The 55,435-nt window shown below is 53.4% G+C and carries 63 protein-coding genes and 1 pseudogene (2 of these 64 running past the window's edge); 44 read left to right on the plus strand and 20 right to left on the minus strand.

Annotated features, from left to right (window positions below):
• Both AC6I8X_RS26495 and AC6I8X_RS26500 read right to left on the minus strand, forming a co-directional pair.
• Positions 1-184, minus strand: the 5' portion of a protein-coding gene (locus tag AC6I8X_RS26495; RefSeq protein ID WP_497841741.1) for a helix-turn-helix domain-containing protein. The gene continues 152 nt to the left of window position 1, outside the view; only the first 184 of its 336 coding nucleotides appear in the window; it begins with the start codon at positions 182-184; its stop codon lies beyond the left edge, outside the window.
• On the minus strand, positions 181-531 hold the full coding sequence (locus AC6I8X_RS26500; RefSeq protein WP_497841742.1) for a type II toxin-antitoxin system RelE/ParE family toxin: 351 nt from the start codon (positions 529-531) through the stop codon (positions 181-183). Before AC6I8X_RS26500 ends, AC6I8X_RS26495 begins: the two co-directional genes overlap by 4 nt.
• A gap of 165 nt (positions 532-696) precedes the next feature.
• On the opposite strand from AC6I8X_RS26500, the gene AC6I8X_RS26505 reads away from it, so the two are divergent.
• A complete protein-coding gene (locus AC6I8X_RS26505) occupies positions 697-912 on the plus strand; it encodes a hypothetical protein (RefSeq protein ID WP_497841743.1) in 216 nt (71 codons plus the stop codon).
• 27 nt (positions 913-939) lie between these two features.
• On the opposite strand, the gene nifJ is transcribed toward AC6I8X_RS26505, so the two are convergent.
• Positions 940-4,458 (minus strand): pyruvate:ferredoxin (flavodoxin) oxidoreductase, encoded by a 3,519-nt coding sequence (gene nifJ / locus AC6I8X_RS26510; protein WP_497841744.1) that lies wholly within the window; start codon positions 4,456-4,458, stop codon positions 940-942.
• A 354-nt stretch (positions 4,459-4,812) separates the two neighbouring features.
• On the opposite strand from nifJ, the gene nifH reads away from it, so the two are divergent.
• The 14 genes from nifH (at position 4,813) to nifM (ending at position 18,000) form a co-directional block, all read left to right on the plus strand.
• On the plus strand, positions 4,813-5,694 hold the full coding sequence (gene nifH, locus AC6I8X_RS26515) for a nitrogenase iron protein (RefSeq protein ID WP_313686481.1): 882 nt from the start codon (positions 4,813-4,815) through the stop codon (positions 5,692-5,694).
• A gap of 26 nt (positions 5,695-5,720) precedes the next feature.
• Positions 5,721-7,169, plus strand: a complete 1,449-nt coding sequence (gene nifD / locus AC6I8X_RS26520; RefSeq protein ID WP_497841745.1) for a nitrogenase molybdenum-iron protein alpha chain — start codon at positions 5,721-5,723, stop codon at positions 7,167-7,169.
• A 55-nt stretch (positions 7,170-7,224) separates the two neighbouring features.
• Entirely contained in the window at positions 7,225-8,787 is a 1,563-nt protein-coding gene (gene nifK / locus AC6I8X_RS26525) for a nitrogenase molybdenum-iron protein subunit beta (RefSeq protein WP_497841746.1), read from the plus strand.
• 42 nt (positions 8,788-8,829) lie between these two features.
• Positions 8,830-9,048 carry a putative nitrogen fixation protein NifT gene (nifT, locus tag AC6I8X_RS26530; RefSeq protein WP_313686487.1) on the plus strand — a complete coding sequence of 73 codons (219 nt, stop codon included), beginning with the start codon at positions 8,830-8,832 and terminating at the stop codon, positions 9,046-9,048.
• Between the two features lie 11 nt (positions 9,049-9,059).
• A complete protein-coding gene (locus AC6I8X_RS26535; protein WP_497841747.1) occupies positions 9,060-9,722 on the plus strand; it encodes a NifB/NifX family molybdenum-iron cluster-binding protein in 663 nt (220 codons plus the stop codon).
• A 162-nt stretch (positions 9,723-9,884) separates the two neighbouring features.
• On the plus strand, positions 9,885-11,258 hold the full coding sequence (gene nifE / locus AC6I8X_RS26540; RefSeq protein ID WP_497841748.1) for a nitrogenase iron-molybdenum cofactor biosynthesis protein NifE: 1,374 nt from the start codon (positions 9,885-9,887) through the stop codon (positions 11,256-11,258).
• Between the two features lie 15 nt (positions 11,259-11,273).
• Positions 11,274-12,647, plus strand: coding sequence for a nitrogenase iron-molybdenum cofactor biosynthesis protein NifN (gene nifN, locus AC6I8X_RS26545; protein ID WP_313686493.1), 1,374 nt, complete (start codon positions 11,274-11,276; stop codon positions 12,645-12,647).
• A complete protein-coding gene (locus AC6I8X_RS26550; RefSeq protein WP_313686494.1) occupies positions 12,634-13,098 on the plus strand; it encodes a NifB/NifX family molybdenum-iron cluster-binding protein in 465 nt (154 codons plus the stop codon). Before nifN ends, AC6I8X_RS26550 begins: the two co-directional genes overlap by 14 nt.
• Positions 13,099-13,302: 204 nt before the next feature.
• Positions 13,303-14,127 (plus strand): Fe-S cluster assembly protein NifU, encoded by an 825-nt coding sequence (nifU, locus tag AC6I8X_RS26555; protein ID WP_299452012.1) that lies wholly within the window; start codon positions 13,303-13,305, stop codon positions 14,125-14,127.
• A 30-nt stretch (positions 14,128-14,157) separates the two neighbouring features.
• The gene (gene nifS / locus AC6I8X_RS26560; RefSeq protein WP_313689545.1) at positions 14,158-15,360 is read left to right on the plus strand and encodes a cysteine desulfurase NifS; all 1,203 of its coding nucleotides are present in this window, start codon (positions 14,158-14,160) and stop codon (positions 15,358-15,360) included.
• A 13-nt stretch (positions 15,361-15,373) separates the two neighbouring features.
• Positions 15,374-16,516, plus strand: coding sequence for a homocitrate synthase (nifV, locus tag AC6I8X_RS26565; protein ID WP_497841961.1), 1,143 nt, complete (start codon positions 15,374-15,376; stop codon positions 16,514-16,516).
• Position 16,517: 1 nt separating this feature from the next.
• Positions 16,518-16,775: a nitrogenase-stabilizing/protective protein NifW gene (locus AC6I8X_RS26570; protein ID WP_497841749.1), complete on the plus strand. Its 258-nt coding sequence runs from the start codon at positions 16,518-16,520 to the stop codon at positions 16,773-16,775.
• Positions 16,772-17,209, plus strand: coding sequence for a nitrogen fixation protein NifZ (locus tag AC6I8X_RS26575; protein WP_497841750.1), 438 nt, complete (start codon positions 16,772-16,774; stop codon positions 17,207-17,209). Before AC6I8X_RS26570 ends, AC6I8X_RS26575 begins: the two co-directional genes overlap by 4 nt.
• Before the next feature lie 5 nt (positions 17,210-17,214).
• On the plus strand, positions 17,215-18,000 hold the full coding sequence (gene nifM / locus AC6I8X_RS26580) for a nitrogen fixation protein NifM (protein ID WP_497841751.1): 786 nt from the start codon (positions 17,215-17,217) through the stop codon (positions 17,998-18,000).
• A 93-nt stretch (positions 18,001-18,093) separates the two neighbouring features.
• On the opposite strand, the gene AC6I8X_RS26585 is transcribed toward nifM, so the two are convergent.
• The 4 genes from AC6I8X_RS26585 to AC6I8X_RS26600 form a co-directional block, all read right to left on the minus strand.
• Positions 18,094-18,309, minus strand: a complete 216-nt coding sequence (locus AC6I8X_RS26585) for a YdgH/BhsA/McbA-like domain containing protein (RefSeq protein ID WP_084878987.1) — start codon at positions 18,307-18,309, stop codon at positions 18,094-18,096.
• A gap of 138 nt (positions 18,310-18,447) precedes the next feature.
• A complete protein-coding gene (locus tag AC6I8X_RS26590; RefSeq protein WP_013508023.1) occupies positions 18,448-18,657 on the minus strand; it encodes a YdgH/BhsA/McbA-like domain containing protein in 210 nt (69 codons plus the stop codon).
• 109 nt (positions 18,658-18,766) lie between these two features.
• Positions 18,767-19,081, minus strand: a complete 315-nt coding sequence (locus tag AC6I8X_RS26595; protein WP_497841752.1) for a hypothetical protein — start codon at positions 19,079-19,081, stop codon at positions 18,767-18,769.
• Between the two features lie 21 nt (positions 19,082-19,102).
• Positions 19,103-19,984 (minus strand): LysR family transcriptional regulator, encoded by an 882-nt coding sequence (locus AC6I8X_RS26600; RefSeq protein WP_497841753.1) that lies wholly within the window; start codon positions 19,982-19,984, stop codon positions 19,103-19,105.
• Between the two features lie 106 nt (positions 19,985-20,090).
• On the opposite strand from AC6I8X_RS26600, the gene AC6I8X_RS26605 reads away from it, so the two are divergent.
• From AC6I8X_RS26605 to AC6I8X_RS26625, 5 genes are read left to right on the plus strand one after another with little or no spacing between them, the layout of a single operon-like run.
• Complete coding sequence (locus tag AC6I8X_RS26605; protein ID WP_313689362.1) at positions 20,091-21,056, plus strand: agmatinase; 966 nt, start codon at positions 20,091-20,093, stop codon at positions 21,054-21,056.
• Between the two features lie 15 nt (positions 21,057-21,071).
• The gene (locus AC6I8X_RS26610) at positions 21,072-21,800 is read left to right on the plus strand and encodes a transporter substrate-binding domain-containing protein (RefSeq protein WP_084879046.1); all 729 of its coding nucleotides are present in this window, start codon (positions 21,072-21,074) and stop codon (positions 21,798-21,800) included.
• 12 nt (positions 21,801-21,812) lie between these two features.
• Positions 21,813-22,484 carry an amino acid ABC transporter permease gene (locus AC6I8X_RS26615; RefSeq protein WP_299451999.1) on the plus strand — a complete coding sequence of 224 codons (672 nt, stop codon included), beginning with the start codon at positions 21,813-21,815 and terminating at the stop codon, positions 22,482-22,484.
• Positions 22,481-23,239, plus strand: a complete 759-nt coding sequence (locus tag AC6I8X_RS26620) for an amino acid ABC transporter ATP-binding protein (RefSeq protein WP_313689358.1) — start codon at positions 22,481-22,483, stop codon at positions 23,237-23,239. Before AC6I8X_RS26615 ends, AC6I8X_RS26620 begins: the two co-directional genes overlap by 4 nt.
• Positions 23,236-24,189: an agmatinase gene (locus AC6I8X_RS26625; protein WP_313689356.1), complete on the plus strand. Its 954-nt coding sequence runs from the start codon at positions 23,236-23,238 to the stop codon at positions 24,187-24,189. The genes AC6I8X_RS26620 and AC6I8X_RS26625 overlap by 4 nt, the downstream gene beginning before the upstream one ends.
• Positions 24,190-24,228: 39 nt before the next feature.
• Here the strand turns inward: AC6I8X_RS26625 and AC6I8X_RS26630 are convergent, their stop codons facing one another.
• Both AC6I8X_RS26630 and AC6I8X_RS26635 read right to left on the minus strand, forming a co-directional pair.
• On the minus strand, positions 24,229-24,438 hold the full coding sequence (locus AC6I8X_RS26630; protein WP_013508023.1) for a YdgH/BhsA/McbA-like domain containing protein: 210 nt from the start codon (positions 24,436-24,438) through the stop codon (positions 24,229-24,231).
• Positions 24,439-24,625: 187 nt separating this feature from the next.
• A complete protein-coding gene (locus AC6I8X_RS26635; protein WP_497841962.1) occupies positions 24,626-25,156 on the minus strand; it encodes a flavodoxin in 531 nt (176 codons plus the stop codon).
• Positions 25,157-25,502: 346 nt separating this feature from the next.
• On the opposite strand from AC6I8X_RS26635, the gene nifL reads away from it, so the two are divergent.
• The 11 genes from nifL to AC6I8X_RS26690 all read left to right on the plus strand — a co-directional run bounded on the left by nifL (position 25,503) and on the right by AC6I8X_RS26690 (position 37,249).
• Positions 25,503-26,990: a nitrogen fixation negative regulator NifL gene (gene nifL / locus AC6I8X_RS26640; RefSeq protein ID WP_497841754.1), complete on the plus strand. Its 1,488-nt coding sequence runs from the start codon at positions 25,503-25,505 to the stop codon at positions 26,988-26,990.
• Positions 26,987-28,558, plus strand: coding sequence for a nif-specific transcriptional activator NifA (gene nifA / locus AC6I8X_RS26645; RefSeq protein WP_313690060.1), 1,572 nt, complete (start codon positions 26,987-26,989; stop codon positions 28,556-28,558). Before nifL ends, nifA begins: the two co-directional genes overlap by 4 nt.
• 146 nt (positions 28,559-28,704) lie before the next feature.
• The gene (gene nifB, locus AC6I8X_RS26650) at positions 28,705-30,108 is read left to right on the plus strand and encodes a nitrogenase cofactor biosynthesis protein NifB (protein ID WP_497841755.1); all 1,404 of its coding nucleotides are present in this window, start codon (positions 28,705-28,707) and stop codon (positions 30,106-30,108) included.
• A complete protein-coding gene (locus AC6I8X_RS26655; protein ID WP_313689186.1) occupies positions 30,105-30,617 on the plus strand; it encodes a nitrogen fixation protein NifQ in 513 nt (170 codons plus the stop codon). Before nifB ends, AC6I8X_RS26655 begins: the two co-directional genes overlap by 4 nt.
• A 291-nt stretch (positions 30,618-30,908) precedes the next feature.
• Positions 30,909-31,676 (plus strand): DeoR/GlpR family DNA-binding transcription regulator, encoded by a 768-nt coding sequence (locus AC6I8X_RS26660; protein ID WP_497841756.1) that lies wholly within the window; start codon positions 30,909-30,911, stop codon positions 31,674-31,676.
• A gap of 91 nt (positions 31,677-31,767) precedes the next feature.
• Positions 31,768-33,099 (plus strand): MFS transporter, encoded by a 1,332-nt coding sequence (locus tag AC6I8X_RS26665; protein WP_409521784.1) that lies wholly within the window; start codon positions 31,768-31,770, stop codon positions 33,097-33,099.
• A 17-nt stretch (positions 33,100-33,116) separates the two neighbouring features.
• Positions 33,117-33,755 carry a 3-oxo-tetronate 4-phosphate decarboxylase gene (gene otnC / locus AC6I8X_RS26670; protein WP_497841757.1) on the plus strand — a complete coding sequence of 213 codons (639 nt, stop codon included), beginning with the start codon at positions 33,117-33,119 and terminating at the stop codon, positions 33,753-33,755.
• 37 nt (positions 33,756-33,792) lie between these two features.
• Entirely contained in the window at positions 33,793-34,485 is a 693-nt protein-coding gene (locus AC6I8X_RS26675; RefSeq protein ID WP_497841758.1) for a molybdate ABC transporter substrate-binding protein, read from the plus strand.
• A gap of 38 nt (positions 34,486-34,523) precedes the next feature.
• Entirely contained in the window at positions 34,524-35,189 is a 666-nt protein-coding gene (locus AC6I8X_RS26680) for an aspartate/glutamate racemase family protein (RefSeq protein ID WP_497841759.1), read from the plus strand.
• Complete coding sequence (gene otnK, locus AC6I8X_RS26685; RefSeq protein WP_497841760.1) at positions 35,183-36,454, plus strand: 3-oxo-tetronate kinase; 1,272 nt, start codon at positions 35,183-35,185, stop codon at positions 36,452-36,454. The genes AC6I8X_RS26680 and otnK overlap by 7 nt, the downstream gene beginning before the upstream one ends.
• A gap of 9 nt (positions 36,455-36,463) precedes the next feature.
• Positions 36,464-37,249 carry a hydroxypyruvate isomerase family protein gene (locus AC6I8X_RS26690; protein ID WP_497841761.1) on the plus strand — a complete coding sequence of 262 codons (786 nt, stop codon included), beginning with the start codon at positions 36,464-36,466 and terminating at the stop codon, positions 37,247-37,249.
• 90 nt (positions 37,250-37,339) lie between these two features.
• Here the strand turns inward: AC6I8X_RS26690 and AC6I8X_RS26695 are convergent, their stop codons facing one another.
• Entirely contained in the window at positions 37,340-38,269 is a 930-nt protein-coding gene (locus AC6I8X_RS26695; RefSeq protein WP_497841762.1) for a VOC family protein, read from the minus strand.
• A gap of 141 nt (positions 38,270-38,410) precedes the next feature.
• Here AC6I8X_RS26695 and AC6I8X_RS26700 point away from each other — a divergent pair, with 141 nt between their 5' ends.
• The 4 genes from AC6I8X_RS26700 to AC6I8X_RS26715 all read left to right on the plus strand — a co-directional run bounded on the left by AC6I8X_RS26700 (position 38,411) and on the right by AC6I8X_RS26715 (position 41,086).
• A complete protein-coding gene (locus AC6I8X_RS26700) occupies positions 38,411-39,328 on the plus strand; it encodes a LysR family transcriptional regulator (RefSeq protein WP_084879027.1) in 918 nt (305 codons plus the stop codon).
• Between the two features lie 135 nt (positions 39,329-39,463).
• A complete protein-coding gene (locus tag AC6I8X_RS26705) occupies positions 39,464-39,865 on the plus strand; it encodes a nuclear transport factor 2 family protein (RefSeq protein ID WP_084879026.1) in 402 nt (133 codons plus the stop codon).
• Between the two features lie 29 nt (positions 39,866-39,894).
• Positions 39,895-40,287: a putative quinol monooxygenase gene (locus AC6I8X_RS26710; protein WP_497841763.1), complete on the plus strand. Its 393-nt coding sequence runs from the start codon at positions 39,895-39,897 to the stop codon at positions 40,285-40,287.
• Positions 40,288-40,405: 118 nt separating this feature from the next.
• Positions 40,406-41,086 (plus strand): helix-turn-helix domain-containing protein, encoded by a 681-nt coding sequence (locus AC6I8X_RS26715; RefSeq protein WP_313688725.1) that lies wholly within the window; start codon positions 40,406-40,408, stop codon positions 41,084-41,086.
• 6 nt (positions 41,087-41,092) lie between these two features.
• On the opposite strand, the gene AC6I8X_RS26720 is transcribed toward AC6I8X_RS26715, so the two are convergent.
• Positions 41,093-41,788: an RES family NAD+ phosphorylase gene (locus tag AC6I8X_RS26720; RefSeq protein ID WP_497841764.1), complete on the minus strand. Its 696-nt coding sequence runs from the start codon at positions 41,786-41,788 to the stop codon at positions 41,093-41,095.
• Between the two features lie 416 nt (positions 41,789-42,204).
• Here AC6I8X_RS26720 and mntP point away from each other — a divergent pair, with 416 nt between their 5' ends.
• Entirely contained in the window at positions 42,205-42,777 is a 573-nt protein-coding gene (mntP, locus tag AC6I8X_RS26725) for a manganese efflux pump MntP (protein ID WP_497841765.1), read from the plus strand.
• Between the two features lie 129 nt (positions 42,778-42,906).
• Positions 42,907-43,593 (plus strand): ZIP family metal transporter, encoded by a 687-nt coding sequence (locus tag AC6I8X_RS26730; protein ID WP_313688731.1) that lies wholly within the window; start codon positions 42,907-42,909, stop codon positions 43,591-43,593.
• 175 nt (positions 43,594-43,768) lie between these two features.
• Here AC6I8X_RS26730 and AC6I8X_RS26735 read toward each other — a convergent pair whose 3' ends face one another.
• The gene (locus AC6I8X_RS26735; RefSeq protein WP_497841766.1) at positions 43,769-44,347 is read right to left on the minus strand and encodes a hypothetical protein; all 579 of its coding nucleotides are present in this window, start codon (positions 44,345-44,347) and stop codon (positions 43,769-43,771) included.
• A 244-nt stretch (positions 44,348-44,591) separates the two neighbouring features.
• The gene (gene gcvA / locus AC6I8X_RS26740) at positions 44,592-45,491 is read right to left on the minus strand and encodes a transcriptional regulator GcvA (protein ID WP_497841963.1); all 900 of its coding nucleotides are present in this window, start codon (positions 45,489-45,491) and stop codon (positions 44,592-44,594) included.
• Positions 45,492-45,610: 119 nt separating this feature from the next.
• On the opposite strand from gcvA, the gene AC6I8X_RS26745 reads away from it, so the two are divergent.
• Entirely contained in the window at positions 45,611-45,937 is a 327-nt protein-coding gene (locus tag AC6I8X_RS26745) for a gamma-glutamylcyclotransferase family protein (RefSeq protein WP_497841964.1), read from the plus strand.
• 363 nt (positions 45,938-46,300) lie between these two features.
• On the opposite strand, the gene AC6I8X_RS26750 is transcribed toward AC6I8X_RS26745, so the two are convergent.
• A complete protein-coding gene (locus tag AC6I8X_RS26750; RefSeq protein WP_299451947.1) occupies positions 46,301-47,203 on the minus strand; it encodes a pyridoxal-phosphate dependent enzyme in 903 nt (300 codons plus the stop codon).
• A 315-nt stretch (positions 47,204-47,518) separates the two neighbouring features.
• Between AC6I8X_RS26750 and AC6I8X_RS26755 the strand changes: the two genes are divergently transcribed.
• Both AC6I8X_RS26755 and AC6I8X_RS26760 read left to right on the plus strand, forming a co-directional pair.
• Entirely contained in the window at positions 47,519-47,956 is a 438-nt protein-coding gene (locus AC6I8X_RS26755) for a GNAT family N-acetyltransferase (RefSeq protein WP_299451945.1), read from the plus strand.
• A gap of 221 nt (positions 47,957-48,177) precedes the next feature.
• Positions 48,178-48,669, plus strand: coding sequence for a GNAT family N-acetyltransferase (locus AC6I8X_RS26760; protein ID WP_497841767.1), 492 nt, complete (start codon positions 48,178-48,180; stop codon positions 48,667-48,669).
• Positions 48,670-49,118: 449 nt separating this feature from the next.
• Here the strand turns inward: AC6I8X_RS26760 and AC6I8X_RS26765 are convergent, their stop codons facing one another.
• The 3 genes from AC6I8X_RS26765 to AC6I8X_RS26775 form a co-directional block, all read right to left on the minus strand.
• Positions 49,119-49,784: a hypothetical protein gene (locus AC6I8X_RS26765; protein ID WP_497841768.1), complete on the minus strand. Its 666-nt coding sequence runs from the start codon at positions 49,782-49,784 to the stop codon at positions 49,119-49,121.
• Between the two features lie 177 nt (positions 49,785-49,961).
• On the minus strand, positions 49,962-50,210 hold the full coding sequence (locus AC6I8X_RS26770) for a hypothetical protein (RefSeq protein ID WP_497841769.1): 249 nt from the start codon (positions 50,208-50,210) through the stop codon (positions 49,962-49,964).
• Between the two features lie 179 nt (positions 50,211-50,389).
• Positions 50,390-51,058 (minus strand): class I SAM-dependent methyltransferase, encoded by a 669-nt coding sequence (locus tag AC6I8X_RS26775; protein ID WP_497841770.1) that lies wholly within the window; start codon positions 51,056-51,058, stop codon positions 50,390-50,392.
• A gap of 331 nt (positions 51,059-51,389) precedes the next feature.
• Between AC6I8X_RS26775 and alaE the strand changes: the two genes are divergently transcribed.
• The 4 genes from alaE to AC6I8X_RS26795 all read left to right on the plus strand — a co-directional run bounded on the left by alaE (position 51,390) and on the right by AC6I8X_RS26795 (position 53,393).
• Positions 51,390-51,827, plus strand: coding sequence for an L-alanine exporter AlaE (gene alaE, locus AC6I8X_RS26780; RefSeq protein WP_497841771.1), 438 nt, complete (start codon positions 51,390-51,392; stop codon positions 51,825-51,827).
• Positions 51,828-52,036: 209 nt separating this feature from the next.
• Entirely contained in the window at positions 52,037-52,408 is a 372-nt protein-coding gene (locus AC6I8X_RS26785) for a VOC family protein (RefSeq protein ID WP_497841772.1), read from the plus strand.
• Between the two features lie 177 nt (positions 52,409-52,585).
• Entirely contained in the window at positions 52,586-52,900 is a 315-nt protein-coding gene (locus AC6I8X_RS26790) for a DUF6678 family protein (protein ID WP_497841773.1), read from the plus strand.
• A 220-nt stretch (positions 52,901-53,120) separates the two neighbouring features.
• Complete coding sequence (locus AC6I8X_RS26795) at positions 53,121-53,393, plus strand: YrhB domain-containing protein (protein WP_497841774.1); 273 nt, start codon at positions 53,121-53,123, stop codon at positions 53,391-53,393.
• Positions 53,394-53,445: 52 nt separating this feature from the next.
• On the opposite strand, the gene AC6I8X_RS26800 is transcribed toward AC6I8X_RS26795, so the two are convergent.
• The 3 genes and pseudogenes from AC6I8X_RS26800 to AC6I8X_RS26810 all read right to left on the minus strand — a co-directional run.
• Positions 53,446-53,676 (minus strand): hypothetical protein, encoded by a 231-nt coding sequence (locus AC6I8X_RS26800; protein WP_497841775.1) that lies wholly within the window; start codon positions 53,674-53,676, stop codon positions 53,446-53,448.
• Positions 53,677-54,082: 406 nt separating this feature from the next.
• Positions 54,083-54,223: pseudogene (locus AC6I8X_RS26805) on the minus strand (arsenical resistance protein ArsH); the annotation flags it as partial.
• An 84-nt stretch (positions 54,224-54,307) separates the two neighbouring features.
• A protein-coding gene (locus AC6I8X_RS26810) for an ISL3 family transposase (RefSeq protein WP_497841776.1) crosses the window boundary here: on the minus strand, positions 54,308-55,435 show its 3' portion. The gene runs 483 nt beyond the window's last position; the window shows 1,128 of its 1,611 coding nt (coding positions 484-1,611); its start codon lies beyond the right edge, outside the window — the gene reads right to left on this strand; its stop codon occupies positions 54,308-54,310.

Below are 55,435 nucleotides of genomic sequence, written 5' to 3' on the forward strand. Positions count from 1 at the left end.
CGCTGACTTTCATCCAGTTTTTGATTGCTGCCATGAGCTGTTTTTTTAATTCAATTGACTGGGCAATCTCGCGATCTGTTTCCGCAAGCAGTGCAGCAGCTGCATCCGGCTCAAATCCCAGATCTGCAAAGATGTTGTCTTCCGGATAAGTAATATGTGTAGTGATTTTATCTTTATCTTTCATGGTTTTTTACTCCGTTCATCAACTAACGCCTTATAGCGGTCTTTAATGAGGTTCACATCCTTTTGTGCAGTTTTTTGGGACTTTTTCTGGAAGCTATGAAGGACATAAATGGCCTCCTCAAAGCAGGCAACATACACAACGCGGAAAGCCCCATCCTCCGTTTTGATACGTATTTCAGCTACACCTGCCCCCCAATCAGTGATGGGTTTCCAGTCTGACGGTTCTTCATTAAACTGAATTTTGCGTAAAGCTTTGCCAGCCTCCTTCTTCGCATCCTCAGGAAAATCAATCAAGTCATCACGAGAACGGCCCCGCCATTCAATTTTTTTTGCCTGCCTGGTATCCATACCCTCTCCAGTTATTATCTGTATAAAATTTTATACATTCCCGATGGGGAAATCAACGCTTACACAACACAGAATGCGCCGTCGGTATAAAAATCCGTACTCATTTCACCCTCAACCTCACCCCACGCGTGCCGATATCTCTGAAAACCCCAACCGGAGATGTTGATGGACCTGCCACCGATAACAAAAGGCAAGCGCATCTATGACCTGCTCAAAGAGGCAGGTATGCAGCTGCATGACTGGCCTCATGCGAATGACCCGAGCCGCAATCAGCGCTGGGCGTGGCTGGAAGGTGATATCGCCGTGGTGAATGTGTGGGTGCACAAACTTGTCGCTCCTGCCTTGCCGGGAGATCCTATTCGCCGTCACTCGCCCCCCTGACCCACAGGGGGACGATATCGTCAGCGCTTAAATATCCATCTCACCCGCCATGCGCCGATATTGTTCAAACCGCTGCTTCGCATCCAGTTCCGTCTGCTGAAGTAACTGATCCGCGGTTTCCGGGGCAGTACGGACTAACGAGGCATACCGCACCTCGCCCATCAGAAAATCACGGAAACTTTCTTCGGGTTCTTCTGAGTCGAGGATAAACGGATTTTTGCCACGCTGGACCAGCTGGGGGTTGTAGCGCCACAGGTGCCAGTAACCCGCCTCGACCGCGCGTTTCGCCTCGCGTTGGCTGCATCCCATCCCTGCTTTTAACCCGTGATTGATGCAGGCTGCGTAAGCAATCACCAGCGACGGACCCGGCCAGGCCTCCGCTTCAGCAATGGCACGCAATGTCTGCGCTTTATCCGCGCCCATGGCAATCTGGGCGACATAAACATTGCCGTAGCTGACCGCCATCATGCCGAGATCTTTTTTACGGGTGCGTTTCCCTTCTGCGGCAAATTTTGCAATCGCAGCGGCAGGGGTGGATTTCGAAGACTGCCCGCCGGTATTGGAATACACCTCGGTATCGTAGACCAGCACATTAACGTCCTCGCCTGATGCCAACACATGATCCAGGCCGCCAAAGCCAATATCGTAAGCCCAGCCATCGCCGCCAAAAATCCACTGGGAACGTTTGGCGAAATAATCCTGATTTTGGTAGAGACGGTTCAGCAGTGCATCATCACCCTTTTCCGCTGCCAGCAGCGCGCTGAGTTTTTCTGCCCGTTCGCGTGTGCCCTCGCCCCGGTCTTTCAGTTCCAGCCACTGATGCAGAGCCTGGTGCAATTCGCCACTCAGAGGCAGATGCAGCGCCTCGCTGGCACAGTGGGCCAGTTGTTCGCGGATCGCCCGTCCTCCCAGCATCATACCCAGACCAAATTCGGCGTTATCCTCAAACAGTGAATTAGCCCAGGCCGGTCCCTGCCCTTTATGGTTGGTGGTCCAGGGGATAGAGGGGGCGCTGGCTCCCCAGATGGAGGAACAACCGGTCGCATTGGCGATCATCATCCGGTCGCCAAACAGCTGCGTTACCAGCCGGGCATAAGGCGTTTCGCCGCAGCCCGCACAGGCACCGGAGAACTCCAGCAGCGGGGTTTCAAACTGGCTGCCTTTTACCGAGGTTTTGCCGAAGGGATTGGTTTTTGGCGACAGCCCCATCGCATAATCCCAGACCGTGCTCATATGACGCTGCGTTTCCAGCGGCTGCATACTGAGTGCCTTGCCTTTAGCCGGACAGATATCAACACAGTTACCACAACCGGAACAATCCAGCGGGGAGATCGCCAGGTGATACTCATAATCCGTCGCCCCCTGGGCTGGCTTGCTTAACAGCTCCGGCACCGCAAAATAACGTTCTTCGCTGGTCAGCAGCGCCGGACGAACGGCGGCATGAGGGCAGATAAACGCACATTGATTACATTGGGTGCAGCCGTCAGGATTCCATACCGGTACCTCCAGCGCGATCCCGCGTTTTTCCCACGCCGATGTGCCGGTGGGAAACGTACCGTCCTCCATCCCGGCGAAGGCACTTACCGGCAGTTTATCGCCACACTGGCGATTCATCGGAGCGAGGATGTCATTGATAAAATCAGGCACCATCAGCGCGGCAGCGGGCGTATCCGCCTGCCCGGCCCAGCGCTCCGGCACCAGCACCTCCTGAATCGCCTCCATCCCCAAATCAATGGCGGCATTATTCATATCGATAACATTTTGCCCTTTGCTGCCATAGGATTTTTCCACCGCCTGCTTTAAATAAGCCGCAGCAGTTGCAGGTTCAATGATGCCGGTGAGCTTAAAAAAGGCCGCCTGCATCAGCATATTAAAACGTCCGCCCAGCCCCAGCCGACGCGCAATCTCCACCGCATTCAGAGTGTAAAAACGAATGCTATTACGGGCGATGTAACGTTTGATATTCGCGGGCAACTTCTCCTCCAGCTCCTCACCAAACCAGGTGCAGTTGAGCAGAAAAGTTCCGCCCGGGTTTAACCCCTCCAGCAAGTCGTATTTATCGACATAGGATTGCTGCGAGCAGGAAATAAAATCAGCCCGGTGGATCAGATACGGGGCATTGATGGGACGCTGACCAAAACGCAGGTGGGAAACGGTAATCCCGCCGGATTTTTTCGAGTCATAGGCGAAATAGGCCTGGGCATACATCGGGGTTTTATCACCGATGATTTTGATCGCACTTTTGTTGGCACCCACCGTGCCATCCGAACCCAATCCCCAGAATTTACAGGCGGTGATCCCCTCGGTGGAAACCTGCACCTCGTTGACCGGCACCGGCAACGAAGTATGGGTGACGTCATCAAAAATCCCCACGGTAAAACCATCCTGCGGCGTCGGTTTTTTCAGGTTCTCAAATACGGAAAGGATATGGTCCGGCAGCACGTCCTTGCCGCCGAGGGCATAGCGTCCGCCCACAATTAATGGCGCATGCTCACGCTGATAAAATGCGTTTTTCACATCCAGGCACAGCGGTTCGGCCTGCGCGCCGGGTTCTTTGGTGCGATCCAGTACGGCGATGCGTTTTACACTGGCGGGGATGCGGGCAAAAAAGTGCGTTAAAGAAAAGGGCCGGAACAGATGGACCATCAGCACCCCCACCTTTTCGCCACTGTCGAGCAGCGCATCGACCACATCCTGGATGGTGTCGCATACCGACCCCATGGCGATAATGATGTGTTCGGCATCATCGGCACCATAATAATCAAACAGATGGTATTCACGTCCGGTGATGGCGCCGATCTCCGCCATGTAATTTTCCACGATGTCCGGCAGCGCCGCATAGAAACCGTTGGCGGCTTCGCGTTCCTGAAAATAAATATCCGGGTTCTGCGCCGTGCCACGAATCACCGGATGGTCCGGGTTGAGCGCATTGCGCCGGAAGCGGTCCAGCGCCTCACGATCCAGCAGCGGAGCCAGTTCTTCGTAATCCAGCACCTCGATTTTCTGGATTTCATGTGAGGTACGAAAACCGTCAAAGAAGTTGATAAACGGCACTCGTCCCTTAATGGCGGCCAGATGCGCCACCGCCGATAAATCCATCACCTGCTGCACGTTGCTTTCGGCCAGCATCGCACAGCCAGTCTGGCGTACTGCCATCACATCCTGATGATCGCCAAAGATATTCAGCGAATTGGTCGCCAGCGCCCTGGCGCTGACATGAAATACCCCAGGCAACAGCTCCCCGGCGATTTTGTAGAGATTCGGGATCATCAGCAGCAGGCCCTGCGATGCGGTGTAGGTGGTGGTTAATGCCCCCGCCTGGAGTGCACCGTGTACCGCTCCCGCGGCACCCGCTTCCGATTGCATCTCCATCACCCGCACCGGTTGACCAAACAGGTTCTTCTTCCCGGCGGCAGCCCACTCATCAACATTTTCCGCCATGGGCGTGGAGGGGGTGATGGGGTAAATCGCCGCCACATCGGTAAAGGCATAGGAGATCCAGGCCGCCGCCGCGTTGCCATCCATCGTTCTCATTGTTCCGGACATGTCTGTTTCCTCAAAAACCGTCGTGACCTTGCCCGAAGCACAGCCTGTGCCAGTTTGTCTGTTCTGAATAAAAACAATGAGATGGAAGAACTCCCTGCCGTATGGCGCAGGATGCATTGCGCGGAACAGCACAGCCAACCCGACAACCTGTTGAACAGCCGACAAAGTCACCGGCACGGCGGAATTGTCCTGTTTGCAACAATTGGTCTGGCGATTGTTTCCTGTTTGTTTTGCTGTTCAGCTGACGTGAAATAACAATGGCATTTATATCAACACCTTACCCAGGCTGGCATGGCTGGTATGTTCCCTGCACTGTTCCCTGAGCAAACACACCAAACCAACAGGAGACATACGATGACCATGCGTCAATGTGCCATCTACGGCAAAGGTGGTATCGGCAAATCCACCACGACACAAAACCTGGTCGCCGCACTGGCGGAGATGGGTAAGAAAGTCATGATAGTGGGCTGTGACCCGAAGGCGGACTCCACCCGTTTGATTCTGCATGCCAAAGCGCAGAACACCATTATGGAGATGGCGGCGGAAGTGGGTTCCGTGGAAGACCTCGAGCTGGAAGATGTGCTGCAAATCGGTTATGGCGACGTGCGCTGCGCCGAATCTGGCGGTCCGGAACCCGGCGTTGGCTGTGCTGGACGCGGCGTCATTACCGCCATCAACTTCCTCGAAGAAGAAGGAGCCTACGTACCCGATCTCGATTTTGTTTTCTATGACGTACTGGGTGACGTGGTGTGCGGTGGCTTTGCCATGCCCATCCGTGAAAACAAAGCTCAGGAGATCTACATCGTCTGTTCCGGGGAAATGATGGCGATGTACGCCGCCAACAACATCTCCAAAGGGATCGTGAAATATGCCAAATCCGGCAAAGTGCGTCTCGGCGGATTGATTTGTAACTCACGCCAGACCGACCGGGAAGATGAACTGATCATCGCGCTGGCGGAAAAGCTGGGTACCCAGATGATCCACTTTGTTCCGCGCGACAATATCGTCCAGCGTGCCGAAATCCGCCGCATGACGGTGATCGAGTACGACCCCACCTGCAAGCAGGCCAATGAATACCGCACCCTGGCAAGCAAAATCGTTAACAACACCATGATGGTGGTGCCGACGCCCTGCACCATGGATGAGCTGGAAGAACTGCTGATGGAGTTCGGCATTATGGATGCGGAAGACACCAGCATCATTGGTAAAACCGCCGCAGAAGAAAACGCGAGCTGATGCCCCAGGCCTAACAGGAGTCCTCCATGAGTAACGAAACAGCGGAGCGTAATCTGGCGATCATCCAGGAAGTGCTGGAGATCTACCCGGAGAAGACGCGCAAAGAACGCCGCAAACACATGATGGTGACCGACCCGGAAATGGAGAGCGTCGGTAAATGCATCATCTCCAACCGCAAATCGCAGCCAGGTGTGATGACGGTGCGCGGTTGCGCCTATGCAGGATCGAAGGGAGTGGTATTTGGTCCGATCAAAGATATGGCCCACATCTCGCACGGGCCGGTCGGTTGCGGCCAGTATTCACGCGCGGGCCGTCGTAACTACTTCACCGGGGTTAGCGGTGTCGATAGCTTTGTCACCCTCAACTTCACCTCGGATTTTCAGGAGCGCGACATCGTGTTTGGTGGTGACAAAAAGCTCACCAAACTGATTGAAGAGATGGAACAACTGTTCCCGCTCACCAAAGGGATCAGCATTCAGTCGGAATGTCCGGTCGGGTTGATTGGCGACGATATCTCTGCCGTCGCCAAAGCCAGCGAAAAGGCGATTAACAAGCCGGTGGTCCCGGTGCGCTGCGAGGGTTTTCGCGGCGTATCGCAATCCCTCGGTCATCATATCGCCAACGACGTGATCCGCGACTGGATCCTTGATAACCGCGAAGGCCAACCCTTTGCCACCACGCCTTACGATGTGGCCATTATCGGTGACTACAATATCGGTGGTGATGCCTGGGCTTCACGCATTCTGCTGGAAGAGATGGGGCTGCGGGTGGTGGCGCAATGGTCAGGTGATGGCACCTTGGTTGAAATGGAAAACACCCCGTTCGTAAAACTCAACCTGGTGCATTGCTATCGTTCGATGAACTACATCTCGCGCCATATGGAAGAGAAGCACGGTATCCCGTGGATGGAATACAACTTCTTCGGGCCGACCAAAGTGGCTGAGTCGCTGCGCAAAATTGCCGACCAGTTTGACGACACCATTCGGGCCAAGGCCGAAGCGGTCATCGCCCGATATCAGGCGCAGAACGACGCCATCATCGCGAAGTATCGTCCACGCCTGGAGGGCCGCAAGGTGCTGTTGTACATGGGCGGGCTGCGGCCACGCCATCTGATCGGGGCCTATGAAGATCTCGGTATGGAGATTATCGCCGCCGGTTACGAGTTCGGTCATAACGATGATTACGATCGTACCCTGCCGGATCTGAAGGAAGGCACCCTTCTGTTCGATGATGCCAGCAGTTATGAGCTGGAAGCCTTTGTGAAAGCGCTGAAACCGGACCTGATCGGCTCTGGCATTAAAGAAAAGTACATATTCCAGAAGATGGGCGTCCCGTTCCGCCAGATGCACTCCTGGGACTACTCCGGGCCCTATCACGGCTATGACGGCTTCGCCATCTTCGCCCGGGATATGGATATGACCCTGAACAATCCCGCCTGGGGCCAGTTAACCGCGCCCTGGCTGAAGTCCGCCTGACATCTCTTTTGCAATCCCGTCAGTTCACCGATTTGTGGCGCGGGAGGAGAACACCATGAGCCAGACTGTTGATAAGATTCATAATTGTCATCCCTTGTTTGAACAGGATGAGTATCAAACGCTGTTCAGTGGCAAACGATCGCAGGAAGAAGCCTGGGACCCGGCGCGCGTGCAGGAAGTCTTCCAGTGGACTACCACTGCCGAATATGAAGCGCTGAATTTTAAACGCGAAGCGCTGACGATTGACCCGGCCAAAGCCTGCCAGCCGCTGGGAGCGGTGCTCTGCTCGCTGGGATTTGCCAACACCCTGCCCTATGTCCACGGTTCGCAGGGATGCGTAGCGTATTTCCGCACCTACTTTAACCGTCATTTCAAAGAACCGGTGGCCTGCGTCTCTGACTCGATGACCGAGGACGCGGCGGTATTTGGCGGCAACAACAATATGAATACCGGGCTGCAAAATGCCAGCACCCTGTACCAACCGGAAATCATCGCAGTTTCCACCACCTGCATGGCTGAAGTCATCGGCGATGATTTACAGGCGTTTATCGCCAACGCCAAAAAAGACGGTTTTGTCGATGCCAGCCTGCCGGTGCCTTTTGCCCACACGCCCAGTTTTATCGGCAGCCATGTCACCGGCTGGGACAATATGTTTGAAGGTTTTGCCAAAACCTTCACCGCGGACCACGTAGCCCAGCCGGGCAAACTCCCACGCCTGAATCTGGTGACCGGATTTGAAACCTATCTGGGGAATTTCCGCGTACTGAAACGCATGCTGGCACAAATGGAGGTGCCCGCCAGCCTGCTTTCCGACCCTTCGGACGTGCTGGATACCCCGGCTGACGGCCATTACCACATGTACGCTGGCGGCACGACGCAGCAGGAAATGCGCGATGCCCCTGATGCCATCGACACCCTGCTGCTTCAGCCGTGGCAGCTGGTGAAAAGCAAAAAAGTGGTACAGGAGATGTGGAACCAGCCTGCCACTGAGGTGCAGATCCCGCTAGGACTGGCAGGCACGGACGAGTTACTGATGACCATCAGCCAGCTGACCGGCAAAGCCATCCCCGATGTGCTGGCGCTGGAACGTGGCCGTCTGGTGGATATGATGCTGGATTCCCACTCCTGGCTGCATGGGAAGAAATTCGGCCTGTATGGCGACCCGGATTTTGTCACGGGACTGACGCGCTTCCTGCTGGAGCTGGGTTGCGAACCTACGGTGATCCTGAGTCATAACGGCAACAAACGCTGGCAGAAGGCCATGAAGAAAATGCTGGAGGCGTCACCTTATGGGAAGGAGAGTGAGGTCTTTATCAACTGTGATTTATGGCATTTCCGATCCCTGATGTTCACCCGCCAGCCGGACTTTATGATCGGTAACTCCTACGCCAAATTCATCCAGCGCGACACCCTGGCAAAAGGCGAGCAGTTTGAAGTGCCGTTGATTCGCCTCGGCTTCCCGCTGTTTGATCGCCATCACCTGCATCGCCAGACCACCTGGGGTTACGAAGGGGCGATGAGCATTCTGACCACGCTGGTGAATGCGGTGCTGGAGAAAGTGGACAGAGACACCATCAAACTCGGCAAAACCGATTACGGCTTTGACCTTATCCGTTAACCAACACCTGCCCCGCAAGACGCGGGGCTACAGGGGGACAGTATGCCGATGGTTATCTTTCGACAACGTGGGGCGGATTTGTATTGTTATATCGCCAAACAGGATCTGGAGGCCAAAGTGATCCAGGTCGAGCACGATACTGCGGAGCGCTGGGGCGGTGCCGTGTCACTGGAGGGGGGACGCTGTTACTACGTCAGCGAACAACCGGGTCGCCCGGATTTTCCCGTCAGTCTGCGCGCCAGTCGCGATGCACAGAATTAAGGGGGAGTGAGATGTCTGACCACGATATTCTTTTCTGGCGCATGCTGGCGCTGTTTCAGAGCCTGCCGGAACTCCAGCCCGCGCAAATCATGGCCTGGCTCACCCGTGATCAGGATGAAACCCTGACCCCGGCCCGCCTGGCGGCCTATACGCAAAGCCAGCTGGAAGCTTTCTTTCCTGTCGATGAGGTGCTGATGTCGCCGGGCCGCTGGTCACGGGTAAAAGCCTGCCTGCGCGGTGAGTTACCACCTCATCTTCGGGTGCAGACCTTTCCCCAGCGCCCGCCGCAGTTGCTGGTGGCTTTTGCCTCACAGGATGGGTTGATGATCAATGGTCATTTTGGGCAGGGACGGTTGTTCTTTGTCTACGCCTTTGATGATGACGGTTACTGGCTGCACAGCCTGCGCCGCTATCCCTCTGCACCTCAACAGGATGAAGCGAACGAAGTCCGCGCGCAATTGCTGGCTGACTGCCAGCTGTTATTTTGCGAAGCGATTGGTGGCCCTGCCGCCGCGCGGCTGATCCGCCACAATATCCATCCCATCAAGGTACCCGCAGGGCTGACCCTCACCTCCCAGTGTGACAACATCAAAAAGCTGTTTGCCGGGCAATTGCCACCGTGGCTGGCAAAACGCCTCGACCGCGCCAATCCACTGGAAACACGCGTTTTCTGATCTGCTCCGGCCCCGCCAGGCAAGCCTTGCCTTGTGGGGTCCCTTCCTGCGTTGTCTGTTTTGTCGCAAAGCTGACAACATTTTCTCCATAAAAATCAATGGATATCTTCTGGTCCGGGATTTGCAACGGGTCAGCTAACCCAATCAGTCAATGAGGTAATTATGAAGGGGAATGAAATCCTGGCCCTGCTGGATGAGCCTGCCTGTGAGCATAATCATAAACAAAAATCCGGCTGTAGCGCGCCAAAGCCTGGGGCCACGGCCGGTGGCTGCGCTTTCGATGGCGCGCAAATCACTCTGCTGCCGATCGCTGATGTGGCGCATCTGGTACACGGCCCGATCGGTTGCACTGGCAGCTCCTGGGATAACCGGGGCAGCTTCAGCTCGGGGGCGGTGATTAACCGGCTCGGGTTCACCACCGATTTAAATGAACAGGACGTGATCATGGGCAACGGCGAGCGCCGTCTGTTTCACGCGGTTCGCCATATCGTCAATCGTTACCATCCCGCCGCCGTGTTCATCTACAACACCTGTGTTCCGGCCATGGAGGGCGACGATATTGAAGCGGTGTGCCGCGCCGCAGCCACCGCCACGGGCGTACCGGTCATCGCGATCGATGTCGCCGGATTCTATGGCAGCAAGAACCTTGGCAACCGTCTGGCGGGAGAAATGATGGTGAAACAGGTGATAGGCGGGCGTGAGCCTGCTCCCTGGCCGATGGATACCCCTTTCCCGCCTGAACACCGCCACGATATCGGCCTGATTGGTGAATACAATATCGCCGGGGAATTCTGGCATATCCAGCCCCTGCTGGACGAGCTGGGCATTCGCGTGCTGGGCACCCTGTCCGGGGACGGGCGGTTTGCTGAGATCCAGACGCTGCACCGTGCTCAGGTCAATATGCTGGTGTGCTCCCGCGCGCTGATCAACGTGGCGCGCGCCCTCGAACAACGTTACGGCACACCGTGGTTTGAAGGCAGTTTTTATGGCGTGCGTGCCACCTCAGAGTCGCTGCGCCAGCTCGCCGCGCTCACCGGCGATACCGACCTGATACAGCGCACCGAAGCCCTGATTGCGCGCGAAGAACGGGTGGCTGACCAGGCGCTGGCTCCGTACCGTGTCCGGCTGCGCGGACGCAAGGCCCTGCTGTATACCGGCGGGGTAAAATCCTGGTCGGTGGTGTCGGCCTTGCAGGATCTCGGCATGACGGTGGTCGCCACCGGCACGCGCAAATCCACTGAGGAAGACAAGCAACGCATCCGGGAACTGATGGGCGAGGATGCCCTGATGCTGGATGAAGGCAACGCCCGCACCCTGCTTGATGTGGTCTATCGCTATCAGGCCGACATGATGATCGCCGGTGGACGCAATATGTATACCGCTTATAAAGCCCGGCTACCGTTTCTCGATATCAATCAGGAGCGTGAGCATGCTTACGCGGGTTACCACGGGATCGTCACGCTGGCACAGCAGTTATGTCAGACGCTGGAAAGCCCGATATGGTCACAAACGCACGCCCGTGCACCCTGGCACTAAAGGAAGGAGCAGGTTATGGCTGAAATCATTCGTTCTAAAAAACCGCTGGCCGTCAGCCCGGTGAAAAGCGGACAACCGCTGGGGGCCATCCTTGCCAGCATGGGTTTTGAGCACTGCATCCCGCTGGTTCATGGCGCGCAGGGCTGTAGCGCCTTCGCCAAGGTATTTTTTATCCAGCATTTTCATGATCCCATTCCCCTGCAATCCACCGCAATGGACCCGATGTCCACCATCATGGGGTCCGACGACAATATCATTACCGCGCTCAATACCCTGTGTCAGCGCAATAACCCGAAAGCCATTGTGCTGCTGAGTACCGGGTTGTCTGAGGCGCAGGGCAGCGATATCACGCGCGTGGTGCGTCAGTTTCGCGAGGCGTCACCACGTTATAAACATGTGGCGTTGTTAACCGTTAACACGCCTGACTTTTATGGCTCGCTGGAGAATGGCTTCAGCGCGGTGCTGGAAAGCATGATCGAGCAATGGATACCGGAGAAACCGCTGCCATCCGGGCGTAACCGCCGCGTCAATCTGTTGCTCAGCCATCTGCTCACCCCAGGTGATGTGGAGTTGCTGCGCAGCTATGTGGAAGCCTTCGGCTTACAACCGGTGGTGGTGCCAGACCTGTCGTTATCCCTTGATGGGCATCTGGCGAGCGGTGATTTCTCGCCGGTCACCCAGGGCGGCACAACCCTGGCCCAGATCGAGCAGATGGGCCAGAGTTTATGCACTCTGGCTATCGGGGTGTCGCTGGGACATGCCGCCACCCTGCTGGCCCAGCGCAGCCGTGGTGAGGTGATCGCCTTGCCGCACCTGATGACGCTGGAAACGTGCGATCAGTTTATCAACCAGCTGAAAGTCATTTCCGGTCGCAACGTGCCTGACTGGATTGAACGCCAGCGTGGGCAGCTACAGGATGCGATGATCGATTGTCATATGTGGTTGCAGGGGGTGCCGGTGGCAATGGCGGCGGAAGGGGATTTGCTGGCGGCCTGGTGTGATTTTGCCTGTAGCCAGGGCATGGTGCCTGGCCCGCTGATTGCCCCGGTGAGCCAGCGGGGACTCAGCCGCTTGCCGGTCGGAAAAGTGGTGATCGGCGATCTGGAAGATATGCAGGACCTGCTGCACGACAACCCGGCGGCGCTGATGGTGGCCAATTCTCACGCGGCGAATCTGGCGCAGCAGATGGACATCCCCCTGATTCGCGCCGGTTTCCCGATCTATGACCGGCTGGGAGAATTTCGCCGCGTGCGTCAGGGCTATATGGGCATACGCGATACCCTGTTTGAGCTGGCGAATGTGATGAGTCAGCACCATCACACCCTCCCGGCATGGCACTCTCCGTTGCGTCAGCAATTCAGCCGGGGAGATCAGCATGCAGCATGTTAACCGGCAGTTCAGCACCATCTGCGCGGAGGAATGGCCAATGAAAGTGGCTTTTGCCAGTTCGGATTGCCGCCACGTCGATCAGCACTTTGGTGCCACTCCGCGGCTGGTGGTATACGGGGTGAAACAGGATGACGCCATGCTGCTGCGGGTGGCCGACTTTTCCGTATTCAATGGGCATCAGGAGGAGAAAATAAGTTACCGCATCAACGCGCTGGAGGACTGCGTCACCCTGTATTGCGTGGCGATTGGTGAGAAGGTGTTCAGCCAGTTATTAAAGACTGGCGTACGTGCGGTGCGGGTACCGGCCAATACGCCAGTCAGCGCGCTGTTGCAGGAGATCCAACATTACTGGTACGACAAAGAACAACGCAAGCAGCAGCGTCAGCGCAATCCGGATCGCTTCGCTCAGCTACTGCAAGAACACGAATGGCAGGATAAAGACGATCGCTAGTCGTTTCTCTGACACAACTGTGACAAAACTCACACATAACCGCGACACAGGGCGCGGTTTTTTATTACCACAACCCCCTATCCACCTGAATATTAACACTTTCTATTTCTGGTACTGCTTTTGCTTGGTTCTGTTATCCCGCTGTTGATTGCTGCGGGGAGATGCGCCAAGGCGCTTTCCGTCTGAGTACTGGGAGCTGAGAGCATGTGGAATTATTCCGAGAAGGTGAAAGACCATTTTTTTAATCCCCGCAATGCCCGTGTGGTTGATGACGCTAACGCGGTGGGTGACGTGGGATCGCTGAGCTGCGGCGACGCCCTGCGGCTGATGCTGCGGGTTGATCCGGAAAATGAAACCATCCTTGAAGCCGGATTTCAGACCTTCGGCTGTGGCAGCGCCATCGCCTCGTCCTCCGCCCTGACCGAGCTGATTATCGGACGCACCCTGTCCGAAGCAGAACAGGTCACCAATCAGCAAATCGCTGACTATCTCGACGGCCTGCCGCCGCAGAAGATGCATTGTTCGGTGATGGGCCAGGAAGCACTGCATGCGGCCATCGCTAACTATCGCGGCCTGAGTCTCGACGATGACCATGAGGAAGGTGCGCTGATCTGTAAATGTTTCGGCGTCGATGAGGGGCACATCCGCCGTGCGGTACTCACCAACGGCCTGACCACGCTGGAAGAGGTGATCAACTACACCAAAGCGGGCGGTGGCTGTACCTCATGCCATGAAAAGATTGAGCTGGCCCTGGCCAACATTCTGGCTAACGCCCCGCAGGTTGCCGCCCCGGCAAGCAGTGCAAAAGATCCCCACTGGCAGGAGGTGATGGAGACTATCACCGAATTGCGTCCCTACATTCAGGCCGACGGTGGCGATATGTCGCTGGTCGATGTCGCCAATCACACTGTTACCGTCAGCCTGGCGGGCAGTTGCAGCGGCTGCATGATGACCGATATGACGCTGGCCTGGTTACAGCAAAAACTGATGGAACGTACCGGTTGTTATATGGAAGTGGTGGCGGCTTAGGCCGTCGTGACTCACTGGAGAAACATGCCAATGAAACAGGTTTATCTGGATAACAACGCCACCACCCGTATTGACCCGATGGTGCTTGAGGCGATGATGCCTTTCCTCACCGAGTATTACGGTAATCCATCCTCGATCCACGATTTTGGCACGCCGTCGCGCGCCGCGCTAGAACGCGCACATCAGCAGGTAGCGGCGCTGCTTGGCGCAGAACATGGCAGTGAAATTATCTTCACCTCCTGCGCCACCGAAGCCACCTCCACTGCGCTGCATAGCGCTATCGAAGCACAGCCGGACAGACGGGAAATTATCACCACTGCCGTTGAACACCCCGCCACCCTTGAGGTGTGCGAGCATCTGGAACGTCAGGGATACGTTATTCATCGGCTGGCGGTGGACAGTAATGGTGCGCTGGATATGGCGCAGTATCGCCAGGTACTGAGTGATCGGGTGGCGCTGGTGAGTGTGATGTGGGCCAACAATGAAACCGGCGTGATGTTTCCGGTGGAGGAAATGGCCGGGCTGGCTCATGAATGCGGCGCGTTATTTCACTGCGATGCGGTTCAGGTCACCGGAAAAATTCCGTTGTCCGTCGGGCAGAGCAGTATCGATATGCTTTCCTGTTCCGCCCATAAGCTGCACGGCCCGAAAGGTGTGGGTTGCCTTTATCTGCGGCGCGGTACCCGCTTTCGCCCGTTGTTGCGCGGCGGGCATCAGGAACGCGGTCGGCGCGCGGGCACGGAAAATATCGCCGGTATCGTCGGGATGGGGATGGCCTGCGAACTGGCGCAGGTGCACCTGCCCGGTATGAGCAGCATTGCCCAGCTGCGCGACACATTGCAGGAAGGCGTACTGGCACAGATTCCCTCGGTAAAAGTGATGGGTGGCAATCAGCCACGCGTTCCCGGCACCGTCAATATCGCGTTTGAGTTTATCGAAGGGGAAGCCATTTTGTTGCTGCTGAATCAGGCCGGGATTGCCGCCTCCAGCGGCAGCGCCTGCACATCGGGATCGCTGGAACCCTCCCATGTGATGCGGGCGATGGACATTCCCTATACGGCGGCGCACGGCAGCATTCGTTTCTCCCTGTCGCGTTATACGCGGGAAAAAGAGATCGAGTATGTCATCCAGACGCTGCCGTCGATTATTGCCCGTCTGCGCCTGCTGTCACCTTACTGGCAGGATGGTAAGCCGGTTCAGCAACAGGCTTCATTTATGCCGACCTACGGCTAAGAAGGAAACGATGATGTCCAGGGTGTTGATTAACGATACTACGTTGCGGGACGGGGAGCAGAGCCCGGGCGTCGCGTTTCGTGCCAGTGAAAAAATCGCTATTGCTCAGGCGTTGTTTGACGCGGGTGTCACGGCGCTGGAGGTCGGCACGCCTGCCATGGGTGAGGAGGAACGCACCCGTATTCAGCTGGTGCGCCGCCATCTGCCCGAGGCGACGTTAATGACCTGGTGCCGGATGAACCGCGAGGAAATCCGCCAGAGTGCCGAACTCGGGATGAACTGGGTGGATATCTCCCTGCCAACGTCAGCGAAGCTTCGCCAGTACAAATTGCGTGAACCTCTGTCGGTGCTGCTGCCGAGGCTGGCTGAATTGATTCGCTTTGCCCGCTCACTCGGTATGCAGGTATGTGTCGGTTGTGAAGATGCCTCACGATCCAGCGATGAGGATCTGCGGCTGGTGGCGCAAGCCGCGCAGGCAGCCGGTGCGCAGCGGTTACGCTTTGCCGACACGCTCGGCATACTCGATCCCTTCACCACCGCCGCGCGTATCACCACCTTACGCAGCTTCTGGCCCGGTGAGATCGAGATGCATGCCCATGACGATCTGGGGCTGGCAACCGCCAATACGCTGGCGGCCGTGCAGGCTGGAGCCACCAGCGTTAATACCACGGTGCTGGGACTGGGCGAACGCGCGGGCAATGCTGCCCTTGAGACAGTGGCGCTCGGCCTCAGTCGCTGCCTGGACAGGGATTGTGGTGTCAATTTTCGCCTGCTCCCGGCGCTGTGTCAGTCGGTGGCGGTTGCCGCGCAACGCATCATTGATGTCCAGCACCCGCTGGTGGGCGACCAGGTTTTTACCCATGAGTCCGGTGTCCATGTCGCCGCACTGCTGCACGATCGCGAGAGTTATCAGGCCATCGATCCCGAACTGGTGGGACGCGAATATCGGCTGGTGTTGGGTAAGCATTCCGGGCGTCAGGCCGTGGACGGGGTATTCAGCAAAATGGGCTACCGCCTCGACACCTTGCAGATTGACCTGATCCTGCCCGCCATCCGCCGCTTCGCCGAAAGCTGGAAACGCATCCCGCAGGATTACGAACTGATCGCCATTTATGACCAGCTTTGTGGAGAAACCGCCCAAACGCTAAGGGGTTAATATGCAATGGTTTTATCAAATCCCAGGGGTTGAGGCACTCGATACGGCGGAATCCTTTTTCACGTTCTTTGCCGTTGATTACGATGCCGCACGACTGAAAACCTGTTGCCTGCGGGTGTTACGCGATTTTCACCAGCGACTGCGCGACAACGTGCCTCTGCAAAACCATCTGGAAGCGGAACCACGTGGCCCCTGGCTGCTGGCGCGACGCCTGCTGACGGAGAGCTATCAGCTTCACACGCACGGGAGCCAGACATGAGGGCAAAATTTGCGTTAGGTGACGAAGTCAGGGTAATCCGCGCGATTCGTAATGACGGCACCATGTATGGCTACGCCACCGGCGAGCTACTGGTGCGGCGCGGCAGTACCGGCTTCGTACGCGGATGTGGCACCTTCCTGATGGACCAGATTATTTATCAGGTCCATTTCCTCGCTACGGACATGATTGTCGGTTGCCGGGAGCCGGAAATTATCAGCGCAGCGGCGTCCTGGCACGCGGGCCATTTTCAGTTTGGGGACAGCGTCACCTCACGCCATATCCTCACCTCTGACGGCAAGGTGGTGGTCCGGGCAGGTGAACGCGGGCGCATTGAGCGCACCGACCAGGGAGAAAATGGCGAAATTTATACGGTGATGTTTGGTGAGCGCTGGTTTCAGGTGCCCGCCAGCGCCATCAGGTTGCTGGAGGAATAACCATCGTGGCTGAACTTTGGGAACGCTTTTCCCGGCAGCAGCTGAGTCAGTCGCGCTGGCAATGCCAGCCGGAGTCCGTCCCCGCCAGTCAACTGGCAGAGTTTGACCAGCTGTGGCAGCGCCAGCGCCAGCTGGAATACGCGGTGGTCAGGGAAACGGGTGATGAGATAATCCCTGAAACGGTCATTGCCAGCGTGACAACGTCACTTAATACTCCCCTGTCACAGCAGCTTTTTAGCGAAAATGAGCGGGCCTCGATCATCCGCCATCACGCCCGCATGGAAATGCAGCTGATGCGTGTGGCCGCACAGGCACCCGCGCCGGATGATTTACAGGTACTGGCATGGTACCAGCGTCATCAGGATAAATTTATGCGCCCGGAACAACGCCTGAGCTGGCACCTGTTACTGACCACGGAGAATGATGGTGCGGCGATACAGCGCCAGATCCAGCAATTCCACCAGCAGATAAGCGTATCGCGCCAGGCCTTCAGCACCCTCGCGCAACGCTATTCCCATTGCCCGAGTGCGCTGGAAGGAGGACGAATGGGCTGGATCAGCCGGGGCTTACTCTTCCCCGAGCTGGACAGCGTGCTGTTTTTGATGAAGCCCAACGCCGTGAGTCAGCCAATTGAAACCGCACTGGGCTGGCATTTGCTGTGGTGTGAACTGATCCGCCCTCCCGCGCCAATGGAACGGGAAGCGGCCTTGGCCCAGGTACGCACCCTGCTGCACCAGCAGAATCAGCAACGCTGGCAGCGACAATGGCTGCAACAGGTTATGAGCAAATAAGCCAAAGACGTGCTGATTTGTCGCGCAAACTCCAGATACGAAAAAGGCCGCCTTGCGGCGACCTTTTCCGGCACTTCCCTGTACGACCATCCGTTATTTATACAGTTCTGCGGTCATGTGAACACGGTTATTGGTGTTCGCTTCGGTAATTTTGTACTGCGCGCCCTGCTGTGCTGCCTGAGCAGCGATTTTTGCTTCCGCCCCGTCCAGAGTTGAGGAGGTTACGGAGATGCTCTGAGCAAAGCTGCCAAATGACATCAGTGAAAGAGCAGCAACAGCGGCGATGGACATGGCTTTGATAGTTTTCATGGTCTTAATCCTTAATTTGTCTGTTCAGAAGGCTGTGCGCCTTCGATGGAAGTAATAATAACTATAGTTATTGTTTCTAGATTGATAATTAGTGCGATCATTGTGATCTGGCTAATCATTACTTCCCGCGTTAACCGTTTATTTAGTCAGTTCAGCTGACAGGTAAGCACCGTTATCCACACGTGCACCGGTGATTTTGTAAGAGGCACCGGCCTGTTTAGCCTGAGCGGCGATTTTGGCTTCTGCGCCATCCAGGGTTGAAGCGGAAGCGGTGATGCTCTGCGCGAAGCTGCCGAAAGAAACCAGTGACAGGGCCGCAACTGCAACGAAAGTTTTGATAGATTTCATGGTCAATTCCTCAGAGATAACTTTTAGTGGGTGGGGCGTTGTGCCCCGATGTGAGAGAGAATAGACCTGTAACCCGGCGAGTAAAAGCTGAGGGATTTGCTGAAACAATTCAAAAAAATTGAATGATAAATGCGCAGAAAATTGCGCCGCAACAACGGTGGGCAAAAACTGTCGCGGCGCGAGTGCCCAATACCCGCACCGGGTAGGAAAGAAAGGTCTCCAGCGAGATACGATTGATATTGACGGGTGCATCCGCCACCTCCCCCAGTTTCCTGTGGCGTAAAAGTATCCGTCCCTTTGTGTTCGCACCCTGCTGCACCAGCAGAATCAGCAACGCTGGCAGCGGCAATGGCTGCAACAGATGCTGATATGAATTTATGATGAAACAATCGCAGGAGGCCGCATCAGCCATAATAAAAGCCACTGACAGCCCCCGTCCGGGCGTTTACAGAATATGCTGTGCCCGACGCAGTTCAGCTATCATTTGTTCCGCTGCCGGTGATTGCGGATAGGCGGCGTGAGTGACCGCATAGTGGGTCACAGTCCATGTCGGTGAATCCGGCACCTTCACCAGAGGGATACACACCTGCATCAGTTGCGCATAATGATGCGGTAAAATCCCCACCACATCTCCGGCGGCAATCAACATCGCCACCGCTTCGATACCGACCGCTTCGGGGCCCCGGCTCAGGTGCAGCCGGGCCAGCGCGTCTTCGACAAAGGGTTGCTGCGCCCGGTACACCAGCGGCAGCTGTCGGGCACGCAGTTCGTGACCCGCCAGAGTGTACAGACCATGCGACTCGGCAAATAACTCGGCGTAATGCAGCGAAGGTGTTTTCTGATAGTCCATCACCCCTTTGATGGCAATATCCAGCCTTCTGTCGAGCAGGGCCTGAATCAGTTGCGAGGCCGTCATGACGCTAAGTGACAGCTGCACCTGTGGTGCCCGCTGACGCAGGGCGCGCAAGGCCTGTTGCAGATGTGAAGCACTGTGGCTGATCACATTATCGGTAATCCCCATCACCAGCGGCCCTGAAATCACGCCCCGGCTGGCATCCATCGCCGGGAAGATGCGATCCAGTGCACCGAGCGCTTCACGCGCATAAAGCAATGCCGACTCACCCGCCGCCGTCAGCTCAAAGCCTTTTGGTCCGCGGGTACAGAGCGCGGTGCCGAGCGTTTCTTCAATCGATTTAATCTGACGACTGATGGTCGCCTTGGTCATGTTGAGAGATTTTTCAGCAGCAGAAAATCCGCCAGATTGCGCCACAACGCAGAATATCCTCAGGGCGCGTAAATCTTTTTCGTTCAGTGTCCGGGGTTTCATGGTTGCTGTTTCCGTAACCGTGATTGCAAATAAGATCAGTTTTCCTGGTGAAGACGCCTCCCTACACTCGCCTCAGTTCGTATTTCGCCAATACCAGGAAATCATTATGTCTTTACCGTTAACAGTGCCACCGCAAACTAATCATAAATCACTGCTGTTTTCCGAATTAGCCCTCGATCTCGATAATTTGCAAGCACATTTTGCCGTACTGGGCATGCCTTATGGCGCTGCCTACACCCCGCAGGACTACAACAACGACCAGGTACGTGCACCCACCGCCATTCGTCAGGCGTCTGACCGGGTGATCCGAGGTCCTGAGCGCTATGATTTTGATATTGATGGCCCGCTGTTACAGGGACGGGATGATGTCCGCTTTGTCGATTGTGGTGACGTACCTGCCGACCTGAACGATCCGCGTGGTCATTTCGTCCGGGCAGAACAAGCGGTACGCAAAATTCTCGCGGCAGGTGCCATCCCCATCGTTTTAGGTGGTGACCACGGCATTACCAACCCGATTCTGCGTGCCTTTGACGACCAGGGGCCAATCACCATCGTCCATCTTGATGCACATCTCGACTGGCGTGATGAGGTCAATGGCGTGCGTGATGGTTTATCCAGCCCGATGCGTCGTGCGTCTGAGCTGCCGTTTGTAAAAGACATCATTCAGATTGGCATGCGTGCCTCAGGCAGCGCGCGTCAGGAAGAAGCCGATTACGCCCGTGAATGGGGGGCCAAAATCATTACCGCGTATGAGTTGCACGATCGCGGTATGGACGCGGTGCTGGAGCAAATCCCGGAGGGTGGCCGTTATTACCTGACCATCGACGCGGACGGTTTTGATCCTGCGGTGATGCCCGCGGTGGCAGGGCCGGCACCGGGCGGCGTCACCTTTGTTCAGGCGCGTAAACTGATCCACGGATTAGTGAAAAAAGGACGTGTGGTAGGTATGGACATTGTGGAAATTCAACCCGCAAAAGACGTGCACCAGCTCTCCTGCATGACCGCAGGCCGTCTGGTGCTCAATTTAATTGGCGCGGCGATTCGCGCCGGATACTGCGACAGCAACGTTTAATCTTTTGGAGGACGTATGACTCTTCGTTCACTTCTGCTCAGTGCGCTCCTGTTTTCCTCGTTATCTCAGGCTGCCGAACCCATCCGCGTGGCGATTGACCCGACCTTCCCGCCGATGGAGTTTATCCAGAACAACCAGCGGACCGGCTTCGATGTGGACTTAGCGGCTGCGCTGTCAAAGCAGATGGGACGTCCGCTGGTGTATACCGATATGGATTTTAAGGCGATGGTGCCGTCTGTACTGGCCGGTCGTCAGGATATTGTGTTGTCCGCAATTTACATCACTGATGACCGCAAAAAAGTGGTGGATTTCACCGACCCTTATTTCGCTGCGGGTCTGGTGGTAATGGTGAAAAAAGGCGATACGCGGATCAAAACCCCTCAGGATCTGGCGGGTAAGCGTGTCGCGGTGCAGGTCGGAACCAAATCGGTCAAAGTGATGGCGGATGAATTCCCCACCGCAAAGACGATAGAAGTGGAAAAGAACGAAGAGATGTTTAACGCGCTGGAAGCAGGCCGCGCTGATGCGGTGGTGACCGGCAAACCGGCGGCACTGTTGTACAGCAAAACCCGCGGAACCACGCAGATTTTGGCGGAGCCGGTAACCCATGAAGAGTACGGTATCGCCGTCAGCAAACGTGAACCGGAGTTGCGTCAGCAGCTGAATGATGCGCTGAAAGCCATCAAAGCCAACGGCACTTATGACGCGTTGCAGAAAAAATGGTTTGGTAACGCAGCGCAATAAGCCGGGGTGAGCATGGTCGAATTTGATTTTACGCCGGCGTTTGCCGCCTGGCGCGATCTGCTCTCAGGAGCCGGGGTGACGATTGAAGTCACCCTGTGCGCCCTGCTGATCAGTTGTTGTTTGGGAACCTTAATTGGTCTGGGGAGGCTTGCTCCCCAGCGTAAGCTGGTGTGGTGGTTCTGCAACAGCTACGTGGTTTTCGTGCGTGGTACCCCGCTGCTGGTGCAGCTTTTTATCCTCTACTTTGGTCTGCCCTATTTCAATATCGTCATTCCCGCCTTTGTCTGCGGCATTATCGGTCTCGGATGTTATTCCGCCGCTTACGTTTCAGAGCTGGTGCGGGGTGCAATTCTTTCTATCGACCGCGGACAAACCGAAGCGGCGCGTTCAATGGGCATGTCCGGTGCGCAGGCGATGCGGCTGATTATCCTGCCGCAGGCGCTGGTGCGCATGGTGCCGCCGCTGGCGAATGAGTTTATTGCGTTAACCAAAAACTCGGCGCTGGTGTCTCTGGTTACCATCCACGATCTGATGCATGAGGGGCAAACAGTGATCAGCGTGTCCTATCGTTCGCTGGAGGTGTATATCGTGATCGCCTTTATCTACCTGCTGATGACCAGCAGCACCATGCTGTTATTGCGTCTGGTGGAGAAAAAACTGCGTGCGGGAGGGATGGTGCAATGAATCCAGCCATCATTGAGGCGGTTAACGTCGAAAAATATTTTGACCAACACCCTGTCCTTAAAGGTATCAGCCTGTCAGTGGCGCGCGGCGAGGTGGTGGTGATTATTGGTCCGAGTGGTTCGGGCAAAAGCACGTTTTTACGTTGCTGCAATGGTCTGGAGGTGGCACAGCAGGGCAGCATCCGGCTGTGCGGCCAGCATCTGTTGCAGAATGGGAAAATGTTAGCCGAGCCGGATCTCAATCTCCTGCGTCGTCAGGCAGGTATGGTTTTCCAGTCATTCAACCTCTTTCCCCACCTGTCGATTCTCGACAATGTGGCGATCGGGCCACACAAAATACTGAAACAAGGCAAGGCGTTTGCGCAGCAGCTGGCGATGCAACTGCTGGAAAAAGTAGGCCTGGCGCACAAAGCCCAGGCGATGCCTGCCAGCCTGTCCGGCGGACAAAAACAGCGTGTTGCCATTGCCCGCGCCCTGGCTTTGCAGCCAGAAGTGATGTTGTTTGATGAGCCGACGTCCGCGCTGGATCCCGAGCTGACCAGCGAAGTGCTGCAGGTGATGAAACAGCTGGCCCAGGATGGCATGACGATGATCATAGTGACTCACGAGATGAATTTTGCCCGCGAGGTGGCCGACCGCCTGGTGGTGATGGAAGACGGGATGATTGTGGAACAGGGGCCGACACAGCAGCTGTTCTCTGCCCCACAACACCCCCGCACCCGCGCGTTGTTGCAGCATGTAAGGACTGAACTATGAGCATAAATCTGCGCGGCAGCGAACGCCTGAACCGCGCATTTACCGGCATTCCCACCTTCCTGCGTGCCAATTACTGCCCCAGCCTGAGCGAACTGGATGCCGATGTCGCGGTATTTGGCGTGCCGTTTGATGAAGGTTCGCCCTGGCAGCCCGGCACCCGATTTGCGCCGCGCAGTATCCGCGAACATTCGATGCGTTTTGCACCAACCGGTTTTTTCGACATTTCGCGTCAGCAGCACTTTCTCACCGATGTGGTGGCCCAGGGCCGTCTGGTGGATGTGGGAGATGTGGATGTATTGCCGACTAACGTGATCGGCACCCATGACAATATCAGCGCCATGACGCAATTGATTCGCCAGCGTCAGGCAATACCGCTGGCCATCGGTGGTGACCATTCCGTGTCATGGCCGCTGATTCGTGGCATCCAGGAACCTTTGCATGTCGTCCAGTTCGATGCACATCTGGATTTTGCCCCGGTCACTAACGGTGTGCATTACAGCAATGGTCAACCTTTTCGCCACATTATGGCGTTGAGCCAGGTGCAGAGTCTGACCCAGGTGGGAATTCGCAGCCTGCGGGTGCGTCCCTCTGAATTCAGCGACGCCACGGCGCAGGGCAGCACCATTATCAGCCAGCAACAGTTTCGTCAGCGTTCACCGCTGGAACTGTTTGAACATCTTCCCGTGGGTGAAAAATGTTATATCAGCATTGATATTGATGTGCTGGATATGGCGTTGGTCCCCGGTTGTGCGTCCGCAGAGCCTAATGGCATGCGCTATGACGAACTGATGGCAGCATTGCTGGCGCTGATCGGGCGAATGGACGTGGTGGGGATAGATCTGGTTGAGGTTAACCCGCAGCTGGATGTGGCGACCGGGGTGACATCTTATCTTGCCGCACATGTGCTGGTGGAGTTGCTGGGGCATCTGTTGCTGCCCCGGCCCGGCTGACAGGACGATAAAAGGTCGCCTGGCGGCGACCTGATAATGTTATTTAGTCAGTTCAGCTGACAGGTAAGCACCGTTATCCACGCGTGCACCGGTGATTTTGTAAGAAGCGCCAGCCTGTTTAGCCTGAGCAGCGATTTTGGCTTCTGCGCCATCCAGGGTTGAAGCGGAAGCGGTGATGCTCTGCGCGAAGCTGCCGAAAGAAACCAGTGACAGGGCCGCAACTGCAACGAAAGTTTTGATAGATTTCATGGTCATTTCCTCAAAGATAATTTTTAGTAGGTGGGTTGTTGTGCCCCGATGTGAGAGAGAATAGACCTGTAGACCGGCGAGTAAAAGCTGAGGGATTTGCTGAAACAATTCAAAAAAATTGAATGATAAATGCGCAGGAAATTGCGCCGCAACAACGATGGGCAAAAACTGTCGCGGCGCGGTTCGCTTACACCATCACCGGCCTGATGGTATCCAGCCAGGCATCAAGCCGTTCCTCGGTAAGGTCATATTGATTGTCCTGATCCAGCACCAGGCCAACAAACGCCCCCTCCTCCAGTGACGCCGAAGTGATGAATTCATATCCCTGATTGGGCCAGTGGCCGATCAACTGCGCACCACAGTTTTTCAGGGCGTCATACAGCGGACGCATCCCGCTGACAAAGTTATCCGGGTAGCCAACCTGGTCGCCAAGCCCGAACAGGGCCACGGTTTTGCCACTCAGGCTGGCTCCCGCAAGCTGCGCCATAAATTCTCCCCATGATGCCTCCTCACAACCGGCATTTAGCCCCGGCAGTTGCCCGTCGCCCAGTGTGGGAGTGCCGAGGATCAGCACCGGGTAGGAAAGAAAGGTCTCCAGCGAGATACGATTGATATTGACCGGTGCATCCGCCACATCCCCCAGTTTCCTGTGGATCAGCTTCGCAATCTTGCGGGTTTTCCCCGTGTCTGTGCCAAAAAAAATACCGACGTTCGCCATAACGCGCTCCTGTGGAGTGAAAGTATCAGTTCCCTGGTTATTGCGAATGCTGTGCCAGGTATCTGGCATGCCGACGTTGCACTGTCGTGAGCCGCTGCGCACCAGCGTGATGCTTTTTTCGCCTGCCTGCGGTGGGCCACTGGCGCGTGACTGGCGCATTCTGCGCGAAATAAGCGGTGAAAAGCGGCGAAATCCCGATCTGGATCAAGGTTAAGGCAGGTAGCCCCCACGTAAGGCTTACCGTTTGCATGGTTATTTCGAGCCGTCACCGTCTGCGCCCTCTGTCGGCAGGTGGGACAAATTGTCATAACTGCGACACAACCGAACCTGAAATCCGGAGAGTGCGATGACTGAGCATATGATGATGGATGCCGCTGAACCGCAAGCTATTGCACGAGGGCTTTCTCAGCAACATCCCGGTTTGTTCCTGACCATGGTCGAACAGGCACCGATTGCCATCTCGCTGACTGACGCCGAGGCACGCATTATTTATGCTAACCCGGCGTTCTGCCGTCAGACCGGTTATACGCTGGATGAATTGCTGCAACAAAATCCCCGCCTGCTGGCCAGCAAACAGACCCCGCGCATCATCTATGAAGATATGTGGCGCACCCTGCATCTGCGTCAGCCGTGGCGCGGGCAATTAATCAACCGCCGTCGCGATGGCAGCCTGTTTCTGGTGGAAATCGATATCACCCCGGTTATCAATACCTGCGGCGAGCTGGAACACTATCTGGCGATGCAGCGTGATATCAGTACCGGCTACGCACTGGAACAACGTCTGCGCAATCAAATGACGCTGACGGAAGCCGTGCTGAATAATATCCCGGCCGCTGTCGTGGTGGTGGATGAACAGGATCAGGTGGTGATGGACAACCTGACCTACAAAACCTTATGTGCCGATTGTGGTGGCAAAGAACTGCTGACAGAGCTGGACTTCTCCCGCCGTAAAAAAGAATTTGCTGCAGGCGCGGTCATCCCAATGGTGTTGTGTGGCGCGGTGCGCTGGCTGCGGGTGCATTGCTGGACGCTGCCGGGCGTCAGTGAGGAAGCCAGCCGTTATTTTGTCGATAACAGCCTCACGCGCACGCTGGTGGTGATCACCGATCACACCCAGCAACAGCAGCAGCAGGAACAGGGACGGCTTGACCGCCTGAAACAACATATGACTACCGGCAAATTGCTGGCGGCGATCCGTGACTCACTCGATGCGGCGCTGATCCAGCTAAATTGCCCGATCAATATGCTGGCCGCCGCGCGACGGTTGAACGGTGCCGACCACAATAACGTGGCGCTGGATTCCGCCTGGCACGAGGGAGAAGAAGCGATGGTACGACTGCAACGCTGCCGACCTTCGCTGGATCTGGAGCACGCGGCCCTGTGGTCGCTACATGATTTCTTTGCCGATCTGCGCGCGCTGTACCATACCCGCTATCAACAGGGAGACAGCCTGGAGGTAACCCAGGACTCGCCACACCTGGTCTGTTTCGGCCAGCGCACCCAGATCCTCGCTTGTCTGAGTCTGTGGCTGGATCGCACTCTCGACCTGGCTGCCGGGCTCCCTGAATTCAGCCTGCACACCCAGGTCTATGCGCATGAAGAAGAAGGCTGGCTGGCTTTTTACTTATGCGACAACGTACCCCTCAGACATGTGCAATACACGCATGCACCGAATGCGTTAAACGCGCCTGGCAAAGGCATGGAACTGCGTCTGATCCAGACGCTGGTGGCTCATCACCATGGTGCGATTGAACTGACCTCCCCGTCCGAGGGAGGCGCCTGCCTGACCCTGCGGTTTCCCTTATTTGCTTCACTGACCGGAGGCTCCAAATGACCCAGCAATCTGCATCAGAGACCACGGTCTGGCGCTTTGACCTGTCCCAGCAATTTACCGCCATGCAGCGCATTAGCGTGGTACTCAGCCGGGCAACTGAGATAGGTCAGACGTTACAGGACGTGTTGTACGTACTGCACAATGATGCCTTTATGCAGCACGGGATGATCTGTCTGTACGATAGCCAGCAGGAATTGCTGACGATCGACGCGTTGCCGGAGGCCGATGTATCCCAGCTTAGCGACAGCGCCAGGGTGCGTTATCGGGCCGGAGAAGGACTGGTGGGAACGGTGCTGGCGCAGGGCCAGTCGCTGGTGTTACCGCGCCTCGCGGATGACCCACGATTTCTCGATCGGCTGGGGCTGTATGACTATAACCTGCCTTTTATTGCTGTGCCGCTGATGGGGCCCGACTCGAAGCCGCTGGGGGTGCTGGCAGCACAACCGATGGCACGCACCGACACGCGTCTGCCCTCCTGCACCCGTTTTCTGGAAACAGTCGCCAATCTGGTGGCGCAGACGGTACGCCTGATGACGCCTCCTGCCACGCCAGCACCTCGCCATACGCCGGTTCAACCGGTGCGGGGGCGCAACTGTGTACCTGCCCACAATTTTGGCTTCGACAATATGGTGGGCAAAAGCCCGGCGATGCGGCAAACGCTGGAGATTATCCGCCAGGTTTCCCGATGGGATACCACGGTGCTAGTACGAGGCGAAAGTGGCACCGGTAAGGAGCTGATTGCCAATGCGATTCATCATAACTCCCCCCGCTCCGCCTCACCGTTCGTTAAGTTTAACTGTGCAGCATTGCCCGACACCCTGCTGGAGAGCGAGCTTTTCGGCCATGAGAAAGGGGCCTTTACCGGCGCGGTACGCCAGCGCAAAGGGCGATTTGAACTGGCCGATGGCGGCACGCTGTTCCTTGATGAAATCGGCGAAAGCAGTGCCTCCTTTCAGGCCAAACTGCTGCGGATATTGCAGGAGGGGGAAATGGAACGCGTCGGTGGCGATGAAACCCTGCAGGTCAATGTGCGCATCATTGCCGCGACCAATCGCAATCTTGAGGAAGAAGTGCGCGTCGGTAACTTTCGCGAAGACCTGTATTACCGCCTGAATGTGATGCCGATTGCACTGCCACCGTTACGCGAACGTCAGGACGATATCGCCGAACTGGCCCATTTTCTGGTGCGCAAGATCGGGCAAAACCAGAACCGCACGCTGCGCATCAGTGACGGTGCCATCCGCCTGCTGATGAGCTACAACTGGCCGGGAAATGTGCGCGAGCTGGAAAACTGCCTCGAACGTTCGGCGGTGATGTCGGATAGTGGGTTAATCGATCGTGAGGTCATCCTGTTTAATCACCGGGAAGTCGCCCCGAAACCGCTGATGGTCAGTGCCCCGCGGGAGGACAGCTGGCTCGATCAGAACCTTGATGAACGCCAGCGGTTGATTGCCGCACTGGAGAAAGCCGGATGGGTGCAGGCGAAGGCAGCACGCTTGCTGGGGATGACGCCACGCCAGGTGGCGTATCGTATCCAGACCATGGACATCACCATGCCACGTATCTGACACAAAATTGTGACGATCAACACATTGTCAGCTACAGGTGGGAATGATGACAACAAATGCCGAATGAAAATCTCACTATTTCAATAAATTAGCTGCGGTACACAAATTGCAGCAGGAAGATCAGACTACATCATCAAGGTAACGCCATGACTTCCTGCTCCTCTTCCGCCTGCCAGGCCCCGACCAGTGAGACGCTGACCGATCGGGTCGCGGGTAAAGTTGCTTCGCATCCCTGCTATTCGCGTAGCGGGCATCACCGATTCGCGCGCATGCACCTGCCCGTGGCACCCGCCTGCAATCTGCAATGCAACTACTGCAACCGCAAGTTTGATTGCAGTAACGAATCCCGCCCAGGCGTCTCCTCTACCCTGCTGACGCCGGAACAGGCTGTCGCCAGGGTGCGCCAGGTCGCCACCGCGATTCCGCAGTTGTCGGTGGTGGGCATTGCCGGTCCCGGCGACCCGCTGGCGAATATCCATCGCACCTTCAGTACGCTCGAACAGGTGCGGGAGGCGTTTCCGGACCTGAAGCTATGCTTATCCACCAATGGCCTGATGCTGCCGGATGCCGTTGATCGGCTGGTGGCGCTTGGTGTGGATCATGTGACGGTGACGATCAACACTCTGGATCCTGACATCGCCGCTCAAATCTACGCCTGGCTGTGGCTGGATGGGGAACGTTACCGTGGGCGCGAGGCCGGGGAAATCCTGATCGCTCGTCAACTGGAGGGCGTGCATCGTCTGACTACGCAGGGGGTGCTGGTAAAAATCAACTCGGTGCTGATCCCAGGGATTAATGATCAGGCACTGCCTGATGTCAGCCAGATGCTGCAAACCAGCGGTGCCTTTATCCATAACATCATGCCGCTGATTTCCCGCCCGGAGCATGGCACGGTGTTTGGTCTGCAAGGCCAGCCAGAACCTGATGCTGCGATGGTCGCTGCCGTACGGCAACGTTGCGGTGAGATCATTCCGCAGATGACGCACTGCCACCAGTGCCGCGCGGATGCGATTGGGATGCTGGGCGAAGACCGTAGCCAGCAGTTTGCGCAGATACCGGAGCCGGAGCGTTCTCCGCAGTCCTGGCTACCCATGCTGTTCCAGCGCGCCAGGCTGCACGCCAGCATTGCAACGAAGGGGGAATCGGAGGAGGAAGAAGCCTGCCTGGTCGCCGTCGCATCGAAGCATGGGGATGTGATTGACAGCCATTTCGGTCATGCGGATCGTTTTTATATCTACAGCCTGTCTGCTGCCGGGGTGGTGCTGGTTAATCAGCGCTTTACCCCGAAATATTGCCACGGCAGCGACAGCTGCGAGCCGGAACAAGACAGTGAGGCACGCATGGCGGCGATTTTTGATCTGCTGGCGGATGTCAAAGCGGTGTTCTGCGTGCGCATGGGTTATACCCCGTGGCAAAAACTGGAGGCCCGCGGCATCCAGCCCTGTGTTGATGATGCGTGGCAACCGGTGACCGAAGCCCTGCATCGCTGGTGGCAGACCTGGCGATCCCATAACAAGCCTATGCAGCGGCAAAATAAGGGGGTCGCATGACACCACAACAACACTGGCTGTGCCGGCTCGCGTCCCTCTATTTGCAGGGTCAGGGGAGTTATCCCCTGATGATGGGACTTGGCGTGCAACAATGGGCGCGGTTACAGCGCCAGATTCCAGTCCAGCAACCTTCCATGGTTGCGGACACACTGATGCGCCATCAATTGATGAGTGAGCTGATCGCAACGCGCGCGGATGAACAGCAGCAGCTGGAATTATGGCTGGCGGAATATCTCCAGCCAGATGCGTTCCCCATGCATCGTATTATCGCCAGTGTCTCACTGGCGTTTAATCATCTGTGGGAAGACCTGGGACTGAGTTCCAGGGCGGAGTTGCGTCAGCTGATGGGCGACTGCTTTCCCCCGCTGGTGGCGATGAATCATAACAATATGCGCTGGAAAAAATTCTTCTATCGCCAGCGTTGCCTGCATGCCGAAGGTGAATTGATTTGCCGCTCACCCAGCTGCGATGAGTGCTGTGAACGGGGAGTGTGTTTTGAGTCGCCGTGATCACTCATTATCAAATGCAGCAAGATATTCCCCCCCCTCAGATTCAGAATCCACACCAAAGGATTTTCACAACTCACACCACTATTTTCCACATCATCACATTTTTCACAAAATCATGTGAACGGTGTTAATCGAAAAATTAATTACATTTCATATAGTTAACAAATTTTATGCGCTGCTGGTTATGTGATGCAGGTCATTCATATGTGAATTAATGTGGGAGAGAATGTACTCATTCAGTGAACACGAGCATGATGTCATTGATATCGAGTGTTTCGTTAAGGTGACAGCATGATCCCGAGTGAAAGGCAGGACTTTATCTACCGTTATGTCTATGAGAACCGTACCGCATCCATCAATGCGCTGGCGGATCTGATGAACGTGTCGCATATGACCATACGACGGGATATCCAGCTGCTGGAACATGAGGGCAAGGTCGTCAGCGTAAGTGGTGGCATCAGGCTGAATGACGTGCTGCGCCATGAAATGCGCTATAGCGATAAAGCCCTTATTCATCACCGCTCTAAGCAGATTATTGGCAAAGCCGCTGCGGAATTGGTCGATGATGGATTGGTTATTTACGTAGATGCCGGGACAACAACTTTCGAACTGGCTAAATACCTTGGGGAAAAATTCAATACCACCATCATTACCAATGATTTTTCTATCAGCCAGTATTTAATGAATAAGGCGCAAATAAACCTTTTCCATACTGGTGGTCTGGTCGATAAACGAAATTTTTCATCCGTCGGAATAAGTGCGGCCAACTTTATTAAGACGCTGAATGTCGATATCGCCTTTATCAGTTCAAGCTCGTGGGATGCGGAAAGAGGAATTTCAACCCCTTATGAAGAGAAAGCGATAGTTAAACAGGCAGTGATTGAAGTCTCAAGAAAGAAAATCCTCGTCGCGGATAGCAGTAAATACGGCAAGTACGGCTTATATTCCATCTGTCCGTTAAACAAGATGGATACCATTATCACCGATTCTTATCTTCCTCTGGAAGCGCAGGGAAAAATCAGAAACCAGAATGTAGAACTGAAATTGGTTGATATCTAATTAATAAAATTTAACAGCACTGCCTGTATTTCAGAATACAGACAGCAGGGTTTTTCGTGCTGAAAAAACGTTAGCCAACAGGAAAACTATAATGCGTAACTACCCTAAAATCAGATGGTTTATGATAATCATGTGCTTTATTGCCATGGCTATCAATTATATTGACCGCGTTAACCTCTCCGTCGCCACCCCGCATATCAAACAGGACCTGGGGTTAGATGATGTCAGTATGGGCTTTATTATGGGGGCATTTTTCTGGACCTATGCCCTGATGCAAATCCCTGCCGGGCGTTTGCTGGATAAGTTCGGTGAGCGCCTGGGTCTGACCCTTGCGGTCGCCTGGTGGTCTGTCTTTACCGTGCTGACAGCCTGTGGTCGTGGACTGGTCTCGATGATGGGCCTGCGAATGCTGCTCGGCATTGGCGAAGCCGGAGGTCACCCGGGTTGTGCCAAAGTCGTTTACTCATGGTTCCCGAAAAAGGATCGCGCCACCGCCAGCGGTATTTTTAATGCCGGTCCGCGAGCCGGTTCAGCACTGGCGTTGCCACTGGTTGCCTGGATCATCAGTACCTGGAACTGGGAGATGTCGTTTATTGTCACCGGTTTTCTCGGCATTGTCTGGGCCATCGCCTGGTACATCATTTACCGCACACCGGAACTGAAAGAAGGACTCAACGCAGTCGAGCGAGACAATCTGATCGCGGATCGTGGCCCGGCAAAAGCCAAAAGCAGTGGCAAGAAGGAATGGTTGTTCCTTTTCCGCTACCGCACCATGTGGGGCATGATGCTGTCGTTCTTTTGCCTGAATATTGCGCTCAGCTTCTTCCTGACCTGGTTCCCGTCCTATCTGATGGCCAGCCAGGGATTCTCCCTGAAACAACTGGGCACGCTGGGGATGATCCCGCCGCTGGTAGGCATTCCGGCGAGTATGTTAGGTGGCTACCTGTCTGACTGGTTATTCCGCAAAGGTTTCAGCCTGACATTCGCCCGTAAATCCTGCCTGGTTCTGGGGCTGCTGCTCTCGTCAGTGATTAGCCTGGCGACATACACCGACAGCATTCCCCTGATCATTACGCTGCTTTCCATTTCTTACGCCAGCATCGCCTTTTCGGCTGCCGTGGTCTGGTCGCTGCCTGCCGATGTCGCACCGGGTAGCGAATACGTTGGCACCATCGGCGGTATTCAAAACTTCGCCGGTAACCTGGCAGGCATTATCAGCTCCTCATTCACCGGGATCATGCTGTCGATGAACAACGGTTCTTATGAAGTCCCGCTGGTCGCCACCGGCATTATCTGTCTGATCGGTGCACTCTCTTACATCTTCATCGTGGGAAAAATTGAACCGCTGGGTTTAGGGGCATCAGATGCGGATGAGAACGCGTCACAGCGTCCGTCGCATGGCGCAACGAAGCACGCAAATTAAATCGGGAAGGTATAAAGATGTCTCATGAAATCACCATTCGTGAAGAAATATGCCAGACAGGACGTAGCCTGTATCAGCGTGGTTTTACCGTCGGCAGCTCAGGGAATATCAGCGCACGTCTGGATGACGGCTGGCTTATTACACCGACCGACATTTGCCTCGGTACACTTGAGCCAGACATGATTGCCAAAGTGAACGCTGAGGGAGAATGGGTTAAGGGTGGTAAGCCTTCTAAAACGTTAACGCTACATCGCACCATTTATGCCAACAACGATGCCGTGCAAGGCATCGTTCATACCCATTCGACGCATCTGGTGGCGATGACGCTGGGTGAAGTATGGAGCCAGCAAGCGATTCTGCCCCCTGTTACGCCGTATCAGGTGATGAAGGTGGGCAGGATTCCGCTTATCAACTATTGCCGTCCGGGTTCACCTGAGGTTGCGGTTCAGGCCGGTCAGCTGGCGGCCACAGTCAAAGGGATCATGCTGGAACGTCTCGGCCCGGTCATCTGGGGACCCAGCGTCACTAAAGCGGCGGAAATCCTCGAAGAGTTAGAAGAAACGGCAAAACTCTGGCTGATGACGCATCCGAAACCCGACGCCCTGAGTGACGCCGCCCTGCAGGAACTGTTCGATACGTTCGACTGCCGGTGGTAACTCTCAGCCTTCACATTTTAACTTTCTGGAGTGACACATGAATCACGCTAAGACACTGAAAGTTTTTAGCACCCTCGCGGTACGCGCCCCCTTTGACCGGGGAGTTTTAGCCGGCTATGAACATGAGTCTGATCTCAGCTTCGAGTGGAGCCCCACCACCATTATTGAGAAGAAACTCTCCGAGGGACTTCATGCCGATGTGGTTATCGCGACCGATGATGCCATTGCTGGCATGGTCCGGCAGGGACTAATCAAACCGGAGAACTGTTTCAAACTGGCCACGGCTTATTTCGGCGTCGCCGTACCCAAAGGACAGACACCCCCGGACATTGCCACCAAACAAGGCTTTCTGGCTGCGCTGGTTCAGGCACGCTCCGTCGCCTACTCCCTCGGTGGCGCAAGCGGTATCTATCTGCAAAAAATTATGGCTGAACAGGGCGTGCTGGAGCGGGTGGAGCCGAAAGCGACGAAAATCGCCCAGGGTTTTACCGGGGAAAAATTGCTGACAGGCGAGGCGGATCTTGCTGTCCAGCAAATGAGCGAACTGATGACGGTGGAGGGCATCACCATTGTGGCTGGATTCCCGGATGAACTTCAGCATCTGACGCCGTTCACGATTGCGGTGATGAATGATTGCACTGACTGGGCCCGTGCGCAGTCCTTTATCCATTATTTGCTCACTGAACCCTGTCGTGCGGCTTATGCCAGCAACGGCCTGATGTGTCGCTAACTATTGCTGTCCAGCATCCCTATACGAGTGGTGATTTTATGTCCGAACGGATTGTCCTGTTGCATGCCACACCTGTCGCCATGCCACCGATTCATCAAAGCTTCAAAACACTCTGGCCCGAAGCCGAGCTGGTCAACCTGCTCGACGATGGTCTTACCCTTGATCGTGCCCGCGAAACCGATCTCTCTGCCAATCTGATCGACCGTTTTGTGCGCTTTGGTCACTATGGCTTCAGCCTGGGCGCGGCCGGGATTCTGGTGACCTGCTCCGCCTTTGGCCCGGCGATTGATAAAATGGCCGCTGAGCTGCCCATTCCGGTGCTGAAACCGAATGAAGCGATGTTCCGTGCTGCACTCCAGCAGGGAAAACGCATTGGTATGCTGGCGACCTTCGCGCCCGCGGTGATCACCATGACCGAAGAGTTTAATGAGTTTGTCGCCGAGAGTGGTAGCGACGCCACGCTGAAAACGATTGTGGTCGATGATGCTATCGATCTTTTACGTCAAGGCGATGCAGAGACGCACAACCGCCTGATTGCGGCGCGTGCCCATGAACTGGCAGATTGTGATGTCATCATGCTGGCGCATTTCTCCACTTCCCGTGCGATGGCGGCGGTGAAAGAAAACGTGTCGGTCCCGGTTCTGAGTGCACCTGACGCCGCCGTAAACCTCATGAAATCGCAAACAGGGGGGACATCATGCTGATAGGCGTGATTGCTGACGATTTTACCGGGGCGAGCGACATTGCCGTGACCTTGTCAAAAGGCATTGCGGGTGAAGGTGGCCTCAAAACGACACTCTATCTGACCACCCCGAAACAGGCAGCGTCCCCGGATGTAGAAGCAGGCGTGATTGCGCTTAAAAGCCGTTCGGTTCCGGCAGCAGAGGCCGTTGCACTGTCACTGGCGGCCTGTCGCTGGTTACTGGCCCAGGGCTGCCAGCAAATCGTGTTTAAATACTGTTCAACCTTCGATTCAACAGCTGAAGGCAACATTGGCCCGGTGGCTGAGGCGCTTGCGAGCCTGCTCGGTGAAAAAGCAGTGCCGGTCTGCCCCTCCTTCCCTGCCATGGGCCGGACGGTGTATCAGGGGCATCTGTTTGTCCAGGATCGTCTGTTGAATGAGTCTGGTATGGAACATCATCCGCTGACGCCAATGAAAGATGCCGATATTCGCCGCGTGCTGAAACAGCAATCCACCAGCACACCGGGGTTTATTGCCTGGCAGACAGTGCATCAAGGTGCAGAAGCGTTACGTGAGGCACTGAATAAATCTGCCGCCAATGGCGATACGCTGACCATCATTGATGCACTGAGCGATGAGGATCTGATTACCATCGCCAAAGCCAGTGCTGACTCGCGCCTGCTTACCGGTGGATCAGGGATCGCCATGGGTTTGCCGCATAATTTCATCACCCGGGGGCTGGCTTCCGGTTCACAAAGTGATGTGCCGCATATCGATGGTCCGGAAGCCATTCTGGTTGGCAGTTGTTCCAGTACCACCCTGCGGCAGATCTCAGAGCATGCCAAATCACATCCTGTGATGATGGTTAGCGTGGATGACGTGATGACCGGGAAAGTGAACGCCGCACAGTTAGTCGATTTTATTCAAACCAATCAGGGTAAATCACCGCTGGTATTTACCTCAGGAGACAAGGCGGATGTCATCCGCGCTCAGAATACGTATGGCCGGGAGCAGGTTTCATCCACACTCGATGCGCTGTTCGGTACCACGGCGAAGAGCCTCGTTGACAGCGGCATTCGCAGGCTGGTTGTCGGCGGCGGTGAAACATCGGGAGCGGTGGTCAGTGCGTTGCATCTTGGTGAACTGAAAATCGGCAATGAGATTGATACTGGCGTACCTGCCCTGTTATCTCCCGGCGAAAAACCGCTGGCGCTGGCGCTCAAATCGGGGAATTTCGGCTCTGCCGACTTCTTTTCCAAAGCCGTGACCACGTTGCAGGGTAAATAAGGAGGCGAAATGACCACACCACTGAAGTTCAGTGCCAACCTGAAATGGCTTTTCACCGAGTTACCTATTGAGCAGCGCTATGATGCTGCGGCAGCAGCAGGTTTCAAAGCGGCTGAATTTGCCTGGCCCTATGATCGCCCCATCGCGTTGTTCCGGGATTTGCTCAACAACAGCGGTCTGCGGCAGCTGCTGATCAATACACCAACCGGAAAGCCCGGTACCGTCAAGGCTTCCGGTCAGGCGTGTCACCCTGACAGTATCAACGCATTCAGAAGTGACTTCCTGAAGTCGCTGGAGTACGCCAACGGGATGGATTGCCAGATGATTCATCTGCAGGCCGGGATTCGCCAGCAGGATGTCAGTTTTGATGCCGCGTATAGCACGCTGGTTGAAAATGTGCGCTGGGCGGCTGCACAGGCCAATAATGTCACTCTTGTTCTGGAGGCGGTGAACCCAAATGACATTCCTGGCTTTATCCTCAGGACGCAGGGGCAGTCATATTCGGTTATCCGCGATGTCGGCGCAGCAAACGTGGGGCTGTTATTTGATGTTTACCATGTGCAACGCAGCGAAGGCGATGTCACCGCGCGTATGCGGGAGCTTTTCCCTCATATCCGGCATGTGCAGGTTGCTGACTCCCCTGGCCGCAATGAGCCGGGTACCGGGGAACTTAACTGGTCTTTTATTTTCAATGCGCTAACAGAGCTTAACTACGAGGGCTGGGTGGGTTGTGAATACCGCCCTGCGACTGAGACCGTTGCAGGTCTGAAATGGTTAAGTGATTTCGTCCAGTAAGATAATACAGCGGTGGCTGGCGGCGGCCCCGCTAAAACAGACACCGCTAATTTATAGCTGGCAGATAAGGTAATCCGCCAGCTACTGGCATCATTTATTAAGGAATACCCGCGCGCTCGACAGTTTCCCGTTGCTGACAGTAATCACATCCTCGCCACGCACCCGGTACGGATCCTCTTTAGGACCATAACCCCATGTCACTCTGGCAACGCCATGATTCCACTCGACTGGGGCCGGGGTAAAGATAAACCCGGGATGCTGCGACTGCACTCGATTAATCGCGGCGGTGACCCGTTCAGCGCCTTCGAACAGACCATCATAATCGGCAACGAAAAAGTCTGGCGTGTAGACGTCGGCGAATCCCTTAGCCCGTGCAGCTGCATCGTGATTGTTCCAGATGGCAAAATGACGATCGATTAACTGTTGCAAACCTGATGGTGCAACCTGTTGGGTGCCGATGTTCACATCGGTGCCTTTTTTCACCTTGCCGACCAGTTCAATCTGCGAACCCCACGGCGTCAGGAAGTAAAACCACTGGGTGCCATCGGCGTTGGTCACGGGTTCGTTCAGCGTCTTCAGCCCCGCCTTTTTAATGGCCTGATAGCTGGACAGGACATCCACCGTTCTCAGCGCAATATGCGTGGCGGCATCGTCATCTTCATGTGGATGCTGGTGATTGATCTGCGCACCACTGTACTGGAACAGTTCAACCCCGGTGCCATCCGGCATACGCATCATCACAAAGCGCTTTAAGTCGCTGGACTGACGCCAGTTAAATGCGGCTTTCCAGGCGTCGGGAATGGCTCCGGGAGTAATATCTGATTCCAGCTGCGCCCCGAAGGTGCTCTGGAAGAACGCAATCGCTTTGCCAATGTCCGGCACGTTGATGCCAGCATGATCCACGCCCGAAATGCTCACCACCGGTGACGCAGACGCGCTGAATGCCGGAGCGGATGCACTGGCCATGCCCAGTAACAGCGTGGAGGCGAAGAGAGTTGAAGCGATGTGGTTGATTTTCATTTATGTCTTCCTTTTTCCAGTTTGCTGCTCAATGTTTGTTTGTCATTAACGACAGCGGTTGTTGTCGCGATGGAAAAAGCATATCGACGAATCGCTCCCTTCAAAATAGAATGGTTTGAAACTCATCATTGCAGATTTGAAATGAACAAATTTCCCGACTTTGAAGGACTGGCGATGTTTGCCAAGGTGGCAGAAGAAGGTTCATTCGCCGCCGCGGCGCGTGTGATGGGCGTATCCGTACCTACGGTGTCACGGGCCGTGGCCCGTCTTGAAGAGCGACTGGGCGGCAGGCTGTTTAACCGTACCTCCCGCCAGCTGGCGCTGACGGAGTTCGGTCAGAGCATGTCGGCGAAAGCATCGGAGATGTATCGCCAGGCAGAAGAAGTCGAAAGTGAAGCTCATGAGCTTTCCGTTCAGCCACGCGGGCAGGTGCGCCTTGCCGTGCCGATGTCCTTTGGCCTGCGCTGGGTAGCACCGCTGATGCCAGAACTGATGCGCCAGTTCCCGGAGCTGAGTGTGGATCTGCATCTTTCCGATGCATCGGTGGATCTGATCGCCGAAGGCTTCGATGCGGCATTACGTATTGCGGCATTGCCGGATTCCTCGCTGGTGGCGCGACGCCTGTGCGCGGTGACACAGTTCCTGGTGGCGACCCCGGCTTATCTTGCTGAGCACGGTGCCCCGACTCATCCCAGGGAACTTTCCACACGCCAATGTTTCAGTTATGCCTATCGCGCACGCAGTCAGGTATGGCGTTTCACCCACACCACGGGCTTACAGGAAGACATTGTGCCGAACGGCCCCTTGCGGGTGACAAATTCCGATGCGCTGCTCCCACCGTTACTTGAAGGACTGGGTATCTCTGAACTACCGGAATTTATCGCGACTGAGTATCTGCGCGATGGTCGCCTGGTGCGTTTGCTTGAGGAATGGACCATGACCCAGGGCGGCCTGTATTTCGTCACCCCGACCTCGCGCAGTCGCCCGCTCAAGGTCAGAGTGCTCTCCGACTTCTTTGCCCGTCATCTGAGTGAACCCGACTGGCGCTGGCGCGGCTGATATCTACGCCCATCATTTCACAATTGAAATGATGGGTTTCATTCTTTGCTGTTTTGCAAACTACCGAAGTTGATTATTGTGATTTCACACCGCCGAAACCGGGCGGACCATGACAACTTCAGGAGCAAATGCATCATGAAAACAGCCGTGCAGCTACTGCAAAATTATCTCGACAGCATCCAGAACCCCCACACCGCCGCTGCCCTCTTCGCCGCTGACGGCGTGCTGGAATTACCCTATCTCCAGACGCTGGGCCTGCCGCATCGTGTGCAGGGTCCGCAGGAAATCGAAGCCTTTATTGCCGGATTGCTGAACAAGGTTCCGGATTTTAAATTCCGTAATATTCAGTTCCTGATTGATACGCCGACCCAGGCGTTCGGTGAATACAGTGTCGAAGCGGGCATTGCAGGTACTGACCGCGTCTATAAACAGACCTATGCCGGTCGTCTGGTGGCAGAAGACGGCAAGATCAAACTATTGCGGGAATCACTGGATACGCTGGCCGCATGGCGTGCGTTTTCCGGTGAACAGGGCTAAGTCACTCTTTAAATCATCAGGAGCATGAAATGAATCAGCAAACTACCGACACACGCATCTCATCTGCGGGCGACCATGACAAAACGCAACCGACTGAAATCATCGTCAGTGCTTACTACCGCGTACATCCGGATGACCGCCAGACATTTATCGACGCGGTTAAGCCTGAAATGCAGGCAGCACAGCAATTGCCGGGATGTGTCTTCTATGCCTTTTCACAGGATTTAGTGAATCCCGACGCCTTCCATTTATCAGAGGGCTGGGCAGACATTGAAGCCTATGAACGCCATGAACACTCCGCAACCTTCCTCAAGGCGCTGGCGACGGTGGTAAAAAATGTGCGTATCCTGCATCGGGAGGGCATCCGCTATGACGTGGCAAAACAGCATATTGACGATCCGCGCGGCAAAGTGTCGTCCTGAGTGATATAAGCGGCTGCCAGCCATCGCGCTGGCGGCAGGCCATTCGGGCAAATGTTGCGCAACTTTTCGATTTGCAGTAGTATTCAGGAGATGAAATCGAAAAGAGGAGGGAATATTTATGACCACAACCACGCATAAACGCCATGCGCATGCAGGCTCCTCCGACAGTCTTTTTTCCGTCACCTCCGCAGACAGATTGCTCAACATCATCGGTGAAGTGGCTGACAATATCCGCGCGGGTAAAACCAGTGTCAGCGCGGAAAGCATGGCGCAGACAGACCTGGTTTTCGCCTTCAACCTGATTGCGCAATACAGTACCGAACTTGCGATCCAGAGTCAGACCAAAGAGAAAAAGCGTCTCCAGCGACGGTTGAAAAGCAAGATCATGTTCACTCAGACCCTTGCAGCTGACGGCGGTGTGCTGTCGACAGCAGAGGCGGCCACGACCCTCGGGAAAACCAAAACCACGGTGAATACCTGGAGAAAAAATGGCAGGCTGCTCGCCATCGATTTGGATGGGGAGTTTTACTATCCCGTTTTTCAATTTACCGATGACGAAAAAATCTCAGAAGACGGTGTCCTCAAAGGCGTGAAAGAGTTGCTGGCGCACTTAGGAAAATTCAGCGACCGTATGCAATATTCTTTCTTTATGGAAGAGCGTAATACGGTACTGGACGGTTATCCATCTAACGGAAAACCTTTCACCGTTGCTGAAGTGCTGAGAAGCAATCCCGACCCGATGGTGATGGAAGAGCTGCACCGTCTGGCAAGGCTTTTTGGCTCACAGGATCCGGCCTGATAACGCTTATCCTTCCTCGACGGAAATGCCCAGGTCATTGACAAGGATGTCAGCCGTTTCCCTGCCCTCCAGCTCATAGTCGCTCAGACAGGTTTGCTCAAGTGTGGTGGCAACACCTTCTCCTGCAGGTTTGTGGTGCCAGAGCACCAGACACTCCTCGCCGGTGACGTTCGACGGATAATACATGCCATCAAACCCTGCTTTATGTACTCTGCGCGCAAGTTGCTGGGTGACCGCACGCGTTGACGTCGTGACATCATTCAGGGTCAGCCGGGAACCTTTAATCAGCTCCTGAATCTGCAACACCTTCATGTCTTTTTCCAGCACGATAACCCCCATAAAATAATCATCGAGGTCTGACTCTTTAAGGCCTTTTTTGTTCTGGAACACTTCTTTTAAGGCTGTCTCAGGGGATTCGGCAAGGTACATCGCGCCTGTTGTTGTTCCATCCACCAGATTGTAACGACAGTCCTCACCATCCTGATTGAAAAAGACGCTATTTCCACCATGGGATTCGCGCTGAAGGCGATAGGTTTTCGTGCCTTTGTCCACTTGCCGTTCACATTTACTGAAAAGGTCATCCGGCAACTGCGCTATTTTGGCGAGCACGGCTTTGTCATGTTCGCTCATGACTGTCGGTTTTGAGGATGTAACAGGTTGATTTTCTTTATCGTTTGGGGGGCTTTCTGATTTTGATTTCATTATTGAGTCCCCCTGCGTGTCAAGGCAATGTTTCTAATGGCTGGTGCTGGGTATCATACGTAACCCTGTTGATGACGGGCAAATTAAAGATAGTATCCCACCTGAATCGTTATAAGTTTTCTGAACATTATACTTTTCGCGCTGAAGTTACCTTGCCATTCGCCATCAGATTCCATCAGTCTGTTTTCCTTCACCATACCTGTTAATTCTTATGGGCTAATCTGCATTTGCCCTTGTACCCGACGTTAAATCCACTTTGGTTAATTAACCCGCATCTATAGCTCTGGCTATTAAACTTAGCCATAGCTATAACATATTGAATTTTAAGGTTTTTTATTTCTGTATTTGTGGCAGGATAGCGACCTCTTAAAAACTTCACGCTTTCCCCTATTTGAAAGCACACCCGGGAATCCGTTATGAGCTTCTATGCTGTCATCATTCTGGCCTTTGGCATGTCGATGGATGCCTTTGCCGCCGCAATCGGTAAAGGTGCCTCACTGCACCGCCCACCTTTAAAAGAGGTGTTACGCACCGGTCTGATTTTTGGCGTTATCGAAGCCATCACACCTGTTATCGGCTGGGGCATCGGTCTTGCTGCAAGCCAGTTCATCATGAACTGGGATCACTGGGTTGCGTTTACGCTGCTGTTCGTACTGGGCGCTCGAATGATTGTTGAAGGCATCCGCAAAGAAGCAGACGAGCCAGCGGAAGCGCCTCGTCGTCACGGCTTCTGGTTGCTGGTGACTACCGCTATTGCTACCAGCCTTGATGCGATGGCCGTGGGCGTGGGCCTGGCATTCCTGCAGGTGAATATCGTGGTGACAGCACTGGCAATCGGTGCGGCAACCACCGTGATGGCAGCCAGCGGCATGCTGCTGGGTCGTTTTCTTGGCGCGAAGATTGGCAAGTGGGCAGAAATCCTCGGCGGCGTGGTGCTCATCGGTATCGGCAGCTCGATCCTCGTCGAGCATCTGGGGCTGCTTAACTAAGCACATTAATCCAGAACATTAAGCATTCCAGTGAAAGGCGCGGTTACTCCGCGCTTTTTCTTTTACTGCCTCGGTATTAACTCACGTTTAGCAATCATTAGTGATAACACCGTTTATAAGGACCCTCTCATGTACTTAACGCTGCTGTATACTCTCTTTCCCGTCACTGCCGCAATTGCAGGTGCCGGTGTGGCGCTTTTCCGGCAACCTGGCGAAAAGACGATGAGTCTGATTCACCATTTTACCGCTGGCGTCATATTCTCAGCGGCAGCTACTGAAGTCCTTCCTGGCCTCAAACAACACTCAATGATGGCCGTTCTGGCAGGCGGCGTTACGGGCGTGGTGCTGATGATGCTGATTCAGCACTACGGCGAGAAGGCTGCGAGTAAATCAGGGATGCTGGTTGCCATCGGCATTGATATCTTTATCGACGGATTAGTGCTGGGGATCAGTTTCGCGGCGGGGGCCAAAACTGGCATGATGCTGACCCTTGCGCTGACACTGGAGATCCTCTTCCTGGGTTTGTCCGTGGTGGGTGATTTGAAAACCATGCTGGGTAGCACGACAAAGGTATTACTTGCTGTCGCCGGCATCGCACTGCTCCTGCCAGTAGGGGCGATGGTGGGTACGCCTGTTGCTCACCTGGGCGAGTTCTGGCTGACCTACTTCCTCTCTTTTGGGCTGGTAGCGCTGCTTTATCTGGTGACAGAAGAGTTACTGGTTGAAGCGCATCGGGGAGATCGGGACACTCCCCTGGGCACAGCAATGTTTTTTGCCGGATTCATGATCCTGATGCTGATTGAGGAAGGCATCTGACACGGCAGCTCAAGGCGGTAAGTTACTATGAACGTGGCCAGGGCGTTATGAGTAGAAGTTTTATCATGGAGCCTTGCATTTGAGGACATGCTTGCGTGACCTGCTTCCCATTTATTGGCGCGCTAACTTCCACTCCTCACTCAACGCAGACTATGCCTTGCGCCTGTCTTTGTTATCAAATAGCGGACTTAACAGCCATAAGCGTCCTTTTTCGAATCCATCCACTACCTGCCCGTATTGCCAGCCAGTAAGCCGCCATTTTCAGCTGAGTAGCCCGATCCGGACAGTAAATAAACGTTTCAGTTTGCAGCTCATATTGCCCTTCTTTCACTTTTATTACCCGGTAGCGCAGTAAGAGCTTTGCGCTGCCCGGCATCACTGGCGTCAGATAAGCGTCAGTATCCGGCACGTTTTCCAGGCCGAAATCTGCACGCCAGAATTGTCCGCGCAACCCGTAGCAGAGCTCGGATGCTGACTTTTCCAGAAGAGTAAAACTGTCCAGGCCAAAGCTGCTAACCGCCTGGGGTTGTTTATTGCGCCGGAATTTTTGCGGAAGTTGTCGCACAGACATCAATAGCCGGATGACGGCGTCCTGCTGAATATCAAATTCCGCTATTAACGGCAGGATTTTTTCAGGCGAGAGCGTATTGATGACGGTCTGGTGTTTTTCATGAAACTGAAACTGTGGCAAGAAAACGGGTATATCCTGCCATTGAGCGAGTGCTCTACTGGTAACGAATCCAGGGTTCAGCATGTTACCGCCTTGCTATCCTTCAAGCCCAATCAGAGTAACAGATGCCTTACAGCAAACAATAACCCGCACAAAATCCTGTGATTTCCTGAAGCGTTTACGTCAGTAATACCTGATACCTGCCATAAAGGAAAAAGCCCCTACGTATCATCTGCATATAGCTGGAACATAATGTTCGCTCCAGTCTGCCTTTTAGACCTTGCCTACGACGGCTCAGTGCCAAAGCGGACCTTTCTTAGCGCGCCATTCAATCTTTCAGCGAGCTCAATTCTTCAGAGAGCCATTGTCTTAGAATGCTTATTTTAAATGAATCCTGATTATCTGAACGGTAGACTAAATCGTACCCCCGCTCAGCCTTAAGTTTGTACTGTGGAAAAGGAACAACAAGCCTTCCAGCAGCTACATCATCTGCAATCAGAACACTGCGTCCCAAAGCAACACCTTCGCCACGTATAGCAGCCTCAGTCGCCATGCTGCCAAGAGTCCATAAGGGCCCCTGATGGCAGCTGAAATTTTTTTCTCCGGCCATCTCAAACCATGCCTTCCAGTTCGCCAGCATTCTGTACTCATGTAGAAGAACGCAGTTTAAAAGTTCCTTAATCTCTGTCAGACCATTATGCTTCTCAAGAAAACCCGGACTACAGACAGGGGTGACTGTTTCATCGAACATACGTTCAGACGAAACATCTCGATAATTGCCAAGGCCGTAACGAATTGCAGCATCTACCTTACCATCATTAAGATCCACATTAATGTCAGTAACATCCAGCTGAATATCAAAGTCAGGATATCGCTGCCTGAACTGGCTTAGACGCGGGGCCAGCCACTTAGTGGCAAATGAAACCGTTGTACTGATACATATATACTTGGCAGGGCTCCCTCGGCGCAGACGCTCGGATTCTCTAGTTAACTCACCCAGAATACGGGTAACCGCATGGTGAAATTGAGCTCCTTCCTCTGTCAGGATTATCTGTCGGGTCAGTCTGACAAACAGCTTTAACCCCAGATGCTCTTCGAGCTTCCTGATCTGCCGGCTTATGGCGCCATGCGTAACGTGCAGCTCCGCTGCGGCCAGCGTCATGCTGGAGAGGCGGGCCGCGGCTTCAAAAGCACGGAGAGTCTGTAATGGGGGGAGGTGTTCGAATATCATACGCGTGATAATAATTCACGCGTGTTGTGAGAACAAATGATTTGTCAGGCCAGAGTCCGAAAATCAAAACTAGCACATAGAACATTCACATTTGCATTACGATAAGCGGAGGAATGATGGAAAGCTTGTTTGTTTACGGGACGCTGGGCCCTGGTCGACCGAATGCTCATATTCTTGAGAATATCGGGGGCACATGGCAGGAAGGCCACGTAGGTGGTTCTTTATTAGATAGAGGTTGGGGAGCAGAGATGGGATTTCCTGGGATCGTATTAGATGATTCAGGTAATCGTGTACAGGGTTTTCTTTTCACGTCAGATGATTTGCATCTACATTGGCACATACTCGATGAGTTCGAAGGTTTTGAGTATGAACGGGTACCCGTTGAGGTAACTACATCTTCCGGGCAGACAGTAAAATCATGCATCTATATGCTCAAAGCATAAACTATGGGGCCTGCTAGCAGCTACACGATGACTAATCATCTATACCCAGAGATCCTTAACGCTTAATGCGCGATTCGCTGTTCCCATCGATGTCCTCTTTTCGCTCAGGCTGTGTGAAAACGTTTTTTGTACGTAACTATGGCAAAAAAGAGAGTTTAAACCGCGTCCCTACGTAAAAATTTGACTCTACTATCCAGCCGATCTGTTTCAGATTTTGCATAACTTCACGGACTTCAGTCCTTTGGCTTAGTTTTCACACAGCCTGCGCTCAAAGCGGACTTAACTCACTTCAAAGGTTAATTAACCGGGCAGTTCGCCAGTTCTTTTGCTCATAAACTTCGGCATGATCAATTTCTTATTTTGTCAGCCCGCGATTCCTTCCAGCGTGACCGACGCCCCGCCGCAAACAATTACCAATACATTATCAGCATGGGTAAACCTGATTTTGTGGTCGTACAAAAGTGAGAGTGACACGCCGCATGCCGGTTCAGTGAGCACTCGATGGTCATCGAGAAAGCGCCGGCAGGCATTGAGCGCTTCCTGATCAGAAACCAGCATACTTCTGACGTCCAGTCGGCTGGCCACATTAAAAGCATTTTCGCATACCTGGCTTGCGGCTAGCGTCGTGGCTATACCGCTGACCTTATCAAGGCGCACCAGCTTACCCGCATTAAGCGAAGCGTTGAGAGAGGCTGTACCGTGGGTTTCGACGGCGTAAACGGGAATATAGCCAATCTGATGTTTCTCCAGCCCCTGAGCTATGCCGGACAACATGCTTCCGCCACCAACAGAAAGAATAACCGCATCCGGTTTTAACCCGCAGCTGATGACTTCATCCACGATTGTACTGATGCCTTCCCACAAAAGTGGATGATCAAATGGATGCAGATAGATGACTTCATCCGTCGCCAGTGACTGGGCGTAATCGTTCGCCTCACTCCATACTTTCCCATGCACAATAAGACTGGCACCTTCCTGCTCAATAAGCTGTTTTGCTCTGGCAGATGTGCTTTCCGGCACAACGACAGTGACCGGCAACCCCAGTTTGCGGCCGCTATGTGCCACCGCTATTCCCGCATTGCCGCCAGATGAACTGATGAATGCTGTTGCGCCTCTTTCCGCATAGTAGCAACAAATTTTTTCTGCGCTCCTGAGCTTGAACGATCCTGTCGGCTGAGAAGATTCCATTTTAAGCCAGACATTACATCCACAATGCTGACTTAATGGCAGTGAATGTATGAGGGGAGTCCGGAGAGCTATTTCCATTAGTTTGATCCTTATGATTTCTCTGTCTGACAGGCTGGAAGACCGAGTTATCTTAAGGGGTAAAAGCGTAAAGTGGTGGATACAAATGCTAATGAAAGTGCCGGTTACAGTTCTATCCTGACAAAATAAATGAGCATCCGTTTTCCCTCATTGCGGACATCTGTCTGCGTGTAGATCCTCTATGTGTCAGGAGCAGAAGTTCATGACACACAGGCAAAAGCAGCAGAGAAAAACAAGAAGGCTGAAAGTTGGCAATTTTGACCCACACCTGTATATTTAGACAGTCATCTGATGCCAATAAAAAGGATAAGAGGAATGAGCAGCGCAGTTCAAGAGATAAGTTTTGAAGTCTGTGAAAATCCGGATTCGGAACAATTATTTCCTATTGAAGAAGGACTCAATCATTTTAATGATTCAATGACAGGGATGAGTGATCGTAAGCCACTATCTGTATTAATAACATCAAGCAAAACTGGTGAAGTATTCGGAGGAATGCAAGGGCGTTCTTCATTGGGGCTACTTTTTATAGATCTTTTCTATCTGCCACCCGAGTTGCGGGGAATGGGGATTGGTACAGAGGTCCTCAGCCGCTTCGAGGATGAAGGGCGTAAAAGAGGCTGCACTGCTGCTTTTTTGTATACGATAAGCTTTCAGGCGCCTGATTTTTACAAGAAGCACGGCTGGGAAGAGTTCGGGCGTATTGACTGCAAACCGGAAGGGACAAGCCGTATCTTTATGAAGAAGTCTTTATAACGTCGGTATAACGATTGTCTTTCCGAATATATGATTTATCGCTAAAACTGGCTAAAAATCATTGAATTAAACCGGGAACCCCTGATGAAAGCACTTTCTGCCGTTCGCCCTGCCAGTACACAAATCGCATGTGGTTTAAAGACGCTAAAATAAGGCGCTGGCAGCCTGAAGCTCAGGCCACGGAAGAGATGATAGCCGACTAAAAAAATTAAGGAAAACGTATGAAAATTGAGATCTGTGATGCGTCGGATATTCCGGAACTGGCGAGGGTTTTTGTCGAAATGGAATCGTATTACTTCGGTAATGACGCTGCCAGCTATGACGAAATGTTCTCTTATCTGACCCACCGAGTTTTCTCTGTCTATTCGGGCGTGACCGTACTGGGAGCATGGAAAAACGGGACACTCGTCGGATTTGCTACGTTCACTCTGATGTTCCCTGCGCCAAAGTGCTCCGGGCAAGCGTATATGAAAGATCTTTTCACATCAGCAGCAGTGAGAGGCCAGGGAGTCGGTAGATCACTTATGCGATTTATAGCGGCTTTTGCAATAGAACATGGCTGCACAAGATTTGACTGGACGGCTGAAACCACCAACCCCAAAGCAGCCGAATTTTACTTATCCCTCGGTGCGTCCCTGATAGAAGAAAAACAGTACTTCCGATTGGATCATCAGAGTTTCGCGACATTTGCTATGCAGAATGTACAACCTTAAATCCCCTTGGGCTGTGGGATCTCATTGCCCAACCAGAATGCTATGTTAAATATAATGAAAAAACTCAGCCGTCATGAGTGAAAGGTCTGCTGCTCGCTCAAATCTGACCTTTAGGCCTTACCAAAGGCAGATCAATGCCTGACCCTGACCAAATATAATAATTTAACTATTGTGTAGCGTAACAACCTTCTTGAAACTCTTGGCGCTACCCCATGAACCAGATTAGAGGCTTCTCCTCCTAACTTCTGGAGGATAGATATCATGGGCCTTAAACCTAGTCCAAAACCAATAGCTAAATCGACAGGAAAGCTGATCAGCGTCGACGTGATAACAAAGATACTCCCTGAAATAACCCAGGGTTAAAACCTAGTAAATCCACTGGGAAATAATAATCTTGGAGGGTGGTAAAGTTTTCCCCTCCTATTTCCTAATATATGAATACCCTCACCTTAAATCCTCCCCCCTCCCCCGCTTAAACCTCTCTCCACTAAGCCACGTCCTTCATCCTTTCCCAAAAAATCCTCAATCGCCGCCTCAATAATCGGCACACTCAACGTCTCAGCACCAACAATCATCCGCAACCCATGTCCATAAGCGAACCCTGGCAGAAACTGATAACCACAGCAAACCTTCGGCGGTTGATCTTGCGCTATTTCCCGCTCACGCTTCTCGATAAACTGCCACAATGTCATCCCGCCAAAAATCGCATAGGCTTGTTTTTCTCGGTGCACAAGGGTATAGCTGACGATTTTCCCTTTGCTGTTCACGTTAGGCGTTGATTCATATCGCGCCTCTTCTTCTTGTTCCTGCTGACTGAGCATCGCCCAAGCCTCATTGAATGCTTGGTCGTGCACCATATCCTGAAACGCCAACTTTGCTGTAATGATCTCAGCATTCCAGAGATCAGCAGGACCGCGGCCAACAAAATAGATATCACTCCACGCCCAAATGTGGTCAGGGTTATCTTTATAGTGTTGGATATCGCAATCATCATAAAACACCCCGCCACAGCGATGACGTTCACAATAGATACGATTCTTAAGCTCGATGACTTTTTTGCGACGCTGACGACGAGAAAGAGAAATGAAGGGGCGATGTTTGTTGAAAGGCGACATGGAAACTCCTTAACCGGCAACGCTAATGCGGCTGGAAGCAGTCCAGCCGGATAGGCTAGCAAATGCCAAGGCAAAGAAACAGTCGTTTTTGGAAGAAAATTTTAGCCACGCACCAGTCGCGGCAGCCTTGTGGGGCTCGCCTGCAGCAGTTCAGTATCAGGAGCGGACTCCAGCCATTTATTCTCTTACTTTTGACAAAATTGCTCTGTACAATTCGATGGCTCTCCAGATGTCATCCTGTGTATCTCCATCCCAATCAGGAACTGTAGCCAACTCGGATTTGAACTGCATAATGAGGATATGCGCATCTGCGACTTCATCCTTTCGACATTTTAATGCGATATGAGATATCGACTTCGAAGATAGGCTTGAGTAGGGCGAAAAAGCGGTACGCTCAGCGACAATTAGTTTTTGTAATTTTCTCATGTAATCTATGCATCCTGAACAGTGGGAGGGAAATGCATGGTAATTTTTACTGACCACAGAAACCAATAAAATAGCCGACTTTAATATGTCCGGTCCTCGCTCCCAGCGGCCCCTGGCTCAGTTAGCTTGCCCGATTTGTTCCATGGCTGACGTTACCAAATCTAAGAATCAGTCTGTGACTAGCTCACCGAACATACCAGTGTGGCATGATCCCACCACGCGTTGTTATTAACTCTGGCTGCCAGTACTTTAAAATGCTCTTCCTGTATCTCATCAGTTAAAGCCTGGAGCGGTTTTCGCGTACGCCAGGGTTGACCATCTTTCATTATATGATATCTGACTGGATCATAAGCGGTAGCATCCTGCGAATAACCGGGGGTTCCGCACATGGAACTAATCACCAATCGACCCTTGGGTTTGAGCAATCTCCTCACTTCTTTGAAAAAGAGGGCTCGGGCATCGTCAATAAGGAAATGCAAACAACTGCCATCAAAAATCAACTCAAACATTGAGTCCTTGCATTGATGGATATGACAAACATCACTGACAAGAAATTGTGCTGATAGCCCTGCTTTCTGAAACCGGCTTTCTGCCCATCTGATAGCCGTTTCAGACAAATCCACACCCCATACAGAATATCCTCGCTCAGCAAGAGATTGCGCTGCCATCGCACCGTTACCACACCCCATTTCAAGTACCGCCGCTCCTGACCGAGGTAAGTACTGATGTAAGTTGAGCCAATGAAAGATTTTTTCTTGCTGTTTTTTTGACCTGAGATAGCCATTGCCAGCCCAGGCGACAGCTCCGTTTGCTAGCAACTGCCTGTATTGTTTTTCATAGGGGTTCACAGTGAGTACTCCTTTTCAGCAACAATATCGTGCACTTTATACGCCATTTATCGAGCAAATGAAGTTTATAGCCGAAAAAATGGTTGTAATGGACACGTAACATCGTCCGTTCCTCGCTCTTAGCAGCCCTCTTGCCAGTGACACCGGAGTGCCAATAAGAAATCCTTGGTGTATTTCAAATCGATAGGCAGGAAAGGAGTTCGATTTTTCACTATCTTTACTGCGGAAAAAATGCGCCAGTCAACTTCTGAATGTGTGCTGGCTGTAGATAAAACCTGCCCCATCATGCCAAAACAGGAAATGTATTTTGCCTAAACTTCAGGATCCGAGCATGCACCGTACTGCATTCTTTGCGGATACCACTGCGCTGATTTTATTTTTCACTACAACGGGCATTATTAATGAAAGATGGATCGCTGGGATGGCGTGGGAGCAGGTGCTGCATGCACGTTTAATAGGCGCAGTTCTGATGGTACCGGTAGCTCGTCCTTATGGCTTATGGCGCGATTGGGTGATGCAATGTGCGGGATCGAGCCGGGTTTCGAAGCTGCTGTGGGACAGTGTTGCGCTGATGAGTTTTCAGGTACCTATCTATATGGTCATCATTGCTTTTAGCGGTGCATCTGGCAGTGGATTAGTTCGCGGTACACTCGGTGCCGCATTAATGATGCTGCTTCTGGGACGGCCTTATGGGGCTTTTCTCAATCGGGTGCGAAGGTTGTTTGGTTTGCCGCCTGGTGGGGAGCGGCCAATGTCGTTGGGAGATTAAGGGTAATTACTGCCCCGTGCCATAAAGCGGACATCAACAACACAACGGCGCGGAGCATTAGCTTTAAGAACCTTTCACTGCTCGACACAGGTTTCAATTCCACATTTGGAAAAAATATCATATCCTTATCAATCACCTGGCACCGCCCAGTCGCTTAGCTACGGCACCGCCCAGCGCTATGCTATTGATTAACAACCACGGGGTTGATCATGCAGCATCCAATTAAATTTGGTCGTATAGCAGCCGTATTGCCAGTCAAAAATATCAATATTTCCAAAGCGTTTTACATAAATGGGCTCAATTTCAAAAATGTTTTTGAAAATGGAGACCCTGTGGGCTTCGTGATACTAAGACGTGAAGACGCTGAATTACATTTAACTCTTCAACCACAGTACAAAGCCCCTTCCTTTCCTGTCGCGCACCTTCTTGTCGATGATGCAAATGCACTTTATAGCCAATGTCAGAATGTTGGTGCCAGAATTATCAAAGGCATACAAGATAAAGATTATGGCATACGGGCGTTTGTCTTCGCTGATCCAGATGGGAATCGTATCGATGTTGGACAGATTCTGAATCAGTAATTAAGGGCAGATTGATACGCAAAAAGGTCGTCTGTAAAGGGCGACCGAACAGTCAGAACAAGAAATTTGCAGGTTGACGAATACATGGGCAAACAACTGAACATCGACTGGCATAGTTCTTTATTAACACACAACGTAATGTGTTAATCTGTAGGAGGCTGGCTTCTGGAGATTTGAATGCTCAATAGCTGCATGAATAATACAAAATGGAATGAGATCCGCATGGCAATGGTTAACATGACATCTCCTCCCCTATGGAAAACTACCTCTCTCAACGGTTATGAATCCGCAGCTGATGGCGAGTGGTTTTACCATTTCAATGAAGGTGGTTATTCGCATATCCTGTATCTTGATGTTTTGACAAATTCAGATGAGCAACACGCCGTGGTTGGAACTATTCTTCGTGCCATTCATCTCCCCGGAATTGAGACTTCAACCGGCTATAGAATTTTGGGGTACGCCGACTCGGCCTGTAATGTGGATTACCTTTAACTGGGCAGAACCAAAAAAATTGCTTTAATAGTAGTGTGAAGATGGCATCTGTTCATCGCTTTCAACCGCCCATTAGAGTCTATGTGGGTGGCTCACTGGCAAAACGAGAATGCTTCTTGTATAAAACAATCCAGCAGCGGCTGATATGTTATATAATCGGTATGTCAGATACTTTGCATATCAGTCAGCTCTGATGACTTCATTGACTGAGGACGAAACAATGATCACGTATCAAAATGCTATGGACAAAGCATCAGACTATCTAAAAGATCATGAGATACCCGTTGTTATTACTCTTCATGGGCGATTCTCGGAGGGCTGGTTCTTTCATTATCAGTCGAGAAAATATCTTGAAACGGGAGAATTTTCAACTCAACTAGCGGGGAACTCACCGTTCATTATTGATAAAGATAATGGAGAAATTCATTTACTCGGAACAGCTTTTCCGTTGGATAAATATTTGCAGGATTACGAAACGCTAAAAAACAAGTAAATACAACTTCTCATCCTTAGCGAACTGGCCCCTCGTGGCGCTTCAATTTTTTTCATAAATTTTTACTTTTCTTGTATGTTGACCATTCATTCCATATATCTCCAGCATAGAGATCTGGATAGCCACGACTTTTGGTCATATCATTTGCAATTTCTGCTGGCAACTCGATAGCCGTAGCATTATCGCAAATGAATTCAACCTCATTCTTAGTTAATTCATATCCAGCTTCCTTCTCTTTTGCCTCAAGTAATGCAACAAGTGAAGGGATAAATACAATAGCCATTTATAGTCAGATTCCGTTAATTTCTCAATATCAAATCATCATGGCATAAATGCCCCGTCGTTGCATGCCTTTCATCATTCCTGAGTAAAATGATACGAATTTGTATTGCCTTAATCCTGAGAAGACACACTGACGTCCACTCCTCACTCACAGCAGACCATCTGACCACGCAGCCGGTCAGTCATGTGCCCAGGCTGTGTGAAAACGTTTTTTTGTACATAACTATGGCAAATAATAGAGTTCAAACCGCGTCCTTACGTAAAATTTGACTCTACTATCCAACCGATCTGTTTCAGATTTTGCATAACTTCACGCACTTCAGTCCCTGGTTTGTAGTTTTCACACAGCCTGTGCCACAAGCGCACATTACTGAATACATTCGGAGTGAATATAAGAACAGGGAACTCTATACTTTTTCCTGATTGATGCGGAATGAAAGTTCCTGATGGCTTTCTTTTCGTTCGCTGTAACGATCGGCAAGGTAATCAGTTTGTCCCTTGAGCAACAGCGTAATTTTAAACAACTCCTCGACGACATCGACGATACGTGTCAACAGCAGTCGAACTTTGACCCACTTTTGTTTAACAACAGCAGTTGTAATTTGGGTCTTCCGCAACTTGGGTGGATCCACTCATGCCAGAGGACTCATTACCCTCCGCCTGAGCAGTTCGAACCCGGCACGACCATACATCTGGCGCTTCAGCATTTTCAGGGGATTTACATGCCCTTCAACAACACCATTACTCCAGCTGCAACTGATGGCCTCAACGACTGCTGGCGCGTCAGACTCCATACCTGCCGCAACCCGTTCCAGCTCAGCCAGTCCGCTTTCACTGACACTGATGAACCACGGGTGTAACAGGGTTTTGTTTTTCGTTTTCAGCATCCTATAGAAGTCGAGGGCAAGTTGCTGCGCCATTTTTATCTGCGGCTCTTTTTCGCACATCAGACCTATGAACCGTGATGCGTAATTTTCTTCACCTCTTATTATTCGCCAGGGCATCAGCCAGCGACTGACCCGTGAGGCTGAAGGGAGACGAGCTGGCACTACAGCTGGAACTGTCACGCCTTTACGCCATCCCGCAACAGCATTCCTGACGGTTGTTTCACTGCCGCTAAAACCAGCAGCAACCATTTCCCGCCACATCTGACCGGCATTCTGATTGCCGTTTTCCCGTTGCTGCTCTAACCAGTCACGCCATGGGTCAAGCAGTCCGGGCTTTGGTGGGCGGGTTGATATTTCCGGGAACTCGCCCGATTGTATCCATCGGCGAACCGTTACTCGGGATAAACCGGTGATACGTGATATCTCCCTGATCCCGCATCCCTTTTTGTGGAGTGAGTTCACTTCCTCCCAGCGCTGATATCGCTTTTCACGCTTCTGCTGTTTGATCCGTTCCGGCAGGCGAAGAGGAGATACTGAAGTATCAGGCAGGACATCTGCCATATTCTTTTTTGGCGACAGCTCACCGGCGACCTGCCGTATCAGGGGCATGTGTCTGAACATCATGCGCTCCAGCGCATCACCGATATTTTTCAGAAGATGCCATCTGTCGGCGACCTGTTTTGCCTGTGGAGCGCCAGCATATGCCGCTGTCGCGTAAATGCCGCCGCGATCGCGCGATACAACCTGTATCTCAGGATATTTTCTGAACCATGCCGCCAGTGACTTTTGCTCGCGACCGGGAAGGAGAACCAGAGGACGATGCGTATCAAGATTGACGATCAGCGTGCCATACCTGTGCCCCCGATGCCACGC

Source organism: Pantoea sp. X-Soil-TKNS-1280, assembly GCF_059730475.1.

Coding starts and splice junctions, on each gene's coding strand:
- AC6I8X_RS26500 (WP_497841742.1), bottom strand. CDS start 531: ATGGATACCAGGCAGGCAAAAAAAATTGAATGGCGGGGCCGTTCTCGT.
- AC6I8X_RS26505 (WP_497841743.1), top strand. CDS start 697: ATGGACCTGCCACCGATAACAAAAGGCAAGCGCATCTATGACCTGCTC.
- nifJ (WP_497841744.1), bottom strand. CDS start 4,458: ATGTCCGGAACAATGAGAACGATGGATGGCAACGCGGCGGCGGCCTGG.
- nifH (WP_313686481.1), top strand. CDS start 4,813: ATGACCATGCGTCAATGTGCCATCTACGGCAAAGGTGGTATCGGCAAA.
- nifD (WP_497841745.1), top strand. CDS start 5,721: ATGAGTAACGAAACAGCGGAGCGTAATCTGGCGATCATCCAGGAAGTG.
- nifK (WP_497841746.1), top strand. CDS start 7,225: ATGAGCCAGACTGTTGATAAGATTCATAATTGTCATCCCTTGTTTGAA.
- nifT (WP_313686487.1), top strand. CDS start 8,830: ATGCCGATGGTTATCTTTCGACAACGTGGGGCGGATTTGTATTGTTAT.
- AC6I8X_RS26535 (WP_497841747.1), top strand. CDS start 9,060: ATGTCTGACCACGATATTCTTTTCTGGCGCATGCTGGCGCTGTTTCAG.
- nifE (WP_497841748.1), top strand. CDS start 9,885: ATGAAGGGGAATGAAATCCTGGCCCTGCTGGATGAGCCTGCCTGTGAG.
- nifN (WP_313686493.1), top strand. CDS start 11,274: ATGGCTGAAATCATTCGTTCTAAAAAACCGCTGGCCGTCAGCCCGGTG.
- AC6I8X_RS26550 (WP_313686494.1), top strand. CDS start 12,634: ATGCAGCATGTTAACCGGCAGTTCAGCACCATCTGCGCGGAGGAATGG.
- nifU (WP_299452012.1), top strand. CDS start 13,303: ATGTGGAATTATTCCGAGAAGGTGAAAGACCATTTTTTTAATCCCCGC.
- nifS (WP_313689545.1), top strand. CDS start 14,158: ATGAAACAGGTTTATCTGGATAACAACGCCACCACCCGTATTGACCCG.
- nifV (WP_497841961.1), top strand. CDS start 15,374: ATGTCCAGGGTGTTGATTAACGATACTACGTTGCGGGACGGGGAGCAG.
- AC6I8X_RS26570 (WP_497841749.1), top strand. CDS start 16,518: ATGCAATGGTTTTATCAAATCCCAGGGGTTGAGGCACTCGATACGGCG.
- AC6I8X_RS26575 (WP_497841750.1), top strand. CDS start 16,772: ATGAGGGCAAAATTTGCGTTAGGTGACGAAGTCAGGGTAATCCGCGCG.
- AC6I8X_RS26585 (WP_084878987.1), bottom strand. CDS start 18,309: ATGAAAACTATCAAAGCCATGTCCATCGCCGCTGTTGCTGCTCTTTCA.
- AC6I8X_RS26590 (WP_013508023.1), bottom strand. CDS start 18,657: ATGAAATCTATCAAAACTTTCGTTGCAGTTGCGGCCCTGTCACTGGTT.
- AC6I8X_RS26600 (WP_497841753.1), bottom strand. CDS start 19,984: ATGAAACCCCGGACACTGAACGAAAAAGATTTACGCGCCCTGAGGATA.
- AC6I8X_RS26605 (WP_313689362.1), top strand. CDS start 20,091: ATGTCTTTACCGTTAACAGTGCCACCGCAAACTAATCATAAATCACTG.
- AC6I8X_RS26610 (WP_084879046.1), top strand. CDS start 21,072: ATGACTCTTCGTTCACTTCTGCTCAGTGCGCTCCTGTTTTCCTCGTTA.
- AC6I8X_RS26615 (WP_299451999.1), top strand. CDS start 21,813: ATGGTCGAATTTGATTTTACGCCGGCGTTTGCCGCCTGGCGCGATCTG.
- AC6I8X_RS26620 (WP_313689358.1), top strand. CDS start 22,481: ATGAATCCAGCCATCATTGAGGCGGTTAACGTCGAAAAATATTTTGAC.
- AC6I8X_RS26625 (WP_313689356.1), top strand. CDS start 23,236: ATGAGCATAAATCTGCGCGGCAGCGAACGCCTGAACCGCGCATTTACC.
- AC6I8X_RS26630 (WP_013508023.1), bottom strand. CDS start 24,438: ATGAAATCTATCAAAACTTTCGTTGCAGTTGCGGCCCTGTCACTGGTT.
- AC6I8X_RS26635 (WP_497841962.1), bottom strand. CDS start 25,156: ATGGCGAACGTCGGTATTTTTTTTGGCACAGACACGGGGAAAACCCGC.
- nifL (WP_497841754.1), top strand. CDS start 25,503: ATGACTGAGCATATGATGATGGATGCCGCTGAACCGCAAGCTATTGCA.
- nifA (WP_313690060.1), top strand. CDS start 26,987: ATGACCCAGCAATCTGCATCAGAGACCACGGTCTGGCGCTTTGACCTG.
- nifB (WP_497841755.1), top strand. CDS start 28,705: ATGACTTCCTGCTCCTCTTCCGCCTGCCAGGCCCCGACCAGTGAGACG.
- AC6I8X_RS26655 (WP_313689186.1), top strand. CDS start 30,105: ATGACACCACAACAACACTGGCTGTGCCGGCTCGCGTCCCTCTATTTG.
- AC6I8X_RS26660 (WP_497841756.1), top strand. CDS start 30,909: ATGATCCCGAGTGAAAGGCAGGACTTTATCTACCGTTATGTCTATGAG.
- AC6I8X_RS26665 (WP_409521784.1), top strand. CDS start 31,768: ATGCGTAACTACCCTAAAATCAGATGGTTTATGATAATCATGTGCTTT.
- otnC (WP_497841757.1), top strand. CDS start 33,117: ATGTCTCATGAAATCACCATTCGTGAAGAAATATGCCAGACAGGACGT.
- AC6I8X_RS26675 (WP_497841758.1), top strand. CDS start 33,793: ATGAATCACGCTAAGACACTGAAAGTTTTTAGCACCCTCGCGGTACGC.
- AC6I8X_RS26680 (WP_497841759.1), top strand. CDS start 34,524: ATGTCCGAACGGATTGTCCTGTTGCATGCCACACCTGTCGCCATGCCA.
- otnK (WP_497841760.1), top strand. CDS start 35,183: ATGCTGATAGGCGTGATTGCTGACGATTTTACCGGGGCGAGCGACATT.
- AC6I8X_RS26690 (WP_497841761.1), top strand. CDS start 36,464: ATGACCACACCACTGAAGTTCAGTGCCAACCTGAAATGGCTTTTCACC.
- AC6I8X_RS26695 (WP_497841762.1), bottom strand. CDS start 38,269: ATGAAAATCAACCACATCGCTTCAACTCTCTTCGCCTCCACGCTGTTA.
- AC6I8X_RS26700 (WP_084879027.1), top strand. CDS start 38,411: ATGAACAAATTTCCCGACTTTGAAGGACTGGCGATGTTTGCCAAGGTG.
- AC6I8X_RS26705 (WP_084879026.1), top strand. CDS start 39,464: ATGAAAACAGCCGTGCAGCTACTGCAAAATTATCTCGACAGCATCCAG.
- AC6I8X_RS26710 (WP_497841763.1), top strand. CDS start 39,895: ATGAATCAGCAAACTACCGACACACGCATCTCATCTGCGGGCGACCAT.
- AC6I8X_RS26715 (WP_313688725.1), top strand. CDS start 40,406: ATGACCACAACCACGCATAAACGCCATGCGCATGCAGGCTCCTCCGAC.
- AC6I8X_RS26720 (WP_497841764.1), bottom strand. CDS start 41,788: ATGAAATCAAAATCAGAAAGCCCCCCAAACGATAAAGAAAATCAACCT.
- mntP (WP_497841765.1), top strand. CDS start 42,205: ATGAGCTTCTATGCTGTCATCATTCTGGCCTTTGGCATGTCGATGGAT.
- AC6I8X_RS26730 (WP_313688731.1), top strand. CDS start 42,907: ATGTACTTAACGCTGCTGTATACTCTCTTTCCCGTCACTGCCGCAATT.
- AC6I8X_RS26735 (WP_497841766.1), bottom strand. CDS start 44,347: ATGCTGAACCCTGGATTCGTTACCAGTAGAGCACTCGCTCAATGGCAG.
- AC6I8X_RS26745 (WP_497841964.1), top strand. CDS start 45,611: ATGGAAAGCTTGTTTGTTTACGGGACGCTGGGCCCTGGTCGACCGAAT.
- AC6I8X_RS26750 (WP_299451947.1), bottom strand. CDS start 47,203: ATGGAAATAGCTCTCCGGACTCCCCTCATACATTCACTGCCATTAAGT.
- AC6I8X_RS26755 (WP_299451945.1), top strand. CDS start 47,519: ATGAGCAGCGCAGTTCAAGAGATAAGTTTTGAAGTCTGTGAAAATCCG.
- AC6I8X_RS26760 (WP_497841767.1), top strand. CDS start 48,178: ATGAAAATTGAGATCTGTGATGCGTCGGATATTCCGGAACTGGCGAGG.
- AC6I8X_RS26765 (WP_497841768.1), bottom strand. CDS start 49,784: ATGTCGCCTTTCAACAAACATCGCCCCTTCATTTCTCTTTCTCGTCGT.
- AC6I8X_RS26770 (WP_497841769.1), bottom strand. CDS start 50,210: ATGAGAAAATTACAAAAACTAATTGTCGCTGAGCGTACCGCTTTTTCG.
- alaE (WP_497841771.1), top strand. CDS start 51,390: ATGCACCGTACTGCATTCTTTGCGGATACCACTGCGCTGATTTTATTT.
- AC6I8X_RS26785 (WP_497841772.1), top strand. CDS start 52,037: ATGCAGCATCCAATTAAATTTGGTCGTATAGCAGCCGTATTGCCAGTC.
- AC6I8X_RS26790 (WP_497841773.1), top strand. CDS start 52,586: ATGCTCAATAGCTGCATGAATAATACAAAATGGAATGAGATCCGCATG.
- AC6I8X_RS26795 (WP_497841774.1), top strand. CDS start 53,121: ATGATCACGTATCAAAATGCTATGGACAAAGCATCAGACTATCTAAAA.
- AC6I8X_RS26800 (WP_497841775.1), bottom strand. CDS start 53,676: ATGGCTATTGTATTTATCCCTTCACTTGTTGCATTACTTGAGGCAAAA.